This window comes from Streptomyces sp. NPDC097640 (assembly GCF_040302705.1).
Taxonomy (GTDB): Bacteria; Actinomycetota; Actinomycetes; order Streptomycetales; family Streptomycetaceae; genus Streptomyces.
Map to the genome: position 1 here is coordinate 1 of NZ_JBEOSB010000042.1, position 52,011 is coordinate 52,011.

Here is a 52,011-nt window from a genome sequence, read left to right on the forward strand (position 1 = left end):
ATGAACCCGTGCTGTGATCCATCCCCTTCACGGATGGACGAACGTGGCTCTCGAAACCGCCGCCCCAGTGGCTCTCATTCATCCCGCCAAAAACACCCGGTCTGACGGCCGCCCGGGTGTACGGCCCGACCGTGCACCCTGCGAGGCACTCAGTCCACCCGCACCAGCTTGAGGGAGCCCGCCATGCTGAACCCGCTGATCCGCTGGGAGCCCGGCACCAAAGTGCGCTACCACGGCTCCCTCACCGACCTGCACGGCACCTACGCCGCACACCCCTGCCAGTGCCTGCAGTGCACGGACAACGACGACCTGCTCGGCGTGCGCTTCGCACTCCAGGACACGGACGGCAACACCGCCGCCACCTGCGTCCGGGCCGGCTCCATCACCGCGGTCTGACCGCCGCCCCATCCGGCCGCCCGCCATGCCTGCTCTCAACCAGAGGAGCCCCCGTGCAGTTCGACCAGTCACTGCCGAAGGAAGACCAGCCGATCACTGGGGAGGAGTACCTGCGCATCCACAACATCGGCCACCCCGCCGACCTCATCGCGGCCGTAGCAGCCGCACCGACCGATGAGTCGGACGACACCGACCACGAGTTCGAGGAAGACGAGTTCGACCACGGCGGCTGCTTCATGCCCCACGTCCGCGGCGGCGAGTACATCGACTGCGACGGACACCCCCTATAACCCCGCCCGAAGGAGCCCGCCATGGCCTACCAGCCCAAAAACGGCGACCACATCACCATCACCCGCACCCTGCCCGGCAGATGGGAAAACACCTGGACCGGGGTCGTCCACGAAGACGCCGACGGCTTCCTCCTCGTCGGTGCCGACAAACAAGGCCGCAAGGTGGCCATGGACATCTGGGACGCGGCCATCCTGCTGCGCGAATTCCACGTCATCCAGACCATCCAGCCGGATTGAGGAGCCCTGATGGCCTTCCGCCGCATCACCTGCATCCTCGCCGTATGCGACATCCCCGGCTGCGGCAACACCTGGCCCACCGAGGACAGCGGCGAGATCCACCACCACACCGAGGCCGAAGCCCTCGACTGGGTGCTATCCGACCAGGCCGAGCTGCCGCACGTGTGGCACCAGCGGCCGGACGGCCAGCTCGTGTGCTGGCGCCGCGACCCGCTGCACGACTGGGCGCGCGAACAGGACGGCGAGGCTGGCCCCGGTCGCGACGCCATGACCGTCAGCTACGAGGACCAGGCGGTCAGCCAGTGACCCGCCGCCCCATGTCCGCCCGCCGGGCCCGCGCCATCATCGAAACCGCGACCCTCATCAAGGCCCCCACCTGGTCCGAAGACCGGGACTGGCACGTCGTGGCCGGGGACTGCAGAGTTCTCGTCGTCGTAGCGCCCAACTACCGTGCAGGCCGGCGCAGCGGCTGGACCTGGTGGCTCGCCGGTTCCGGACCCTCCTCGACAGCTCGACCGGAGAGAACCTGCGAGCAGGCTGCCGTCGCCGGGCTGGCCGCTTGGCAACGCTGGGCCACCGCCCGGCCCTCCCCGTGAGAATCTGGGCGACATGACCCCAGACGATCCCGCCCCGCTGCCCGGCTTCGGCGAGCCGGCCGCGGGGCGCAGTCGTATCACCTGCCGCATCTGCGGACGGCCGTTGCGAGGACGCCAGGCACGCCTGTGGGGGCTCGGGGAGGACTGCCGGAACAAGCTCGCCGTGCGCACCGCACCCCGGCCGCCCGAGCACCAGGTCGAGCAGGAGGCGCTCCCCGGGGTGTGACAGCGGGCTCACAGAAGCTGTCGTATGCCACTGGCAAATACGAACCGAGCAGAGATCCTCGATTAGTTGTCGAACTGGAAAGTTCACCTGGTTTCCCGTGGGTTTGCTGCCAAGGAAGGCGGTATCAAGGAGGTATCGCCGCTACGGTGGAGCGGTCACGAAGCATGAATCTGCGGGGAGATTGGCGATCCACGATGAGCGACACGCCCTGGACGATCGAACGCATTCGCGATGCCCTGGGCAATCCGACGCTCGCGCAGCGCTTCCTCAGCGAGATCAACAAGGCGCCAGCCCACGAACTACTGACCGTCTTCGTGAAGTGGCAGCGCATCGCCGAGGACACCGTCGCCTCCGTTGAACGCGGCCATGACCTGGCCGAATACGACGTTCGCGCCGAGCAACTTCCCGGCGAGTGGGTGGACGCGACGGACCGAGTCCAAGCCGACGCAGAGCGGATCCGCCGCCGCGGGGCAGCGTAGATCCCACAATCAGGTCACGCGCCGCATCCGATCGACTACGCTGCCAATCAGATTGGGAGACGGACGCGCGTGCCGCACACGCGCCTGTGTGAAAAGGGACGTCGGTGTACCGCCTGAAGTACGACCCGTCTGCCGAAGCAGTCCACGACGCGCTACCGCCTCACGCCAGCGAGCAGCTCACCATCGCCCTCGACATGGCCTGCCACGATCCCATCGGCGCCACCGAACCCTACGGCGAAGACGACAAGGTGATGCGCATGCTCGTCACCCCGGACGCGTTCGCCGTCCTCCTCATAGGCAACACCCTCAAGACCGTCACCGTCCTACAGGTCACCTACCTCGGATGAGTGAACACTGACGCCCCCGGCCGCCACGGTCGGGGGCCTTTTTGCCGCCCGGCCTGAGGAACGCTCGCGCCCGTCCACATCGGCCGGAACCTGCCGCGTCGCCGACGGCACGCATGGGGAGCTTTCCCAGGCAACAGCCGCCATCAGCATCAAGGGGGGAACGCATGGTCAGGAGAAACGACACCGCCGATATCCGCAACGACATACGCGACACGCACCGAGAGATCGTCGCCTCAGTCGCCCAGCTCACCGAAACCGTCCAGAACGGACTCGCCGAACTACGCGACCAAAACCGCGACCTACGACAAACCGTCGAACGCGTCCAAGCCGACCTCACGATCGCCCGGCAGGAAACCCAACAAGCCCGAACCGAAACAGAGGCCGCGCTCAGGGAAGCAGCCGAAGCCCGCGCCGCAACCCTCGAAGCTGCCCGCCAGCAGGACACAGCAGCCGCCCCCACCCAAGCCGCAGGCGAAGACTCCAGCGACTTCGACCAGCTCCTCGGCCTCGCGGCCGGCGTTGCCTACGCCGAAGTCATTTGCCACCGCGACACGTGGGCCTTCCTCATCGAGCAGGCCAGCCGCGGCGAGCACTTCCGGCTCCCCGCTGACATCTCCGAGCAGGCCGATGGCCGCGTCGAAGTTGACGTCTCAGGCCGAACCCTCATCGCCATCCTTGACGCCCTGTGGGAGACCCAGCGGGCCCCGCAGACCCCCGCAGGAACCAGGCATCTAGCCGCCCAGGTGTACAAGCGCATCGGAGAAGCCCTGCAGCGGGTTACGCCCGGAGTCGGCCCGGCGGCGCGCGGAGACGCGGCAGGGCAGGAGTCGCCCGTAACCCGAATCATCATCGACGACCGCCTCTCAACGGCCGGAGAAGACGAAGGCGTGGCCGCAAGCGGCTGAACCAGCCAAAGCGGAAGCCCCCACCCGATGGGTGGGGGCCACTTCTCACTGCGCGGGCTGGCCGGCGCCGGTGCACATCTCCCGACTCCCCTGCGGCTGATGCTGCGGAGTCGGCTTTCCGGCCTCTGCCGAGGTGCTGGCACCGCACACGGGGCATGAGGCTGAGCATTGGGCGGGATCGCGACGCATCGTGCCTCCCAGGGTCGGTTACCCACAGGATGCGCCCGGCTGCGGGGCGTGCGGAAGGCGCACTACAGGGTGCGCGCGTAAATCTTCGCGCCGCTATGAAACTCGACAGTCAGACCATCGCGGCGATCCGCCGGATTCTCCCTCAACGACCACTGATCGATACTCGCGATCTCCCGCGACCCCGAACCCGCCAGCAACCCAGCAAGCCAACCCTCCGGGCCATCCGCACGCCGCTCCAAAGCGAAGGGCTCACCCTCCACCGGTGACCCCTCCGGCTCCTCATACTTGTCACCCGGAGCCGACTGCGCGACGAACTGGATCCTGGCCTCCGATCCATTGAGCATCGCGGCCAGGCCGAACGGGTGCTTGCTGTCCCCGGCACCCTTCAACGTCGTCGCCTTCCCGGCCGACGGGTCCTTGCTGGCAAGCTCCAGGGCGAACGCTTCGAAGCGCTGAGGGCGCATAGAGAACAGTCCTTTCGGTGACGGCCCGCCCATCCTAGGAGGGCCAGAGAGGGGATCATGAAGGGATCGGGGGAGTGTCGCTCGAAGGCCGCAGGGGCACGGGGGCGCACTGCGACACAAGCGCATGAGACAGACCCGGCGAGCCGAGACTCCCTCGACGCTCCGCACCAGGCGGAGCCGACGAGAGGACACCGAGCATGGGAGAACCACTCTCCGACCACGACGCCCAAGACGCCCACGAGGCGTTACTCATCAAGGCCGCCGGCATCGGCCAGACACACCTGATCTGCCACATGGACACCTGGAACTTCATCATCGAGCAGTGCTCTATCGGCCAGCGAAGCACGCATTTCAACCCGCCGGCCGCGGACACGCTCTCTGTCGAAGAGAGGGGGATGGTGACGGTGCCGGTGTCAGGCCGAACCCTGGCTGCCATCCTCGACCAAATGAACGAAGACTCCTTATCAGGCGCCCTCCCCACCGTCACACCAGCGGTCGCCACGGCCGTGCGGGACGCCATCCTCGAGGCTCTCGACAGTGACGACCGCCTGCCCGTCGTCATCATCGACTCGCACCCGTACCCTGACGAGCCCGAAGAGGACGAGCAGGAGTGACAGCTGGCCGGGCTGGCTGGGTGACGGCCAGCCCGGCTCTCCCCGGTCACCGCGGGAACCTTCGCAGCCACTCGGGGATGCCCGGGTCGACATAGTGCAGCAGCGCGTACTTGTAGCTGAGCAGGTCTACGGCCCGCACCGACTGCGGGCCCCGCAGGACTGCCGAGTTCTCCCGCTCCAGCTGCGCCAGGGCCGACTGCCGCTGCTCCCGGTAGACCCTCGGTCGCTTCTTCTCGAACTGGAGGAGGAGCCGGCGAAGCCGGTCGTCGTCGAGCTCGTTCGCGGCGGCGTACAGCCGGTCGAGCTCCACTTGCCGTCGATCTTGCTCGCCCGCGTGCTGGCCCGCACGAGCGCCAGCGAGTGCGGAGGAGGATTTCCCATCCTCGTCTTGCTGATCATTCTTGTAACTACCCGTCTTGTTAAAGACCTCCTGACCCTCCGTCGTACTGGACGTCCGGCCTCCTGAACCTCCGGCTTCCTGAAAAGCCGTAACCCGGAGCTTCAGCGTCTCGGGGTCGTCGCACACCACAGTCTCCGTCCGCCAGAACAGCCGATCGGACTCCTCGTCCTTCACTCGCCTCCGCACATGGGCGAGGTAGCCCTTGCGCTCCAGCTCCTGCAGCGCCCGCCGCATCGCGTCGCGGCCCTCCATGTCCGAGTCGCCCGACGCGCGGGCCATCGCGATGAGCTTCTCGAACGTGATGTCGTACTTGTCGGGGAAGCTCAACAGATCGAGCAGCAAGCCCTTCGCGCGCCAACTCAGGCGCCGGCTCTGCGCTGTTGTGTTGGCGACCGGCACCCAGCCGCCGTCCGGCATGGTCCGTATGACTCTCATCGCACCGCCACCCACTGGCAGGCGCAGGCATGCTTCTGTACCTTCAAGACCGAACTCCTGGATCGCGGGCCGCAGACCCGTTGATCTGAAGACGGCCGGGTGGATGTGGCGTCCACCCGGCCGTCGTGTTGCGTCTGGGGTCAGGCGCTGGCGAGCCGGTCAAGTAGGCGGCGGCTCTTCGGGCGAGGCGGCCGGGGATACGCCGGATCATTGATCGGTGCCCCGCTGAAATCCCGGGCCCGGAGCCGACGACCAAGCCGCCGCTCCAAGCAGGCGATGCACAGCATCCCGAGAGGGGGTGCGTCCGCCGCGGACCACACGTGCTCGTGAACGTGAAAGTACTCGTCCCGTGTGTCGGCGTCGCAGTCGGCACACCCCCACGGCAACTGATCCCGGTCCGCCTCCATCGCCGCCCGCAAAGCACGCTCCTGGGCCTCACGCCGCCGCCGGGGAAGCCGAGACGCCAATCGGTCGACGACCGTCACCGCTCCACCGCCTGCCGAGCAGCCTCCCGCACCTCGGCCAGCTGCTGCACCTGCGCCCGCATCCTCTCCAGATGCGCGATCGCCTGATCGATGAACGCCAGCGCTGCGGCCGGCTGCAAGCTGACGGGATCACCCTCGCCCGTCGCATCAAACGCGAGGTAGGGCAGGCACTCGTCCGCGTCCACATAGAACGGGTCCTGCCGGATCGTGGCCACCAGTACCTTCGAGACCCTGTTGAACTCCGGGGCCGGAAGCGCCAGCGTCTTGCCCTCGTGGTAGAGGTCCGACAGGTTGGCCAGGTTCTCCGCCGAATGATCCACCACGCACCAGTCCGCGCAGCACTCCACCGCGACCCGCTGGCCGCGGACGACGGCAGCCACCAGGCGGGGGGAGGCGGGCGTCGGGGGAGAGGTGGGAGTGACGGTGGGCACAGAGGACTGCTGGGTGGGGACGTCGTGGGCTACAGTCACAAAGGACTCCTTCTTTGACGAGACGGGTCACTGATCAGCGAGCGGGAACTCGCTGTTCGAATCGGCCGGGCGGGTGATGACCGCTCGGCCGATCGCTTTCTAGGCGGTCGGGATCTTCTTTCCGGGGGCGTAGACGTCCTCCCAATATCCAACCGGGCCCTCTTCGTCGTGGAAGGTCACGGTCGTGACGAGGACGGCCATGGCAATGTGCGCGGGCGCATCGAGCTGCAGCGCGTCGATCTCGTCCTGTGATGCCTGCCGTGCATGGGCAGTCCTCTGCCCCTTGACGACTTCGCGGCCGGTTCGCTCTGTGTAGATCTCACCGAAGTGGCGCTCCATCTGCTCCTCCTCGGCCAGCTCCGACACCTCGACCACAGTCCGCGGCGGATAGACCGATACACCGACGCTCGTCGGCCGACCGTCCTGCCGGAATGTGCGAATGCGGATGACGACCTCTTCGCCAAGCTCGATCTCGAGCGCGCGGCAGACCTCCGCGTCGTACACCGATCGCCGCATCACGCGATGTCCCGTTGAGTCTTCGCCGGGGCCGTAGCGTCGGCCGGTACGGTTCAGCCGGTCGAGTCGGTCGGCTCCGCTGATGACGATGGCGGGGCGTGCGGCGACGGTCGTCCCCTTTCCGGGGCGGCTGACGACCAGGCCTTCGGATTTGAGGATGTCATAAGCGCGGACGATGGTCGTTCGGTTCACCCCGAACTGTTCAGAGGCCTCTTTGTAGGACGGCATTGCGTCGCCAGGGCTGAGTTCCCCGTCGGTGATCTGCCGCCTGAAGTGGGTGGCGATTTCGGCGTATCCAAGCATCGCTCCTTCCTCTCCCTTCGCTGAATCTGTTTTGACCATAGGGGCGACTCCCCCCACGGTCAACTGGTTGACACCGGTGGACCACCGGTCTACCGTCAGTATCGCATTCGCCGGAAGGCCAGCGACTTGGCGGCCCGGAATTCCGCCCACCCATGCCTGACGGCTGTCGAGGCTGCCTAAACGAAGGCGGCCCCGGACGCAGCGACGCAACCGCTGGCCGGGGCCTTGATCCCCCTAGGAGGGAACACAATGCACTCTACCGACCGGACCGTGATCGGGTCTCTCTTCGATGGCGACCGCGCTTCGTCCGCCGACCGGGCTGCGATCACGGTCGCGGAGGTCGAGATCGAGCGGGCTTACGCCGAGCGGGCGGAGCGGGCCGTGTACCGGCTGGACGTGGTGACCCGGTACACGAAGGCCGGCACCTGGGACGCCGAGATGAAGGTTCTCGCGGAGGCGGCCCGGTTCGACAAGGCGAACCCCGGGGAGCCGTCGCTGTACGACGAGCTGCACGGCATGACGCTCGGACTGGCCGCCTGATGGCCCGCTCGGAGCGCGCCCGCATCGTGGCCCAGTACCGGGCGGCGAAGGATGTCGGTGACCTCGGCTGGGGTCTGGAGCTTCTGCTCGCGGCGGTCGAGTACGACGCCGCCCACCCCGGCGAGCCGCGGTTGATGGACGTCCTGCGCAACGCCGGCGCCGACGTGAAGGCGGTGGCGTGATGGCGTCCTTTGTGATCGTCACCGACGACGGTTCCTACCCCGAGGGGCACGTGACGTCGATCTCGGCGCTGTCTGTCACCTCGGTGCGGCTGGAGTCGTACTCGCATGAGGGCGACTACGTGGTGCTGCACTTCGAGGGCGGCGTGGACAAGGCGATCCCGGAGTCTCGGGTCCGGCACATCATCACCCGGAAGCAGGTGGCGTCGTGAGGGTCACCCGTGACCCGAAGCCGACGACGCCGGCGGAGGCGGAGGCCCGGAAGAAGCGGGTCGCGAAGCTTCTCGCTGATGCGGCTGCCGACTACCGCACGGGCTACGGCAAGCCGAAGCCGAAGACGTCGAAGGCGCTGGCCGCCTAGCCCCTCCTCACCGCCGGGTCCGGTGGTTCCCCCGACCCCGGGCCCGGCTCTCCACCCTGTCCCACCTCCCCTCCCCGCGTGCCGCGTGGGGTGCGGTGGCCGGACAGTCCGGCAGCACTTCGAGGATCAGCGCCACTCCCACCACTTCGTAGCGCCTGACGGCAGCCCGATCCGCCCGTCCGGTACGGGCGGAGGCGCGGGGCGGACAACCCGTCCGGCCACCACTGAGAGGAGCCCGTGAATGCCGCGGTGGACCGTCACCAGGAAGGGCGTCTTCGGCCCCGGAGCCGGAGGCCAGTACACGTACTACGCCCGCGCTGAGAGCGCCGACGAGGCCGTGGAGAAGACAGCCGTGAAAGCGGAGCGCCCCCACCACCGCATCAACCGCTTCGGGACCGAACTGGACCCCGAGCCTATCGACATCACCCGCATCGACTGAATGGAAACCCGCTGATGGCCCTGCCCGACTGGATACGCGACCACCTGCCACCGAGTGGCCCGCGAGACGCCCTGCCCGACAACGACACCGACGACATTGGCATCACCTCGTGCACCTGCCGAGGAGAAGGCTGCACGGACTGCAACGGCGACGGCGTCATCTACCCCTGACGGCATCCCGATCCGCCGGTCTCGCACGGGCGGATCGGGAAGCCCGCCACCCCCACCCAATCGCCCGAGAGGAGATCACCCAATGGCAAGGAAGAAGACGAAGACCGAGTTGGTCGAGGAAGCCGCAACCACGCACAGCGTCGCGCGCACGGCTCAGCGGGTTCACGGCTTCAACAGCCCCGAGCACCGTCCCTACCTGACCCGCGCAGCCAAGGCCCAGCGTGCCGCCCTGAACGCCGGGGCTACCTGGGCGGAGCTGGATGCCGCAATGGCCAAGCGCGCCAACTGACTGGAGAGGAAACCCATGGACAAGGCGACAGCCCTCCGCCAGGCCACCGATGCCGTGACCGTCTTCGCCCAGGTCGTGACCGACTACGGCCAGGGCTCGCCCGAGGCGGCCAGCGCCGAAGAAGGGGTTCGGCGCACCTTCCTGGTCGCCCGCGCCCACGGAGCCACCGACGGCGACCTGCGCGCCACCCACTGCCGCTGACGGCAGCCCATCCCGCCCGACCTTGCACTCCGGGCGGTGATGGAAAGCCCGCCAGACACCACCACCGACCACCCCGAAGGATTCCTGATGCCTTTGACCTTGCTTGCCGGGCTCGCTCGCCTACGGATCGCCCTGATGATCGCCGGACTGTCCTGGTTGTTCGGCGTGGTCCCGCCGATGTGGATGCGGATCGGGCTCGGCGCCCTCGTGCTTGCGGCGCTCGTCCTGGACGGGCTGATCGACGAGCAGAAACTCTCCCGCCACTACGTGCGCACCAAGGGCCCTGGCGAATACAAGACCGCCGCCTGAGAGGAGGGGCCGTGTTCAAGACCGCCAAGCGCCGCCGCCACGACCAGATCATGGAGGCCGCCCGGTACATGGTTGACGGGCTCGCCCGCTTTGCATCGGCAGACGACGGCCTCCAACTCACCCCGAAGAGCGTCGCCACCGCGGCCTACTTCCGGCACGACATCCAGGCCACGGCTGCGGAGGCCAGGGAGGCCCTCGGTGCGGCACTCACCGAACAAGGCTTCGGCCTTAGTCGCATGACCACCACATTCGACCGCTAGTCCACCACCTCCACCACCCCGAAGGGACTGAGCACTGTGACCACCTCCGTCGAGAAGGTCAACGGGACGCCCGTTGCCTCGTATGCCGAGCCGCGGTTCGATCCCGTGGCCCTGGCCGAGGCGGAGGCGATCCGGAAGCGCACCGAAGCCGAAGCCGAAGCGCTCCGCATCGAAGCCGAGGGCAAGGCTGAGGCCGAGAAGATCAAAGCTGTCGAGGAGACTCGCAAGCAGAAGATCGCGAACGATAAGGCCGAGGCCCGCGCCCGCGAGGAACAGGCTGCTCGCGAGGCACGTATCGCCAAGCAAGAGGCCGAGGCTGCCAAAGCCCGAGCCGCTGCGGAGAAGGCAGAGAAGGCCGCCGAGGAAGAGGCCGATCGGGAAGCAGGGAAGGAAGCCGAGAAGGAGCGCACCCAGCGGATGTGGAAGTGGGGTGCCCGCGGTATCTACGCCGTCTGCCTCATCATCGCCGCCCCGGTGCAGTTCCTCGACTTCTGGGACCCTGCCCGTAAGTTCCTTGTCGCTGCCCCCGCCATGCTCGAAGGCATCGCCCTGGTTCTCGCTTGCGGCGCTGCCTGGGCTGTCGCGCACCGCCGGGACGTGCTGCCGTACCGGGTCGGCATCATGCTCGGCGCGCTGATCGCCGCGACGATCAACATGCGGGGCGGCATGACCAACCCGGCCATCGGTTTCAACGCCGGTCTCGTTGGCGCCATCGCGTCCCTGGTCGGCCCGATCGTCCTCATGGCCTACGAGCATGGGATCGCACAGAAGGCCGACGGCATCCCTTCGTACCGGGAGAAGCGCGCAGCCAAGAAGGAGAAGGAAGCAGAGGACGCGGCGCGGGCCAAGGCCAAGGCCGAGAAGCAGGCCGCCGATGCGAAGGCCACCGCTGACAAGGCGGCCCAACGGCAGCAGGCCGAGGCCGAGCAGAAGCGGCGCGACGACGATCGCCGAGACAACCACAAGGACGTGTGGGATGTCGCCGACGCGATGCGCTCGGCGCGCGGCTCGCAGTACGTCACCGAGCAGATTTGGGGCGACGCCTGGTGCCGCGTGACCGGCTCCAAGGAGGTCGGCATCACGGCCGAGATCGAGGCGCAGAGTCGTGCCGCTCGGGCTCGCATGAAGACGGTCACCGACGTTCCGATAATCGGTGACTTCTCGCAGGTCGAATCCCAAAAGGGTGCCAGCGCGAAGCGCGACCCGAACGCCCCCGACGGGCGCCGCTTCAACGGCGGCACGCCGCCTCTTCGGAGGCCCGGCGAGACGCAGCCCAACAGTCCGATTGCACGCAAGCAGGCAGCCCTCGAGCAGACGTCCACGCCCGCCAAGAACGCCGTCCGCGGCGACGCCAACTGACCCCCTGGAGACGCCGTCATGACTACCGCACCGCACCCCATCCGCCAGCCCAACCTGAGCCTGCGCAAGGAGCCGGCCGAGACCACCCCGGCGCCCGTCGAGGGCACTGTCGTCAAGCACCAGGGCGAGATCGTCAAGACCAACGACGCGTCGTGGATGCGGTCGAAGGTCGCCGCCGTCGGCGCCGTCAAGGACCACGCCGTTAGTAACAAGCTGTACGCGCCGTGGGTCGGCCGCGGCTACAAGAACCTCGCCCGGCGGTGGGTGGACGGCTTCCGTGACGACTACCCGCAGATGATCCGATCCGCCAAAGATGAGCTGAAGGCCGCCAAGGGCGACACCGACGCCGAAGCCCACGCCAAGAAGACCATCAAGGACCTGCGCACGGACCGTCGCGAACACCAGAAGTGGCACGCGATCAAGAGCTGCCTGTGGGGTGCCGCCGGCGTCGCCGGAGCAGCAACCGGCGCCGTCGTCGGCGGCACCCTCATCGAGGCCGCGATGGGCGCCGGGGCCTACATTGTCGGCGCCTACCACGGCCGCCCCGAGCCCGAGATCGCCGCAATCCCCGAGCTGCGTCACCAGGAAGCGCCTCGTGAGGCATCCCTCCTCGGCGAGGAGACCATGCGGCGCGTCCTCGTCGAAGCAGGAGTCGTGCCCGAGAAGCGCGCCGAGGAAATCCGCGGCATCGGCATCCCCCGTGCCGAGGGCCCCGGCACCGGATACACCGTCGATCTGCCGTCCGGTATCCCGGCCAGCGACGCCATTGCCAAGGCCGAGAAGATCGCTTCGGCGCTCGGCGTGCACAAGGACTGGACCGACCTGGCAGTCGACCGAGGCAAGGGCAGCAACGCCTCTCGTCTGAAGGTGTGGATGTCCAGCGAGGACCCGTTCGACGTTGTGCGCCGCTCTCCGCTCCTCGACCACTCCGGGGTGATCAACACCTGGCGGGACGGTGCCCCCCTGGTGTTCGGCAAGCGAGGGAACACCATCTGGTTCCGTATCCGAGAGACCAGCTTCCTCGTCGGCGGCGCCACCCGCCGTGGCAAGGGTGTCCTCCTCGCGAACCTGCTGCTCGCCACCGCCAAGGACCCGAGGGTTAACGTGCGGATCTTCGACGGAAAGGGCACAGGCGAGCACAATCCGTTCGCCCCGCTTCTGTCCACGTTCGTCAAGAAGAACCCGGAGCGGCTCGCCCTGGCGTCGCGAGCCCTCATAGAAGACATGGACCGCCGCGCCGACTTCCTCGACGAGCACGGCCTGGACAAGCTGACTGAGGATCTGATCGAACAGATCGGTGGCGTCGAGCTGTTCGTCGTGGACGAGCTGGCCACCTACACCCCCAAGGGAACCAGTCCCTTCGCTGATGAGATCACCGAGAACCTGTCGCAGCTCGCCGCTGTCGGCCTGGCCTTGGGGATCATCCTGGTGGACCTGACCCAGGTGCCGGAGGTGGACGTGATCCGCGGCCGATTGCGGCAGAACCACACCGGCCGGGCGGCGATGAACACCGAGTCCGCCATGGCGTCGAACACTATCCTCGGCGACGGCATGGCTGGGGCGGGGCACGACGCGTCGAAGATCCCGCTTGATCAGCCGGGGCGCACCGTGCTCGCCACGCCGGATACCGGAGTGGTCGCAGCCCGTTCGTTCATGGTCGAACCCGAGGAGAAGCGGGTTGTCGCCGCCGAGGCGATCGAGATCCGCCGCGAGGCCGGCCGACTGCCGGGCCAGTGGCAGGATCCGATCGAGGCCAAGCTGCTGGCGTGGACCGGGGTCTCCTCGGCTGCCGGGGGCGAGCGTGGCAACGGTCGCATCACGCGGGTTGATCTGCTGGAGCGGTTGGAGATCCTGGCCAAGTCGACGGGGCGTGGCAATGTCACGAACGCTGAGGTGTTCGCCGCGTTCGCGGCCACCGATCCTGCCCGGTACGGCCGCAAGGACGGCGAGACGGATGCCGGTTGGGCCGGTCGGGTCGGCAAGGTCATCCGCGACCAGATCGAGGCGGCTGGCGTCGAGCTGGAGGTGAAGAGGGTTCCGGCCGCCGACGGCAAGCGGGGGCAGGGCTACCTCCTTGAGGACATCACCGCCGCCCGGAATGGGTGACATGTACCCCTGACAGACCCCTGTCATTCGATGGATAGCCACAGGTCACTGCCCTGACAGACCCCTGACAGCGGAAGCCAGTTGATCACTCATTCGCCAGGGCCTGTCAGGGGTCGCGACAGGGGCTGACCTGCGTCGATCCATGAACTGTCAGGGCTGATGACAGCCCTGAATGCCCGAAAGATCCATAAATGTTCCATTAGCTGGAAGAGAGATCATCATGCCCGTCTACCGCAACACCAAACGCGACGCGAAGCGTCTGTCCAGCACCGCCCAGAAGGGCGACTGGCTGTACGTGGTCGAGGAGGTTTCCCAGCGGGTCGCCCCCTACGAGGACCCTCGGCTGTGCGCCCGCTACAAGGTCACCCACACGCACTGGCCCCTTGGCGGCGCCATGGTCGGCTCCAAGAGCGTGGAACAACTGCTGGCCGAGCACGGCACCGTCTACACCGAGCAGCCCCGCGGCGTGCGCGGCATCTGGGAGCCGAGCCCCCAGGTCGGCGGGCCACTGGGCAACGACGAGGCGTTCGGCCGGCCCCTCGACAAGGACGAGATCAGGGGCCTGCGGAAGCGGGTCCGGGAAAACCTCGCAGGCCAGAAGGATGCCAAGCGGAAGGGGTGGATCTGATGGCCGTGACCAGCAGCCGAGAGCAACTACTCGCTGAGGCGCGCCGCAGCTGGGCGGCATACGTAACCTCCGGCACCGACGAGGACTTCGCCGCAGCCCAGAGGGCCACCGAGGCGGCGAAGGCCGCCGGTATCCCGCTCGCCGAGATCGGCCGCGACGAATAGCCGATCGAACCAGCCACCGCAAACACAATCACCGAATCGAGGGAGAACTCATGACCGACTACAGCAACCCGAATACTCCACTCACTGCCAAGAAGTACGCGTGGAGCGCCACACTCACCAACGGCCCCCTGCAGTACGGGTCAAATGCCGCCAAGGACCGCACCGGCAGCTACGCCCCGCCGCCCGGCGCCACTGTGGGGACCCTGCTCGCGGTGATCCGTGCCTTCCACGCTCAAGAGTGCGGTGTTCCTGCCGAATCGGTGGTCCTCGTGCGCTACTCGCTGCGCGAGAAGTAACCAAGCCGAATCGAAGGAGAACCATGTCCGACCTGGAGATCACGCACCAGTCCGTGCGCGACTACATCGCTGCGAAGAAGCGCGGCGACAAGAAGACCACCGATCGCATCATCGCCGAGGTCCAGGCTCGCTTCGACACTCGCCAGACCGACGAGAGTGAAACCGCACAGCTCCTGCGCGCCACCATGCACGTCCGCTTCGAAGAGGGGGAGTGACGACCGTGTCCACCCGCGAAGAAGTCTTCGATGCCGCTGTGGTCGCCATGCGGCGAGGCAACGAACTGCTCGCCGCCGGAGCCGACGACTCCCACCCGGACTACGCCGCGGTGATGCCCTCGCTGCACGCGGCCATCGCCGCTGGGTTCACGCACACCGAGATCTACCAGGCGGCCACCGCTCCGAAATAGCTCAGCCGGGGCGCCCCGCATCGCCTGGACAGCACCGGGGCGCCCCTACCGCCCACCCCATCCGAAGATGAAGGAGCACCAGAAGTATGGCCACAGCCTTGCCTGAAACGGCAACTCCCGGCGACCTGGATAAGGCCGCCGCCCGCATGTACAAGGCACATCCTCTAACCGCAGCCGACCGGCGGGCATTCGACGCCATCGCCGCCGGCTACCAGCGCACCGCGCCTGTCGATCCCGCGGCGCGGCATCTACTCCGCGGCACGACAGTGCAGGAGATGGTCGAGCAGATCGAGCGGCAGCAGCGGCACGGCACCCGGCCCCCGGTCGACGTCCATCTCCCCGGCCGGCTCGCCGCGGCCCTGCCCGATTGGGCGCACCGCGGGCGGCGCCGGGACTGCACCCATCCGCCGTCCACCCAGCTGTACGTGGCCGCCGCGATCCTGCGGGACCCGAGGTGGGGCTGGCAGGCCAAGCCGCACAAGATGCGGAACAAGCGCGGTCAGCGCTGTATCTGCGGTGCGCTCGTCACCACCGTCGCCCTGGGTGTCGGCACCATGTCTGGCGCCGAAACCGCAGCCTGGCACGTGCTGTGCGAGTTGCGTGGCCGGGGCTGGAATCACGGGCTGATCGGCGATTGGAACCAGCGGTGCGGCAGCCCCGAGCGGGCCATCGACGTCACCCTCACCGCGTACCAGCGCGCCGTTGCAGCAGGTCAGTGACGTCATGGCTTACGAGCGCATCAGCAAGATCCTCGAAACTCCCGACGGCGCCTTCGTCTATGCCCAGGCCGACTACAAGGCCGACAGGTTCCGGGTCGTCTGCTCCGGCTGCCCTGACCTGCAGAACACGCCGCGCAACAGCGGGGCAGGCGCCATTCTCGCCGCCTCGTATCACGCAGAACGCGACCCCAACGAGCGGCACGTGCCCGTTCGGAAGAAGTAGAGGAGGTCGCCATGCGCTGGATCAACTCGCGTCAGCAGAAGCGTGACCACAACGGCCAGCGGAACACCTGCGCGGCATGTGGCCACGACGGAACAACCCACGACCCGCTCGTCCTCACCGGCGACGGATTCCGTGTCCACCGCTCCCACACCACCGACCCGAAGTCCGGCCTGTACGGGGCAGAGCAGAGGCGCTCGTGAACATCACCGTTCACCGCCGCTGCCGAGGCGCCGACCGTGTCGAGCAGCGTATCCGCGAGATCGGAGAGCAGGCCGGAAGCCTGGTCGCTCGACGCGTCGGCGGGCCGCTCCCGCTGGTGGAGATAGTCCTGACGGACCGCAAAGGCGTCGTCTCGCTCGTGCAGCAGGCGGATGTGGACCTCGCAGGCAAGGTTTCCTGGCAGCGGAGGGCGTTTGCGCGCGTCGTCGACCACTGGAGCGTGCGGCCCCTCGGCGGCACCACCCTCACCGCCACAGGCGCCATCGTGGCCATCGACACCGCCCGTCACCGCAATCTGCGGGAACTCGACCGCACCCTCGTCCACGAACTCGTCCACTGCGCGCAGCTGAATCTTCCGGGCGCCCGGGAGCGGCATATCTCCTACCTGCGGCAGCAGTACGGCATCACCGAGCACTTCCCGGCGGACGAGGCTGCCTATGAGCGGCTCATCGATGCCCGTGAGCGGCAGGCCGAACAGCTCGAAGCCCTCGCCCGACAACTCTCGAAAGGACACTGACCATGGGCATCAACGTCTCTCACGGCGCCAACCAGTACGGCGAGGAGCGCCGCTCCGCCACCACCATCGCGAACCTCGGAAAGCAGCTTGCACACGTACTGCCATCCGGCGACTGGCGCACCATCGCCTTCCTCTTCGACGGCAAGGTGCGCTGCCCGCTCGCGGTGCCGCCACGTAAGGCGCTGAAGATCGCGGGCGTGCTTCAGCGGGCGGCTGTGAATCCGCTGATGCCCCGGGACTGGGCTGAGGACGCGCAGGCATTCGCTACCGCAGCCCGACGTGCGGCCACCGCCCGTCAGCCGTGGGAGTGGAGCTGATGGGCGCCACGGTGAGCAAATACGAGGGCATGCCCGCGACGTTCCTGAGAGAGCAAATCAGCTCGTACTCCAAGGTCATGGCCAAGGCCCGAGAGTGTGGACGCACCGACCTCATCGACGTTGGCCACGACGAAATCAACGCCATGATCGCCGAACTTGAAGCGCGGGGCGAACTCCAGCCGGAAGGACACTGACCATGGCCAACCCGTGGAAGAAGGCAGGTTCCGTCGCCGAGCTGGGCAGTCTGATGGCCGACTGGCTGGAGGGTCGGATCTCGTCCTGGCCCGGCTACGAGGCTGGCGCTGGCCCCGACGACGAGACCCGGCACCTCATTCCGGTCCTGGCCGCCGTCAACCGGGCCGGATACGTGACCACCTGCTCGCAGCCCGGGGAATCCGAGACCCGCGGCTGGGACGGGCGCATGTGGCGTCAGCGCGCCGCCGTCGAAGGCTGGGTCGCCGACCGCCGCCTCCTCGACCGCATCCGCACCCAGGCCAAGCGTGCAGGCATCATCGTGGTTGCTCACCGGCCCGGGGTCCAGTTCCACGAAGGAATCCCCGTCACCGATGCCGACGGGGAGCCGTACACGTGGTTCGCCCGCACCGAAGGCCACCGCGACCAGATCGCCTACGAGTGGAAAGGCGTCGGCGGCCGGGCCGTCCGCGAACTGCGGAAGTCCACCTATCTCACCCTCATCGACCCGGTGTGGGGTCGCGACGACCGGCTGTGGCCCGCACTCGCCAACGCCATCCGGTGATGCCCCCGAAGGAGGACCACGTGGCTGCTGACCCCGAAGTGCTCCGCCTGGCCGCCGAGCGAGTGAGCCAGATCGCCGAACAGGTTCAGCGTGGCGAGGCCCAGGAGGACATGGCCGAGCGGTGCGCCAACTACTACGCCAATGCCCTCGGCATCCCCGTCGAAGACGTCCGCGCAGCACGTAGCTGGCAGAGAAGGCCTGACGGGCCCAACGCCGGGTCGTGCAGGGGCCGCGACCGCTGACCTGTCTGCCCACCGTGCTCCGCGTGCCTCCCTCGGCGTGGGGTTGCGGCGGGCAGACAGCCCGGCCACCCATCAGAAGGAGGAAGCCCATGGGCTGGATTGAAGACGCAGCGAAGTGGCGGAACAGCGCGGCGAAGTGGCGGGCCACCGCGGACCAGTGGCGAGACGTGGCCGCACAGCATCGCGCAAGCGGCAACGAAACCAAAGCTCGAGGCGCGGCCCAGAAGGCGGCCAACTGCGACCAGAAGGCAGCCAACTGCGAGCAAAAGGCGGCCAACTGCGATGCCAAAGCCAGGCGCTAGCGAGCCGCAGCCAACCAACCACCCCGGAAGGACACCGCCGTGAACCAACGACTCGCCGCCGCTCTCCGCCGTGACGATGCCCGCGAGGCTGCCGGGATGCACCCGGACGAGCGGCAGACCTGCCACACCCACCAGTGCTGGGCCACCGAATGCGCAGACCAGCACACCCCACGCCCGACCACCCGCACCCAGTAGAGGAGAACCCGATGCACAAGGTCGAAGAGAAGGCCCTCGTGGGGTACGAGGGCAGCCTGATCCCCGTCCGTGTTCTCAGCGAGAACGGCACCACAGCACGCGTGATCACCAAGCGGGCCGGAGTCCACGTCGTGGGAGACCAGATCTACGAGGTCCCGATCAGTGCACTGCAGCCCGACCGGAACCCCTGACCGCCGCACCACCACGGCCTCGCTCGGATCCCGGGCGGGGCCTACTCGTGCCCGGGGCCAGCGGGCTGCGGTGCCGGAACCTGGGCCCGCGCCATCCACCGGTCCCGGCCAACCACCCGGCTCGGCCGGCCCAGAGGCTCCAGGCCCAGCGCCGTACACATGCGCTCCAGCTCGGCCTGCGCCTCACGCTCGGAATCCTCCAACACCATGAACACAGCGGCCATAGGCACAGTGTGACGGGCGCGGCAGCGGAGCGGGGGTATTTGCGGCTACTCGTCGCCCCAAGGCGGCAAACCGGCGGTGTCGGGACAGGCATGCACAATTGCCCTAGCGCCACCCCCTGCACCACCCGCGCCACCGAGGAGCCCGCCGTGCACCAGCCCGAGGACGACTACACCTGGCCCACCTGTGCAGCCTGTAGCCGCGAACTCCGCCACGACGAACTTGGGCGAATAGCCTGCCGCATCTGCCAGAACCGCACCGACGAACACCTCGAGGCCCTGGCCGGCGAGACCGGACTGTACGCGGCACTCACACGCGTCCTCACGCCAGGCGCCGGCACAGGGGAAGGCCGCGTATCCGGTAGCCGCACAGCGCCCCTCCCGCTCAGGCTCGAACCCCTCAACCTCTCCGCCCGCGGGGGAGTCGTCACCGTGCTGCAGACCTGGCTTGTCGACTGGCACGACACACTTGGCTGGCGGCACCCGCGCTGGAAAGGCGGCCTGCAGCAGCAACTCGACCAGGTTGTGAAAGCCCTGCGTGCCAACCTCGAATGGGCGGCCACCGAGCATCCCGCGTTCTCCGAGTTCGCGGCCGAGGTTGGGCAGATGGCGCGGGCGTGCCGCCGCCAGGTGACAGGCGAGCGGCTAGAGCGGCGCATCACCGTCGCCTGCTCCTGCGGCGGAACCCTCCGGGTCACGATCTCCACACCCGGGGCACGCTGCTCGTGCGGCGCCCAGTACGGACGGGTCGAAGTGCTGGAGCTCCCCCTGGCCGTCCGGAACGCCGCCTGATCACCCAATAGTTGCAGGCGTGATCGAAATATGTCACAGTGCCCTCATCGGAACACAAGTGTGTCCGCAGACCTTTGAGCCCCCAGCTTCCGGCCGGGGGCTCTCTGCTTTCCCGGAGGTGGACACATGCGCCTCGTCGAACTTCACCCCGAAGATCTCGTCTTCGCCCATGAAGCCGAAGATGCGACCGGCGTTCCCCAGCAGGTGATCCGCCAGTGGGCGTCACGAGGCAAGATCCGGCGCTTCTCGGGGGAAAACCGGCTCACCGGCAACGGGCACGAGTACAAGACCATGTACGCGCTCCCCGAGATCCAAGAGCGGGCCGCCAGGTACAAGGCCACACCACAGCGCGGCACCCGAGCCGCCTAACGACTCCTCGCGGGCGGTCGAGCGCGCTGGGTGGTGGACGCTCCCACCCGCGAGGAACACGCGCCTGCCCAGCGGGAGCAGGCACGGGACGCCAGCACCCCCCTGATCCGCTCGGCGTCCCCCTCGTCTGTCCGGCCGACTCGTCACGGCCGGGCGGACCACCACGCACCCGCTGCCCGGAGGACCGCGGCCGAGCAGCGGGCCCCACACCAGCACCACCGGAGGAGGCCCGCGCCATGGCCGAAGACCTGCTCGTCATCATCCCCACCCGCGGCCGGCCCCAGGCCGTGCCCGCCATCATGCAGGCGTGGAACGACACCGGGGCCACCGCGGACCTGCTGTTCTGCGTGGACACGGATGACCCGGAGCTGGCCGCGTACAAGAACCACGCCGCGGCCGTCAAGGCCGACCCGCGGGTGCGGTTCGTGTTCGGGAAGCGCCGGCGCCTCTGCGGCACCCTCAACCAGCAGGCCGTCAAGGCGGCCAAGAGCTACCGGTTCCTGGCGTTCTTCGGTGACGACCACCGGCCCCGGCCCGCAGACCGGCCGTGGGACTCCCGCATCCGCGAGTGCCTGTCCGGCGGTCCCGGCATCGTGTACGGCAACGACCTGCTCATGGGGGAGCGGATGCCGACCGCCGTGGCCGTGACGTCGGACATCGTCATGACGCTGGGTTATTTCGCGCCTCCGCAGCTCGTGCATCTCTGCTTGGACCTCTGCTGGCTCGATTGGGGGAAAGGGATGCAGCGCATCACCTACCTCGACGACATGGTCATCGAGCACCTTCACCCTGCGGCAGGGAAGGCGGAGGTAGATCAGGGTTACGAGGAGGCCAACAGCAGCGAGCAGGTGTCCGCCGACTCGGCTGCCTACTGCGAGTACCGGGATGGCGGCGGACTCGAAGCCGACCTGAAGAAGCTGCGGAAGCTCGTCGAGGAGGCAGCGTGAGCACCACGGCCGACAGCACCCGCTACCTCAAGACCATCTGGCGAGGCGAGAAGGCGTGGGAGTGGAAGGCCCTCTACGCCGGACATGTCCAGCCGCGCGGCTACCGCACCTTCTGGCGCGGCAGGTTCTTCTGGCAGCTCCACTTCACGCCCATCCACATCCACCGAGACGGCGACAAGTGGGAGATCGGCGTCTGCTTCGGTAAGCGCACCTTCTACTTCAAGACCCACCGCTGAGGAGGTCCACATGCGCGTCCTCCTCACTGGTAGCGCGGGTTTCGTCGGCCGCCACCTGCACCGGGCGTTCGACGCGCGAGGCGACGATGTCACCACCTGCGACCTGGCCGACGGGCAAGACGCCCTCGACCTGTTCCGCAGCGACGACACCCGCTACGACCTGGCCATCCACTGTGCAGCGGTCGTCGGCGGCCGGGCCAGCATCGACGGCAGCCCGCTCGGCGTGGCCACCAACTTGGCGCTCGACTCCTGGTACATGCGGTGGCTCGTCCGCACCCGCACCCCGCGGGCCGGGTACTTCTCAAGCTCGGCGGCGTACCCGGTCGCCCTCCAGCAGCCGGGCGAGGTGCGGCGGCTCTGCGAGGACGACATCGACTACGAGCAGCCAGGTCGCCCCGACGCCAGCTACGGGCTGGCCAAGCTCGCTGGCGAACAGCTCTGCCAGTACGCGGCGGCCGAAGGCACGCGCATGACCGTGCTGCGGCCGTTCTCCGGCTATGGCGAGGACCAGGACGAGGCGTACCCGTTCCCGGCGTTCATTCGGCGGGCGCGCGAGCGGCAGGACCCGTTCGAGGTGTGGGGCTCCGGCGACTCCACCCGCGACTGGATCCACATCAGCGACCTGATCGGCGCCACCCTCGCCGCCGTAGACCAGGACGTCACGGGGCCCGTCAACCTCGGCACCGGCCGAGCCACCTCGTTCGACCAGCTCGCCGGGCTCGTCACCGAGGCGGCGGGCTACCGGCCACAGCTCAAGCACCTCGCGGCGGCGCCCCAAGGCGTCCACCACCGCGTGTGCGATCCGAGCCGGATGCTCGCCTTCTACACGCCCCGTGTGAGCTTGGAGCAGGGAATCCAGCGGGCCATGGTCGCCTGACGGAAGGAGGCCACAGTGACCGCTGGCGCGTGGGACCTCCAGATCGAGCAAGGCGCCACCTTCGCCGAGACGTACACGACCAAGAACGACGACGGCAGCGCGATCGACTGGACTGGGTGGACAGCCCGCGCGCAGATCCGCGTACTGGCGGCCCCCGACGCCGAGCTGCTGCTCGACCTCACCCCGTACCTCACCATCACCGGCGCCGCGATCACCGTGCTGGTTCCAGCAACCGTCACAGCCACCCTCACCCGCTCCGGCAGGTGGGATCTTGAAGTCACCGACGGAACCACCGTCATGCGGCTCCTCGAAGGCCGTGCCCTCCTCGCCCCGGAGGTGACCCAGTGAACATCACCGTCACCCCCAACGGCACCCAGCCCCCGCGCGTCATTCAGGTCGCTGAAGGTGCGGTCACCTCCGTCAACGGCGATCGCGGCGACGTCACCATCACCGCGGCCGACCTCGGCGCCATCGGCACCGGAGATCCGGCCGGGGGAGACCTCAGCGGCACCTACCCCAACCCGACCGTAGCCAAGGTCAACGGGGTCGCTGTGAACGGCACCCCCAGTGCTGGCCAGGTTCCCACGGCCACCTCCGGGACCGCCGCAACCTGGCAGACCCCAGCGGCAGGACCCACGGCCGCCAGTACCGTCACCGCGCAGACCAGCTTCGGCGCCACCTCCAACGCAGGCGCCGCCACCACCTACTCCCGCGGCGACCACACACACGGAACCCCTGCCCTGCCCACGGCGAGCACCTCGACGGCGGGCGTGGTGCAGCTCGACGGCACAGCTGCCGACATCGCGGCCCTTGGCACCCAAGCCGCCGGCTCGACCGGGAAAGCCGCCGACGCCGGACACGTTCACCCCACCACCGGGGTCCTGCCCACCGCGGGCGGCACCATGACCGGGGGCATCAACTCCAGTCTCGCCGCCACCACCAGCGTCGGCCTCGGCGTCTTCGTCTCCGGTGACGCCTTCGACCGGGGCAGATTCCTCGCCAGCGGCCAGATCGAAATGGGCTCCGGGACAGCCGCACGCGAAGTCATCCTCAGCCGCACTGCCGCCAACCAGCTGTCGCTCACCACCGCCGACCTCCGCATCGCCACAGCAGGACGCGGGCTGATGGTCGCCGAAGGCTCGAACGCGAAGATGGGCACGGTGGCGCTCACTGCGGGGACAGCGACCGTCTCGACCACGGCGGTCACCGCCAACAGCAGGATCTTCCTCACTAACCAGGCGCTCGGCGGCACCGCAGGGTTCCTGCGCGTGTCCGCCCGCACCGCCGGAACCTCGTTCACGATTACCAGTTCCAGCGGCAGCGACACGTCCACTGTCGCCTGGCTACTGGTCGAACCCGCATGATCCGCTACGTCGTGTCCATCGACGGCGCCGGAGACGTCTTCATCGAAGACCCCGAACTCACCCTCGATCTCGGCGCCGACTGGGCCACCTTCAGCGACGGTCGCGGCCTAGCGCTCGCCGTTCCTCGCGCCCGAGTGCGCAGTATCCAACGCCTCGACGAGCTACCTGGAGACCCAGCCGAAGGGACGTGAACCGCATGGCCGGAGGGCAAGAAGCCACCCCCTCAGACGTGGCCGCCACCGAGCGACTGCACCGGTACTGGACCACGGGCGCCGGCGGTCAGCGAATCGCGTGGGGCACAGCGGGGGACTTCGACCGCTGCGTGGCCGAGCTGGAGCGCCACATGCCAGGCAAGGCTGAGGGCTACTGCAACCTGCTCCACAAGCGAGCCACCGGCATGTACCCGGCCGAGCACGCCAAGCTTCTGCGCGGCGGCAAGGACAAGGGCGGCGGCTGATGCCAAGTCAGGGCCGGCGCTCGGCACCACTCCCCAAGGGCTGGGCACGCATCCGGCAGCGCATCCTTCGGCGCGACGGGTGGGTGTGCCAGTGGCCTGTCGCCACGGGCGGGCTGTGCGGTGAGCCGGCCAACCAGGTCGACCACAAGGTGGGCGCCGCCCAGGACGTGGACTGTCACAGTGACTCGAACCTGTGGTCGCTGTGCGAGTGGCACCACAACCGCAAGACCGGAGCCGAAGCATCCGCCGTGGCCCACGCCAAGCCCCCGAGGCGCCGGCCCGCCGAGGATCACCCAGGCTTGATCGGCTGACCGGGCTGGAGCTGTGGATCAAGGCTTCAAGATCACCCGGGGGCACCCCCAAGATCCAAACAATCTTGAGGATCGGGCACGTTAGCTTGTCGCGGAGCGCGTGACTCTGGGAATCTGATGATCAAGCTCTGACCTGCGGGGATGCCTTATGGGCGGCCTCCGGCGTCAGTCGTCTCGGTGACTGCGCTTGCGTCACGAGACAGTATCAGTGCAGGTCAGAATGCATATTGCCGTCACGCAGCACGGTATCCTGGTTGCATGAAAACGAAGCGCTGCGAGAAGTGCCGGGAGCCGCTGAGCGCCCGGCATGCTCACAACGCCCGCTTCTGCTCCGGCCGCTGTCGCATGGCTGCCCACCGGGCCGCGCGTAAGCAGGTCGATCCTGTTCCGTCAGCGATGACGCGCCGACGGCAGTGGGTTCGCCGGGCGAATCGCAAGGTCCCGCTGTCTGTGACAGGGCTGAAGGTGCGGCCCGCCTCGTCGACGGATCCGGAGACGTGGGCCAGCTACAGCGCCGCGACCCGCTCGACGGCCGGGGTGGGTCTCGGGTTCGTGTTGAGCTCCGTGGACCGCCTGGTGTGCATCGACCTCGACCACGCTCTGCTGGAAGGCGAGTTGCGGCCGTGGGCGCGCAGGATCGTGGACAGCGTGCCTGCGACGTACATTGAGGTCTCTCCGTCCGGAACGGGACTGCACATCTGGGGCTTCGGATCTGTCGGGCGGGGCCGCCGAATGCGACACGGGGAAGCATCCGTTGAGGTCTACGACCGTGGCCGCTACATCACCGTCACCCGCGAACCGTTCGAGAACGCCCCGTCGACGCTGACGGATCTTTCGAGGGTGATCGCCGACCTGCTGTGAGGGGGGGGCGCTCATGGCCGGCCGAGGCATGGCACCGAAGGCGACTCGCTCCCGTGCACGTGACGCGAAGGCTCGGGATGCCGAGCTGAACCGGGTCCAGGACGACGACGAAGTCCGCGGACCGGAGCTGCCCGAGGGCGTTCTGCCGGATCAGGAGTCGTGGCATCCGAGGACGGTGCAGTGGTGGGAGACATGGCGGCGCTCGGCGCAGGCCCAGGTCTTCATCGACACCGACTGGGATTTCCTGTTGGACACGGCCCTGCTCCATCACGTGATGTGGACGAAGGGGCGCTGGGAATTCGCCTCCGAGGTCCGTCTGAGGGCGGCGAAGTACGGGGCGACGCCGGAGGACCGGATGCGGCTGAAGCTGCAGATCGACACCCCGGCGGACAAGCCAGCCCCGGCGGGGACGTCGCGGTCTACGTCGGATCGGCGGAAGAACCTGCGGATCGTGGATGACCCGGCGGTCTAGGAGGTGCCGTGCCTTGGAATGGCGGCACGCCCGAGCAGCCTTTTCCGTCACTGGGTCCGCAGATCGTGGAGCACATCGAGGCCTACCTCTGCCACGGCCCTGGCGACGTTGTCGGCGAGCCGATCGAACTGGACGATGAGTTCTACGCGTTCATCGTCAAGGCCTACCGTCTCGACCCTGAGACGGGGCGGCGCGTCTACCGCAGAGCATTCCTGTCCCGGGCGAAGGGCCGCGCCAAGTCTGAGATCGCTGGCATGCTCGTCTGCGCGGAGGCCCTGTTCCCGGTGCGGTTCGACGGCTGGGACGCCAAGGGGGAACCGGTCGGCCGACCCGTGAAGTCGCCGTTCATCCGCTGCCTGGCGACAGAGGAAGGCCAGTCCGGCAACACCTACGACAACGTGTCGACGATGCTCGAGTACCTGATCGAGAACCACGACGACGAGTTCCCGGGCATCGACATCGGCAAGTCGGCACAGTCGTCGAGCCGGATCATCCTGCACCACCAGCGCGGCGAGATCACACCGTCGACGGCGTCCTCGGCGGCGAAGGACGGCGGCAAGGAGACCTTCGCAGTCTTCGACGAAACCCACCTGTACGTGCTGCCAGAGCTGCGGCGCATGCACGGCACGGTCCGCCGCAACCTGCGCAAGCGCAAGGAAGCCGAGCCGTGGTGCCTTGAGACGTCGACGATGTACGAGCCGGGCCAGGACTCGGTGGCGGAGGCGACGCACACCTACTACAAGGCCATCCGGGAGGGCCGGATCCGTGATGCCGACGCTGCGGGTCTGCTCTTCGATCACCGACAGGCGAGGGACGGCACGGACCTTGCGGACCGGGGCGCCCTGCTCGCCGGGCTGAAGGAGGCTTACGGGCCGGCGGCGGCGTGGATGGACCTGGACGGCGTCATCGCCGAGATCTGGGACCCGCAGTCGGCGCCGTCGGACTCGCGCCGCTACTGGCTGAACCAGCCTGTCGCTGCGGAGGATGCTCTGCTGGACCCCGGCAAGTGGGCACTGTGCGCATCGGACTTGCGGCTGCAGGACGGCGACGAGATCGTCCTCGGATTCGACGGCGGTAAGTCAGACGACGCGACTGCGCTGATCGCGATGCGGATCTCGGACCGGCTGGTGCAGCCCGTGGGCATCTGGGAGCGCCCAGACGGACCTCAGGCGAAGGGGTGGGAGGTCGACCGCAAGCAGGTGTCCGACCTGGTGGCTCACGCCTTCGGCACGTATCAGGTGCGTGCGTTCTTCGCCGACGTGAAGCTGTGGGAGTCGTACATCGACGAGTGGGGCGAGACCTACCGGGACGAACTGCTGGTGAAGTCCTCTCCGAAGTCGGTGATCGGCTACGACATGCGCGGCCACCAGCAGGAGTTGACGAAGGCGACCGAGGCGCTGGTGCAGGCGATCGACGACGCGAAGATCCTCCACACGGACCACAAGACGCTGAACCGGCACGTCGGGAACGCCCGACGTCGGCCGAACCGGTGGGGAGTCTCCTTCGGTAAGGAGTCCCGGGAATCCCCGAAGAAGGTGGACGGCTTCGCGGCGATGCAGCTGGCGGACATGGCGCGGCGGGCCCTGCTGGCGTCGCCGGACTGGGTGAAGCGGCAGAAGAAGAAGCAGCGCACGGGGCGCGTATACGGGTTCGCTTAGCGAGGGGGTGGCCCCGGCATGGCACTGATGGGTCAGGATGAGGCGGTATCGACGGCTCGCCACCTACTGGAGCTGCGTAAGGGCGAGCAGGATCGGTTGGACAGGATCCAGCGGTACATGTGCGGCAAGCACGACTCGGTGTACGTGCCGCGGGGCGCCCGGGCGGAGTACCGGTGGCTGATCGAGCGGGCCAGGGTGAACATCTTGCCGCTGGTGGTCAAGGTCGTGGCGCAGAACATGTACGTGGACGGGTACCGGCCCGCAGGCTCGGATGAGAACGCGGCACCGTGGCAGGTGTGGCAGGCGAACCGGATGGACGCCCGCCAGCACGGCATTCATCGTTCGGTGTTGACCTACGGGGCCGCCTATGCGGTGGTCATGCCGGGGAAGCCGGTGCCGGTCATTACCCCCTTCTCTCCGCGGCGGATGACGGCCCTCTATGCGGATCCGGTGAACGACGAGTGGCCGATCTTCGCGGTCGAGGACCGCGTGGAGAACACCCGGGGCGGAAAACGCCGCGTGGTCCGGGTCTATGACGACCAGGCCCGATACATGCTGGCGGGCAAAGTGGACGGGTCCCAGCTGGCTCCCGACGGAGAACAATGGCTGATGCGGCACAACATGGGTGTCTGCCCTGTGGTGCGCTACATCAACTTGGAGGATCTCGACGGTGACGGCGTCATCGGCGAGGTCGAGCCGCTGATCGAAATCCAGGATCAGCTGAACATGACCACGTTCGGCCTGCTCATGGCTCAGCAGTATGCGGCGTTCCGGCAGCGGTGGGTGACAGGCATGGCGCCTCCGCTCGACGAGCAGGGCAACCCGATCGAGCCGTTCCGGTCCCGGGTGGATGGCTTGTTCGTCGCCGAGGATGCGGACACCAAGTTTGGCGAGTTCGGGGCGACTGATCTCAAGGGCTACCTGGACTCGCGGGAGTCGACGGTGCGGAACATTGCCACCATCTCTCAGGTTCCGCCGTACCACCTGCTCGGGCAGATGGTGAACCTGTCGGCGGAGGCTTTGGCAGCCGCACGGGACGGCTTGGACCGTAACGTCGACGAGCACGAGTCGCTGTGCGGCGAAGGGCACGAGCAGATGCTGCGCCTGGTCGGGCTGGCTTCCGGGGATTCGGTGGCCTGGGAGGATACCGCTGCCCAGGTGGTGTGGCGGGACACCTCCGCCCGTTCGCTGGCGCAGACCGTGGACGCGCTCGGCAAGCTCGTCACCATGCTCGGCGTGCCCCCGCAGGAACTGTGGGAGCGGGTGCCCGGGGTGACACAGACCGATGTGGAGCGGTGGAAGAAGGCCGCATCCGAAGGTGACGCGATGAACCGGCTGAACGGAATCATCGAGAAGCAGATGCAGCCCCCGGCAGGCTCGCAGACGCCCGCTGAGGTGCCTGCTACGGCGGCCTGACCGTGGCGGGGCTGGCCGAGCAGGCACAACGGTTCCGGCGGGTTCAGGCCCTGTTGGCGGCACAGATGGCCCGGCAGATCCTGCAGGTGTGGCGAGAGCTGATGAACCCGGCGAAGGTGGATGCGTCGTGGCCGGCGGTGCGCTCAGCGCTGATGCCGATCGTGCAGCAAGCTCGCGAGCAGTCGGCGACGCTGGCCCGCGCTGCCTACATGGACGCCCGGCGTTCTGCCGGGGTACCGGATGGCGGTTTCGATCCGCATGGCCCGCTACAGCTGGCCATCGACCGGCTTGAGGCGTCTCTGGACGTGACGGGGCCGGTGGAGTTCAAGAAAGCCATCGCTGCCGGGAAGACGCCTCAGCAGGCCATGGATGCCGCGGCCGTGCGGATGGTGGGCTCCACGCAGTATCTGGCGCTTGAGGGCGGCCGATCAGTGATGAAGCAGTCCATTGCGGCCGACGAGATGGCTACCGGATGGTCGCGGGTCACCGACAACGATCCGTGTGCCTGGTGCGCCATGCTCGCCTCCCGCGGGCCTGTCTACAAGTCGGCGCAGACGGCTGGCGATCCCAGGCAGGACGGCAACCGTTACCACGACCATTGCGCCTGTCAGGCATGGCCGGCGTTCACCATGAACGAGCCCTTCATCGGCATCGCCGAGAAGCTCTACGACGACTGGCTGCGGGAGACGCGAGGCCGCGGAGGCAGGCATGCCGTCAACGCCTTCCGTAGCTGGTGGGAGTCAGACGGGCGGGCCGCCTACAGAGCGCCCGACCGCACCTGACCCCGATTCCTGCAGCGCCTCTGCGCTGCCTTCCTTGAGGCGTCAGCCGACATGGCAGGCGCCTTCCCGCTTCTCCACTGCGCGCACCGACACGGCGCCGCACCCGACATGGGAGCCCTACCGATGCCCGACGACACCCCGGAGACCGCCAGCGGCACGCAGGCTGTCCCCACACCCGCCGAAGTCGTAGCCGCCGGGCAGATCCCGGCGCAGGCCCCTGCCTCGATCGCACTTGGCCAGCAGCAGGCTGCTGCCGCGCAGCCCGTGAACGAGTCGCAGCCGGAGACGGACTGGGAGGCCGAAGCCACGAAGTGGAAGAGCCTGTCCCGGCAGCACGAGCGGCAGCACCTGGCCGCCCTCGGCTTCAAGTCCAAGGACGAGATTGATCAGCTGCGGCAGGCCGCCGAGAAGTATCGCGAGCACGAGGACACGCAGAAGTCTGAGATCCAGCGGGCGACCGAGAGGGCGACTGGCCTGGAGGGGCAGCTCGCGGACCTGCAGTCGGCGAACGCTCGGTTGATGGCGGCGGCGACGCACAACATCCCGCCGGATCTGATCGAGCTGCTGGGTTCCGGGACGGACGAGGAGATCAACGCGCGCGCCGAGGCGCTCGCTGGGCGCCTCAAGGCAACCGCACCGTCCCCGGCCCCCGCTTCGCAGAGGCCGGTCGAATCCCTCACCCCCGGGGCAGCCCCCTCATCCGGGGCGCCTGCGACGGCGGACGACTGGATCCGCCGCATGGCGGGCCGAACCACCTGATCTGACATTCGCAGCACCGGAATTTCCCATGTCACGGGGCCGGGGTCGCTGCTCTTTCGAAAGGAGACCCCGTGGCCGTCTACAACTCTCTGATCTCCCGGGACGCCAGCAACGACCCGCTCGTCCCGACGCCGGTCTCGGCACAGATCATCGAGGAGATGCCTGCGGCTTCCGCGCTCCTGCAGCGCGCCGCACAGGTGCCGATGTCAACGAAGACGCAGCGCCAGCCCGTCCTGGACGTACTGCCGCTCGCCTACTTCGTCGGCGGCGACACCGGCCTGAAGCAGACCACGGCGCAGGACTGGAAGAACGTCGATCTCATCGTTGAGGAGATGGCGTCGATCGTCCCGATCCCCGAGGCGTACCTCGACGACGCCCAGATGCCGATCTGGGATCAGGTCCGCCCGCGCCTCGTCGAGGCCCTGGGGGCGCTGCTCGACGGGGCCGGCCTGTTCGGCACGAACAAGCCGTCCACCTGGCCGACCGCCGTGTACCAGTCGGCGGTCGCCGCAGGCAACGTCACCATTGCGGGCACCGGTGAGGACTTCGCCCAGGACGTTTCGGTGGTCGCCGAGAAGGTTGCCGCGGACGGATTCGCCGTCAACGGGTTCATGTCCCGACCGGGGCTCACGTGGAAGCTGAACGGCATCCGCTCCGCCCAGGGTGTGCCGATCTACCAGCCGAACCTGCAGGGCACCCCGGGCGGCACCCTGTACGGCTACCCGATGTCGGAGCTCACCAACGGCGCCTGGGACACCTCGGAGGCGGAGCTGCTTATGGGCGACTGGCGCAAGGCGATCGTCGGCATGCGCCAGGACATCTCGTTCAAGCTGTTCACCGAGGGCGTCATCTCCGACGACGACGGCAAGGTCATCCTCAACCTGATGCAGCAGGACTCCGTTGCCATGCGCGTGGTGATGCGGGTGGCGTTCGCGACGGCCAACCCGGCGACGCGCCTGAACACCAACTCGGCGACCCGGTCCCCGTTCGGCGTCGTCCAGGCGACCACGGCCGCGTCCTGACCGCGTGCGGCCGGCAGTCGTCCGCGGCTGTCGGCCGCCGGGAGATCGGAGTTCCCGTTGCGGGTTTTGGCGATGCTGCACGCCTATCCGCCCGCCCACAATGCGGGCGCGGAGTGGGCGGCGCACAGTCTGCTGCGCAAGCTGGCGGCGCGCGGGCACAAGGTGGATGTGCTGCTGTCGGATCCGCGGTCTGCGGATGCTGGTTACGAGATCGACGGCGTGGCCGTGCACCCGTACAGAGGCAAGGCGGATCCGTCGCGGTGGATGCACGGCGATGTTCGAGCGGATGCCGTCGTGACGCATCTGGAGAACACGGCGCGGGCGTCGGTGCTTGGGGAGCTCAACCGGATCCCAGTGGTGCACCTACTGCACAACACGTTCGAGAAATCCAAGTCGTGGCTGGTGAAGGGCTCCCCGTCGCTGGTCGTCTACAACACGGCGTGGATGAAGGCGGACGCGGAAGCCTGGTGGCGAATCCAGCGCGGCGACCGCCCCATGCCGTGGGGCATCACCGTGCATCCGCCGGTCGCTGTCGAGGACTATCAGGCAACTCCGGGTGACCGCATCACCCTGGTCAACCTCACGGAAGAGAAGGGCGCCAGGGTCTTCTATGCGCTGGCCGAGCGCATGCCGAAGCGAAAGTTCCTTGGCGTGATCGGCGGCTACGGGCGGCAGATCGTCCGCGATGACCTGCCGAACGTGGAGATCGTGCCGCACACGCCCGGAGACCGCATGGCCAAGGACGTGTACGCGCGCACGAAGGTGCTGCTCGCGCCGTCGGTGTACGAGTCCTATGGGCGAGTTGCTGTCGAGGCCATGTGCTCTGGCATTCCCGTTGTCGCTCACCCGACGCCGGGCCTCATGGAGTCCCTGGGTGAGGCCGGGATGTTTGCCGACCGCGACGACACGGACGCATGGGAGGCGGCGGTGAAGCGCCTGTTCTCCCCGAAGATCTACCCGCAGGCGTCCAAGGCAGCAGCAGCTCGGGCGGCCGGGTTGGATCCTGCGGCAGAGCTCGACCTGTGGGTGTCGGCCATGGAGGGGGTGGCGAGGCGTGGAACCCTCCCTCGCTAGTACAACCGACCTCTCAGACCGTCTGGGCAGGCCGCTCACGCCTGCCGAGGAGGCGCGGGCGCAGGCCCTTCTGAACGACGCCTCGGCGAAGGTCCGCTCATACACGCGGCAGACATTCACCCGCACCGACAACGAGACCGTGGTCGTGCGCGCCCAGCAGGGCGAGATCAGGCTGCCGCAGCGTCCCGTCCTCGCCGTGGCCTCGGTGGTCGCGATCGGTGCGGGCGGGGCCCCGGATCTGCCGGTGGTGGGTTGGGAGTGGGATGGCCTGGACATCATCCGTGTCTGCGTGGACAGCCCGGTCATCAACCTCCCGGAACGCTGGTACGAGGACGACGTCGAGGCATACCCGGGAACATACCGGGTGGTCTACAGCCACGGCGACGCTCAGATCCCCGACGCGGTTGTCGCTGTCGTGGCCCGCATGGCCCTGCGCACGCTGACAGCGCCGACACTGGCCGGCGGGGTGACGGGGGAGACGATCGGCCCTTACAGCTACCGCACCGATGGCTCCGGGGCGGGGACCGCGGTCATCATGACCGACGAGGACCGACAGGAACTCAAGGACGCCGGTTACCGACCGAGGGCCGGCATGTCGATGGTGAGGTTCCGGTGACGCGCCCGCTGAGGGTGGTTGCCCGTGTCCACGCTTACCCGCCTGATCACAATGCGGGGGCGGAGTGGGCGCTGCATGAGATGCTACGCGCCCTGGTTCGCCGCGGGCATGCTGCCGAGGTGTGGCTATCGCAGTGGGCCACTAGGCGGGACCCGTATGAGGTGGACGGCGTCCGCGTGGTCCCGCACAGTCTGGGTGGCAGCTTCGCTTCAGCGGCCGCCCGCGCCGATGTACTGGTCAGCCACCTGGAGAATGTGCCCCTCACCGCGTGTCTGGCCCGGGGTCACGGCGTGCCCATGGTTGTCGTGGGCCACAACACGTTCGACCTGACGTGGGAGCCGATGACCACGGGCTCGACGGCGCTGGTCGTCGTGAACTCCGAATGGATGCGCGCGGAGGCCGAGCGGCACTTCGACGGCCAGCCGCGACGCCCGGGCCGGATGCTGGTGGTGCGACCTCCGGTGCACCCGCATGAGTACAGGACGCGGCCGGGAGACTGCATCACCTTGATCAACTGCACCGTCACCAAGGGCGTCGGCGTCCTGGCCGAGCTCGCGGAGCGCATGCCTGACAGTAAGTTCCTCGCGGTCCGCGGCGGCTACGGCGAGCAGCAACCTCCTGATCTACCGAACGTGCTCGTGCTCGACCACATGGACGGGCGCAGGATGCGCGACGAGGTGTATGCCCGCACCAGACTCCTGCTCATGCCCTCCGACTACGAGTCGTGGGGACGCGTCGGCGTCGAGGCTATGGCCAGCGGGATCCCAGTGCTAGCCCACCCCACCGACGGACTCACCGAGTCCCTCGGACCTGCGGGCATCTTCCAGGACCGGAACACCGTCGACGCCTGGCAGAAGGCGATCGAGGCGCTCGACGATCCCGCCGCATACCGGGCGGCATCACGGCGAGCCAAGGCCCGGTCGAAGGCACTGGACCCCACGGAAGACTTGAACGCTTGGTGCGACGCGGTGGAGGAGGTGTGCGGTGCGCGCACTGCCTCACGGTGAAACCGTCACTATCGTCCGACCCGGCGCGGCAGCTGGGTACGACGAGTACGGGGCGGGAATCCCCGGTCCTTCCGAGGAGATTCCTGTGCCCGGCTGCGGCGTCGCCCCCAGGGACGGCAACGCGGCAGGAGGGAACGAGCAGACCCAGGCTAGAGACACGGTCATCATCGGGCTGACGCTCTACGCTCCCGCTGGCACCGATCTGAGACCAACGGACAAGGTGCGGGTCGCTGGCATCCTCTACGAGGTTGACGGCCAGGCCGGGGTCTTCCGGTCGCCTTTCACGGGATCCAGCGGTCCGGTGGTTGCCGCTCTGGAGCGCGTCACCGGCTGACGCTTGGAGGTGGCCCATGGCGGCACGATTCCGGGGATCCCGTCGAGGGATCGGCGCACTGCTCTGCTCGGAGATGATCGAGGCGGAGATGGTGCGTCGGGGCGAGCTCATCAAGGCTGCGGCCGAGGCCACGGCCCCGGTCGGCGTACCCCCTGGGGACCCGCACCCGGGCCTGTACAGGGCATCGGTAGTGGTGACGTCAACGAGGCGCGGCGGCCGACGCCGTGACCGCGCGGTGGCATACGTGACGAACACCGCCTACTACGCCCGCTGGGTGGAGTACGGCACCGAACGCGTCCCTGCCCACCATGTGATGCTGCGGGCGGCGCAGGCCGGGGGTGGTTGATGATCTGGCCCGACGTGGAGGTCGAGCTCATAGCGTGGCTCGACAGCCGGGTCGATGCGCACTTCACGGCAGAGCTGCCGGCCAATCTGCTCGATGTTCTGCCTGTGGGGCAGGTGCAACGGGTTGGTGGCTCGGATGACAGCTTCCGCCTCGACCGGGCGCTGGTGGACGTGGACGTCTATGCGGCGACCCGCGGTGGGGCTTCCCTGCTTGCCCGCGAGACCCGTGACGCATTGGTGATGAGGCTGCCAGGGACGAAGACCGCGGCTGCGGTCTTCGGCCGAGTGTCGACGGTGTCGGCGCCTTCGTGGCGCCCTTACGAGAACACGGGGCTCCGCCGCTGCGGGGCCACCTACGAGATCTTCTTTCACCCGGTCTCCTGACCGGCTGGGCCCGCGCCGGACCCTGTATTCCGACCCCGTCGTTGTTGGCGGGGTCTTCGCATGTCTGGAGACCCAATGGTCAACATCACTCGAGCCGCCGATTTGACGGTGATCGGGAGCAACGGAGGGGGATGGGTGTCGGACGTCGGTACGACGGCTCCGTCGTCGCCGCTGGCTCAGCCTGTTTCGCCGTGGGAGCCGTTGGGCGCCGTCTCGGATGACGGGCTCGTGTTCGGCTTCGACGAGGATTCCCAAGAGTTCACCCCTTGGGGCCTCACGTCGCCGCTTCGCACGACGATCACCAAGTCGATCCGCACGTTCAAGGTGACCCTGTGGGAGACGGCCCGCGTGGCTGTCCAGTCGGTGATGTTCCGTATCCCGGCTGCCGACCTGACCCCGTCCTCGGGGCTCACGAGCTTCGCAGAGACTGCCAGCCCGAGCGTCGACAGGCGCGCATGGTGGTTCGCAGTGTTCGACGGCGACTCGGCCCGCGGCTTCTACGTCCCGGCGGGAGAGATCTCCGACCGCAGCGATGTCACGTTCAAACAGGACGAGATGTCGGGCTACGAGATCACGATCACGGCCTACCCGGACGCCGCGGGCAACACGGTGTACCACACGGACAGTGTCCCGGCGACGCCGGTGTACACGGGCTCCTGAGCCCCCGATGACTGGTGGGTGGGTCGCCCTGGCGCGGGCCCGACCCACCCACCACCTCCCTGACCGCCCGCGCCGTGAGATAGAGAGGCCCGTGCCATGCCCACAACCAAAACCGCCCTCGACGCCGCAAAGGAGGCCGTCGCCCAGGAGCTGGAGGCGGACGGCGACGAGTACGTGACCGTGCCGCTTGCCGGATACGACGGCGTCACCAAGGACGTGCGGGCGGTGCCGAACACTCGCTGGCGGTCATCCGCCCTGCGAGCCCTGAACCACGGAGACTTCGACGGCTTCTTCGCCTTCGTTCTTCACGAGGACGACTACGAGCTGTACGAGGAGCTCGACCCGACAGCCGAAGGCATCGGCAACTTCGCCGAGGCGGTCGTGCGAGAGTCTGGGGAAGCGATGGGAAAGTCCAGTGGACCGTCTCGGTCCTCGAGGAGCACGCGGAGGCGGTAGAGGCCGACTTCGCCCGCTACTACCCGGGTGTCGACCTGCTGGACGTGCACCGCGGTCGCCTGTCGTGGCGCCGGCTGCGGGTGTTGATCCAGCACCTTCCTCCCGAATCGGCCACGATGACCGCGCTTCGCAATGGACTGAGCGATGAGGAGTTGGCGGAGCAGGCCGAGAGCGGCGAGCCGGAGAAGGGCCGCTGGTCGCAGCAGGAGCAACTCCTCGCCTTGGTGGCTGACCGTCTGGCGCGGGTCGAGCACGTGCTGATCTGCGCGCACACAGACAGCAAGGCGAAGCGGCCGAAGCCGCCGGAGCCGATTGCCCGTCCGGGCGCCAAGCCGTCGAAGCCCAAGCCGAAGCTCAGCGACGTGAGCGCGAACGTCCTCTTCGAACTCATCAATGGGGGCGCGGCCTGACGCGCGGGAGGAGGCTCCCGTGGCGATCAGTGTCGGTTCGGTCGAGGTCGACGTCATCCCCAACACTCAGGGGATATACGGCCGGCTCCGTGCGGGGCTGGTGCCTGCCGCGACCCGGGCCGGCGAGGACGCTGGCTCGGCGGCGGGCCGGAGTTTCGGTTCGGCAATGCAGCGGCAGGTCGGCGACATCGGCCTCCGTATCGGCGAGGAGATCGGGCAGCAGATCGCCAACCGCATCACGGCGAGTCTGCGGGATGCCATCCGGGATGGCGTTACCCGCGGCGGTCAGGCGGCGCGCCCGTCGGCGACGAGGCAGGGTAATGAGACGGGGGGCGCCTTCGCCCGGTCGATGAAGGCCCGCCTGGAGGCCGCTTTCCGGTCACTGCCGAAGGCGAACGTCGGCCTCGACGAGACGGGTGTTGACGCGGATCTGGCCCGCCTGCGCGCCCGCATGGAAACTCTGTCCGGGAAGCGGATAGGGATCGATGTTGACGTGGCCGCCGCGCAGGCGGAGATCACCGACATTGAGGAGCGCCTGCGGCGACTGGGCGCGGCGCACCCCAATGTGTCGCTGCGAGCGGACACAGCAGCGGCGCGAGCACAGCTCGCCGCCATGCGAGAGGAGATCAATCGGCTCACAGCCGACCCGCACCGCATCCGCCTGGAAACCGACGGGTCCTTCGGTGCCCGGCTGCGGGCCGCGGTGCAGGCAGCTGAGGCGGCACTGCCGAACATCAACATCGGGGCGGACACGACACCTGCCGAGGCGGAGGTTGCGAGCCTTCGAGCCCAGTTGACGGCGCTGCGGGACCAGCGCATCGGCATCGACATCGACTCTGCTACGGCTCGGGCCAAGATCGAAAGTATTCAGGCCCGGCTCCAGGCCCTGTCTGCGTCGGACGCGGATGTGGCCGTAAGGGTGGACGCGGCGGCGGCTGTGGCTCGGCTGGTCGAGGTGCAGGCGATGGTGTCGGCCTTGGACGGTCGGCGGGCCCGGATCGACGTGGATGCGGGTAGTGCTACCTCGGCGGTCTTTCAGTTGACAGTGGCGCTCGGCAGTGTCGCCGTGCTCCCAGCGATCCCGGCACTGGTTGCAGCCCTGGGTGCGGTGGCATCGGCCGCTGTGGCCGCAACTGTGGGTGTGGGCGCCTTGGCGGCGGTGGCCGTGCCAGCGTTCGTGTCCATCGGCGGCGTCTTGATGGCACAGAAGCAGGCCCAGGACGCGGCCACCAACGCGTCGCTTCGGGGCGGCCAGGCGGCGTCTCAGGGCGCGTCTCGCGCCCTGCAGATGGCCGGTGCCCAGCAGGCTTTGGCGTCGGCTCACCGTAACGCGGCGAGGCAGATTGCGCAGGCTGAGCAGGGCGTGCAGGACGCTGTGCGGTCTGCGGCCGAGGCCAACCGGAACGCGGCGATGCAGGTACGGCAGGCCCGGCATGCGCTGGCGGACGCCTATCAGCAGGCCGCAGACCGAATGCGCAGTGCGAATGAGCAGGCGCAGCAGGCCGAGCGGTCGCTCGCGGATGCGCAGGACACCGCCCGGCAGGCGCAGCAGGATCTGACCCAGGCCCGCCGTGACGCTGCGGCGCAGCTGGAGGACTTGAATAACCGGCTCGCTGATTCGCAGCTGAGCGAGCGTGACGCGGTGCTGTCGGTGCAGGAGGCCCGGAAACGGCTGGACGCGGTCCAGGCGGCAGGGGCGAACGCGTCGCTCATTCAGCAGCAGCGCGCCCAGCTTGCCTACGACCAGGCGGTTCAGCGGCTGAAGGAACAGCGGCTCGAGACGTCGCGGACGGCGGCCGAGAAGGCGGCGTCGGACAAGGCCGGTGTCGAGGGCTCCGACCAGGTCAAGTCGGCCCAGGAGCGGCTGGCGGCGGCCCAGCAGGCGGTGAAGGACCAGCAGGCCGCGTTGGCGAAAGCCCAGCAGGCCGCCGCGAGGCAGCAGATCCAGAACACCAGGGACATCGCGAGCGCCCAGGAGAAGCTGGCCGAGGCTCAGCGGAACGTCACGCGGGTTCAGGAGGACGGCGCCCGGTCGGTGGCTCGTACTCAGGACCAGTTGGCCGCTGCGCAGCAGTCGGCGGCGGACAGCATTGCGAGTGCTCAGCGGCAGATCGAGCAGGCGTCCATCTCGGCCGCCGGGGGTGTGGACCAAGCTGCCCTGGCTCAGCAGAAGTACCAGGAGAAGCTGGCGAAGCTGACGCCAGCGGCGCGTGACACCTTCGACGCTTTCATAGATCTGCAGGGTGCGTTCTCGAAGTGGTCCAAGTCGCTCCAGCCTGCTGTGATGCCCATCTTCACCAGGGCGCTGGAGGGCATCAAGAACAGTCTGCCGGGGCTGACACCGCTGGTCCTGGCCGCGGCCGATGGCGTGAAGGAGTTGCAGGACCGGGCCTCAGCCGGGTTCAAGAAGCCCTGGTGGAAGGAGTTCAAGGCCGACCTCGCGACGTCGATGAAGCCCGCGATCGTCGGCTTGGGCGTGGCGTTCGGCAACATCTTCAAGGGCATGGTTGGCATCGTCGACGCCTTCCTGCCGCATATGGACTCGATCTCGGGCCGTATGCAGCGGATCACGGGGCGGTTCGCCAATTGGGGAAGGTCGCTCAAGGGGAGCCCGGAGTTCGAGCGGTTCCTGTCCTACTCGTCCGAACACGGGCCCCTGGTCGCGGAGACCCTCGGCAAGATCGGGCGGGCGTTCTTCGAGGTAGCCCGCGCGTTGCAGCCGTTGTCTGGGCCGATCCTGACGGTCTTCGGCACGCTCGCCGATGGCGTGGTGTATGTCGCCGAGAACTTGCCGTGGCTGATCCAGGGCCTGTACGGCGCGTACATCGCTTTCAAGTTGCTGAGCTTGGCGATGTCCATCACGCCGCTGGGCTGGCTGATCCTCGGCCTGATTGGCCTGGTGGTGGCCATCAAGTACGCCTGGGACCATTTCAAGTGGTTCCGCGACATCGTCAAGGCAGTCTGGTCCGGGATCTCGACTGCCTTCATGACGGCGTGGACGGTTGTCCTGCTGCCCACATTCACGGCGATCTGGGGCGCGATCCAGTGGGTGGGGGACAAGGCCGTCTGGCTATGGCAGAACATCATCCTCCCCGCATTCAAGGGCATCGCGCTCGTGGCTGGAATCCTCATCGCTGGCGTTCTCACCGTTCTGATCACCCCGCTGTATCTGGCGTTCCAGCTCATCGCCACGGTCGTCACCTGGCTATGGAAGGAAGTGATCGTCCCCGCGTTCCACGGGATCTCGGCGGTGGCTGGCTGGCTGTACAAGAACGCCATCAAGCCTGCCTTTGCCCTGATCAGCGGCTCGTTCCATACGGTCGGCGACGCGGGCAGGTGGCTGTGGCATAAAGCTCTGTCGCCGGCCTTCCACGGCATCGCCGATGTGGCACGCTGGCTGGGCGACAAGGTGATCAAGCCAGTGTTCAACGCGATCAGCACGGCGATCGGTGTCGCATGGCGGACCGGTATCCGGCCGGTGTTCAATGCGATCAAGGATGCGGTCGGCAAAGTCGCTGGTGCCTTCGACTCGGCTCGCAAGGCGATCAAGACCGCCTGGGACAAGATCAAGGACGCGACTAAGAGCCCCATCAACTGGGTGCTGGATCATGTTTGGAACAAGGGCATCGTCAAGGTCTGGGGCAAAATCACCGGGTGGATCCCCGGCGTGCCAAAGCTCGGCAAGGTGGACTTGCTCGCCCAAGGCGGCACCCTCCGTGGCCCGCAGCCCGGCATCTATAGCCAGCCCACGGCGATCGTGGGCGAGGGCAACCCGCGGTATCCCGAGTTCGTCATCCCGACGGACCCGAAGTATCGGTCGCGGGCGCTCGCCCTGCATCAGGCCGCAGGGACGCAGATGCTTGCGAAGGGCGGCATCATCGGCTCGGCGGCGTCGTTCCTCAAGAACCCGTTGAAGTCGTTCGGGAACATGATCAAGCCGTTCATGGACGGCGCGAAGTGGCTGAGCAAGACTTCCTGGGGCAAGGCCGCGATCGGCCTGCCGAAGATGGTCATCGGCAACCTCAAGAAGATCATCAAAGACTCGGTTAGCGGCTGGTTCACGCGTGACGCCAATGGGCTGCTGAAGTTCATTGGCAAAGCAGGCAAGGGTGTCCAGCGTTGGACGCCGCAGGTTCTTCAGGCGCTCAGCGAACTACACCAGCCGTCCTCCTACCTGGGGATCACGCTGAGGCGTATGAACCAGGAGTCCGGCGGCAACCCGACGATCGTCAACAAGTGGGACTCCAACTGGAAGGCTGGACATCCTAGTGTTGGCCTCATGCAGGTAATCGGATGCGTCCCACTTTCCACGAAGATCCTTACTCGGCGCGGCTGGCTGACACATGATGAGGTCCGTGTCGGCGACGAGACTCTTGGCTTCAATCCGGAGACGGGCAAGAACGAATGGACTGAGATCCGGCGAGTCGTGCACTTCTCCAACGCGTCCGTGCGCCGTATAGGCAACAAGAGCTGGCACGCGGACGTCACGGCGGAGCACCGCTGGTGGTCCGAAAGCGTCCGAAAGATCCCGGTGCCGCGAGACACCGCTTGCCCCGAATGTGGGCGCGAACTGGCAAGCCCGCGCGGATACCAGGTGCACATGAAGAAGGCGCATAACGTCGGTCGCCAGAAGCCGGGCAGGTACTACGTGGGCGAGTTCATCCGCACAGATGACCTCGGTAGTGGTCACAGGCTCCGGGTCGCGGCTCCGGCGGAGACAGGTCCAGGTCCCGAACTGACCTTGAATGATGTGCGCATCATCGCGTGGTTGCAGGGGGACGGGCACTTCTTCCAGAACGCTTCTGGGTCCTACGACGCTGCGATCTACCAGTCCAAGCCGGAACAGGTAGTCAAGCTCCGGGCCTTGTTGGCGGACGTCCCGCACGGCGAGTACTCCCGCGAGCGGGGTGAGCGTCGGCAGACCGCCTACGAGTTCAAGCTGCGTCGCGCCTACGCGACCGAGCTGATCACCCGTTCGCGGATCACGGAGGTGAAACCGGAGGACTTCGTTCTCAGCCTGTCGGCGGAACAGCGAGCAGCGTGGCTGGACTCCATGATCGACGCCGAAGGGAATCGCCAGACGACCGCCGGGAAGAACTGGCGGGAGTTTGTCCGTATTACCCAGTGCGATGGCGACCTCCAAGACGCGATCAAGCTCGCGGTCTACCTTGAAGGGTTCCGTCCATCAGTCTCCAAGTTCACGCGCTACAGCGAGAAGCACAGGCCAGCGGCCAACATCGGGCTGTGTGGCCCGCACGTCGCGCCCTCGATGTTCAACGAGGCGAAGGACCTCGGCGAGCAGGACGTGTGGTGTGTGGAGACCGAGCTTGGGACTTGGACCATGGAACAAGACGGCCAAGTCATGCTGACCGGTAACTCCACCTTCCGCGCCTACGCGGGCAAGTACAGGCACAAGGGCCCGTTCCTCTACGGAACCTCGGTGGACCCGCTCGCTAACATCTACTCATCGATGCGGTATGCGTTGGCGGCCTACGGCAGCCTGCCGCGGGCGTACAACAGGGCTGGCGGCTACGACAGTGGCGGCTACCTCCAGCCGGGCCTCAACCTCGCCTACAACGGCACCGGCAGGCCAGAGCCGGTGTTCACGTCGGCGCAGGCAAACGCGCTGATGCGGCTGGCGGTCGAGCCGGGTGCCGGCGGTGGCACGTTCGAGGGCGATCTGTACCTCGACAGCGGCGAGTTCATGGGCAAGGTCCGCGGCGTCATGAACCAGCGGGACCAGCAGCTCATCTCCACACTGCGAGCCAACAGACGGGGGTGAGCATGGCGAGCCCCGGCAACTTCCTCAGCTCGGTGACCGAGTCCATCGACCCGAACACTTCGGGCTGGAAAGCCAAGCTCAACGCAACGATCTCCCTAGGCAGCGGCGGACGGAACGGCGACGGATGCCTCGCAGTGAAGAGCGCCGCGGCCGGAGAGATGCAGGCCATCACTGTCTCCTCCTACGCCGTCACCCCATGGACCGAGTACGAGGCATTCTGCGACGCGGCTGGCACCGTGGGGGAGCGGATCGGCATCCGCTGGCTAAACAGCAGCAACGCCGAGATCAGCGTCACGTGGTCGATGACCACGTCGCCGGCCTCATCGTCTTGGCACCGGATCGCGGTCGGCGGGGAAGCGCCCGCCGACGCAGCACGAGCCCAGGTAGTGGTGTCCTCCACACCAGCCGCGCCCGGCGCCACCCAGTACTACGAAAACTTCTACCTGGGCTTCCCCCAGACCACGACAGGCAACCTGTTCGCGTGGAATACCGAGTCGGCCGAGGTCGACGCCAGCGGCTGGTTTGCCGAGGCCAACTGCACAATTGCCCGCCAGGCGCCACCCGTGTCGTGGGCAGTCACCAACTACTGGGCGGGCGGCCACGTCATCGCCATGACGGCCACGGCCAACGGCAACGCCAGCATGCGGTCCACAGACCGTCCCGACGCCACACCGGGCGTCGAATACGTGGCCCATGCCTACCTCAACCCGCCCACCGCGGCGTCCACGACGTGGGTGGAACTGCGGTTCTACGACTCCGGCGGCACCCAGATCCAGGCCACGCGCGGCGTTCTCGCCGCCCCAGGCACCGCCTGGTACCGGCAACGAGCCTCCGCCGTGGCCCCAGCGGGCACCGCATCCTGCTCCATCGCTGCCGGTATCGATGGCGCCACCGCCGGCCAGGTACTCAGGGCCGACTGGGTGGTCGCCAGTACTGCACCCGTGCTGTACGCGGACAGCGCCATCCCCTACGCCGACGCCAGTTTTGAGCAGGGCGTTGCTGGCTGGACGGTCGTGTCCGGCGCGGCAACGATCGCCAGGTCGAGCCCGTGGGGCGCCTATGCATTCGACGGCTCCTATGCAGGTGCCATCGCATCGACTGCGCTTACCACCAGCGTCATGCGATCCACGCGATTCCCGCTCCCGGCCGGAGCCGCGGCGGGCCAGAACCTGCGGACGAAGGTGGTGACGCAGATCGCTGCGGGTGGCTGGACGGTGACTCGCGGAGTCCGCTGGTATGACGCCGCGAACACTGACCTCGGTGTCTCAACCAGCGCGCCGATTACGGCTCCGTCGCCGGGCTGGTGGTCGCTGAGCAACGACTTCAGCATCCCGACGGGCGCAACACAGGTGGCGATCGAGTACACGCTGTCTGCCACCAGCACCAACAGCTCGTGGATCGTCGACATGGTGGGCGCTTGGCTCGCTCGGCCTATCAACGGCGTTGAGGCCCACGACGACACCGCGAGCATCACGCTCACTTTGCGCGAACTCACCGCGGGGCAGCTCCTCACCATCTATCGGGTGCTCTCGGACGGTTCCCGAACCTTGGTCCGGGGCCCGTCGGGGCTGTACCTTCAGACACCGATCACGGCCGATGAGGTCATCGTCGAGGACTACGAGGCACCCCTCGGGGTGCTAGTCAGCTACTACGTGGAGACGCTGGCGGTCGGCTCCCAGATGCCCGGCTACCGGGGCACCGACACTGTGACACTGAACCCCGGCGACGCCAACGAGTGCTGGTTGAAGGATCCCGGTCAACCACAGCGGAACCTCAAAGTGCTGGTAGCCAAGGCGCCGGACTGGCAGCGTCCGATCGAGCAGGCGGAGATGAGAGTGCGTGGACGCCGCAACTCGGTGGTCCTCTCGGATGTACGCGGGGGCCTCGAGGGCGACCTGCAGATCTGGACCCGCTCCGACGACGAGCGGGACGGCCTTCACTGGCTCCTCGACTCCGGCAACGTGCTCTTGTGGCAGGCCGTGCCCGGTATGGGCGTCACCGACATGTACGCCAGTGTCGGCCAGATCACCGAAGCACGGGTCACCGGATACGCCCCCGAGCCGTGGCGGGCATGGACCCTGCCGCTGCGGCAGGTCGATATGCCGACCACGACTGGTGTCGCCGGCTCGGCGGGCCGCACCTGGCAGGACATCCTCACCCAGTTCGCCACGTGGCAGGACGTTCTCAACGCCTACGCGACGTGGGAGGACGTGCTGTTCGACCGCAGGATCGGGGGGTGAGATGTACCCCGTATCCACTCGCTTCCTGGCCCGTCTGGTCGAGTCGCACAACATCGCGACCGAGGTGGTGTTGTTCCTCGCCAACGGCCAGGTGGAGACGTTGCCCCACGTCGGGGGTAGTGTCACGGTGGACCGGGGGCAGGTGACCCGTCGCACCTGCTCCGTGACCGTCTCTGATACCGGCCTAATTCCGCGCACGGCCGCCGACAAGCTTTCTGTGTACGGTGCCCAGTTGCGGATCAGTTGCGGCGTGGAGCACGCGGACGGCTCGCGGGAGCTCGTGCCGGTCGGCCTGTTCCGCATCGACCAGGTGTCTGGGGATGCCGACGAAGGGCCAGTCACCATCAGCGGCAAGAGCCTCGAGGCCGTGGTCGCGGACGACAAGTTCACTGCCCCCACCAAGGTCAGCGGCACGGCGGTCGGCGCGGTGACCAGCCTCATTCAGGCGTCACTCCCGGCGGCCATGGTCGTCACTCGGGCCACCGACGCCACGATCGGGCCCCGCACCTACGACACCGAAGGCGACCGGTGGGCAGCCGTCGCCGAATGCGCAGCCGCGATCGGCGCCGAGGTGTACTGCGACCCGGATGGCGTGTTCATCGTCTCCGAGCTGCCCGACCTGCTCGCCGTGCCCCCGGTGTGGACGGTGAGCGCAGGGGAGGGCGGCGCGTACATCTCCGCCAACCGCGGCATGTCGTTGGACGGCGTCTACAACGGTGTCCTGGCGCGAGGGGAGAACACGGAGGCAGATACCCCGCCTGTCTCCGCGCTGGTGGTGGACGACGACCCCACGTCCCCGACCTACTGGGACGGCCCCTTCGGGCACCGGCCGACTTTCTACAGCTCAGCCACCCTGACCAGCGTCAACGCCTGCACCTCGGCCGCCACGCTCAAGCTCAGGGCGGCCAAGGCACCCAACGCCAGCGCCGACATCACCAGCCTGCCGAACCCGGCCCTGGAGCCTGGCGACGTCATCCGCGTCCTCTACCCGGACTGGACCAAGGAACTCCACCAGATCCAGTCGTTCACGGTGCCGCTCGATTCCAGCGGGGGCTTCACCCTCGAGACCATCTCGGCAAAGGAGGACGCGTGACCGCCCTTGCTTCTGCTGCCGACCTCGCCGATGCCATCCGCCTCCAAGCCGTCACCGCCGGCGCGGCCGAGCCGACGGTGCGCGGCTCCGACTGGCAGACCGCCACGGTCACCGCCGTCGGCTCGGGCACCGTGGACTGCGGGGTCATCACGGCCCGCTGCCTCGACTCCTACCAGAACCGTGCTGTCGGCGACCGAGTCGTGATCGCGCAGTCCGGCAACGGAAACTGGATCTGCCTCGGCCGCACAGCCGGAGCAGGCGAGCAGGCATTCCTCACCTACACGCCCACGTGGACCTCGACAGGAACGAACCCGAGCATCGGCAACGGCAACCTGTCCGGCCGCTACTGGAGAAATGGCAGCCTCGTACAGGGCTCCATCAGCATGACCATCGGCAGCAGCACGACGCTGGGCACCAGCAACTACTTTTGGCAGCTGCCAACCAACGTGGCAGGGCTGATCACGGTGAGTTCGGTACAGGTCCTCACCGCCGGATCCCCCTCGCACCGATGGGCGGGCCAGGGCATCATCTCTTCCAGCGACACCAACAAGATTGGCGTCTACATGCCCACCGCGGCCGCCAACGGCGAACTGGTCCGCTGCTCCGCCACGGCCGCCAGCCCATCCGGGACGTTTGCCTCCGGCGACCAACTGCGCGTCGCCTTCCAATACGAATCGGCTTGAGGAGAACCAGTGGACTACCCCTACATCAGTATCGGCTGCCGCACCGGAGACGGTGAAAGTTCCGCCGGAATCTCGCTCCAGATCCTGGAGAGCGGCGTCGAGATCGACGAGGGCGAACTCGTGGCCCTGATCCGCACCTACCTGGAGGGCCTGCCCGGAGTGGTGACCAGCGGAGCCACGAGGTTCAGCGTCGCCCAGGAAGCCATGTAGGAGGAGCGTTGCCCACAACGGACGCCTACAGCCAGGGCATCCAGATAGCCGCGCTCACGGACGCCCCGAACGCGCAGACGCTTGCGTTTAACATCGTTGACGCCCTGGCAGGGCGTTCGGTGATGCGGTTCTCGTCGGCTTCGGCCCGCAACGCAGCCCTGTCGTCCCCGGTGGCGGGGATGGTGGCGGCCCTGTCCACCGAGAAATTGCTCACCTGGTACGACGGCAGCGCATGGACCGTCATCGGCTCGGGCACCAGTGCGTGGACGAACGTGCCCCTGACCAGCGGCTTCACACACAACGGAAACAGCAACGGCAACTTCCAGTACAGGGTGGTCAACCTCTTCGGGGAGCCCACCCTCATGCTTCAGGGCGCCGTCAACGCGACTTACAGCGGCAGCAACATCGCCAATGGCGGCATCGTCACCTCGACCCCGCTCCCGTCTTCCGCACGACCAGGGAGCCTCCGCACAGTCGTCATCCCTTGCTCGGACGTGTCCAGCATCCGCATCACTCTGAAGCTGGACGCCCAACCCGACGGCCACCTGAAGATCTACGGCACGGGCACCGGGGCCGACGGCACCAGCAAACCTCCGTGGATCGGATTCAACGGCGTCTTCTACAGCCTCTGAGCTGCACTACAGCACCAGCCGCCGCCCCTGAGGGCGGTTTTTCTATGCCTTCAGGAGGGCACCACATGAAGCTCGTCACCCGCGCCCAGCTCGGCTGGCCCGCATCGGCCGCCCCCAACCAGGCCAGCACCAAGGGCGTCAAAGTCCACTACGAAGGCACACCCGTCTCGACCAGACTCCTCGACGACCACGCCGCGTGCATCCGCGAGTGGAAGGACATCCGCGCATCCCACCTGGCGAACAAGAAGGAGAACTACTCCGACGTCGCCTACAACTACGCGGCCTGCCCGCACGGCTATCTCCTCGAAGGCCGGGGCATCGGCAAGCGCACCGGCGCCAACGGTAACCAGCCGCTGAACCAGGCCCACTACGCCATCGTCGGACTCGTCGGCTCCAGTGGCCTGACCAAGCCCACCGACGCCATGCTCGGCGCGATCCGCGACGGCATCGAACTCCTCCGAAACCACGGCGCCGGAACCGAGATCAAGGGCCACTGCGACGGATACCCCACCGCCTGCCCCGGCGGCCCCCTGTACGACTGGGTCAAGCGAGGCGCACCCCGGCCCGGCGGATCCTCCAAGCCGGCGCCCACCCCGTCCAAGCCTGCCCCGAGCAAGCCCACCGTGGACCTGTCCCGCCTCGTGGCCGCTGCCCACACCGATCCGCCAAAGTCGGGCACGCCCGTGTCCTATGCGGGGGTCAGGACGGTGGAGAACGCCCTTGTTGCCGAGGGGCTCCTCAGTAAGAGCCTCGCGGACGGGCACTTCGGCACCGCAACCAAGACGGCATACGCAGCCTGGCAACACCGATGCGGCTACAGCGGCAGCGACGCTGACGGCATCCCCGGCCGCACCACCCTCGAACGCCTCGGTAAGCGGCACGGCTTCAACGTCGTCGCCTGACACTACGGCTTCCCGACTCCGGGAGCCGTACCAAATTCCGACGCCAAGCAGGCGCCCAACATGAACGGACCATCATGCCCAGATTCCTGTACGACCTCGCCGAGCGCACGATCCTCACCTACGTGGAGACCTTCCTCGGCCTCCTCCTCGCCTCCGGCGTAACCGACCTCGTCGACATCTCCACCGCGAAGGCCGCAGCCATCGCGGCACTCCCGGCTGCTCTCGCCGTCGTGAAGTCCGCTGCCGGCAGCCTCCTAGGGAACAACGCCTCCGCGGCATGGCTCCCCGCAGGCAAGGACCCGGCGGCACCGCGCCCGCTCTGACCGGAGCCGCACATGCCTGATGAGCCGACTCTCGGCGAGGTGGTTCGTCGCCTCGAGGACGTCCGCCAAGACCTCAAGGAGGACTTCCGAGAACTCGGCCAGCGGCTTGATAGCAAAGTCAGCATGGAGCGCTACCAGCTGGAGCAGCAGGCCCGCGACGAAGCACAGAAGCTGCTGCTCGAGCGAGTGAAGGGCATCGAAGAAGCACGCGAGTCGGAAGCAAGGACCCGACGCGAAGAGGCTCAACGCCTTGCGGACCGGCGGGCTGCGGATCGCCGCCTCATCTTCACCGCACTGATCGCCCCCGTGCTGCTTCTGCTGCTCACGGTGTATCTCAACGCTCGGGGGGCGGGAGCGTGAATCGACACCAGAAGACGCCGCGGCGGCAACGCGGTACCACAGCGGACGCAGTGTTCGCCGGCCTTGTAGTACTGGCGCTGGCAGGGCTCGCGTGGCTGGTCATCACTATGCAGAGCCTCGCCAGCGATCTCCGTAACGCCAACGACGCGCGCGATGCTCTCGCCCGCCAAGTGCAGCAACTGGGGGAGCAGCCTGTCGCCGGACCTCCAGGCTCCCGTGGCGAGGCGGGCCAGTCAGTCGTCGGACCCCGCGGCCCCCAAGGGGCGCCTGGGGAACCAGGGACCACCGGCCCACCGGGGGAGAACGGCAAGAACGGCAAAGACGCGACAGGCAAGCCAGGACCCGCCGGCGCGACCGGTGCACCAGGCGTTGCCGGAGCCGACGGTCAGCCCGGAGCAGCCGGCCCGCAGGGAGAACCCGGGCCAGCCGGACCCCAAGGACCGCAAGGCGGGAAGGGAACGGCGGGGGACACCGGGCCTCGCGGCGAGCAGGGCCCACCACCGTCCGGCTGGACTTTCACCGACCCGCAGGGCGTCACCTACGAGTGCACCCCGGACGGCGATGGCTCCACCCACTACACGTGCCAGTCGAACCAGCCCGCGCCCGAGCCGTCCTCACCCTCCGGCCTGCTGAGCCTGGGCCTCGATCCGCAGCGCCGCCAATACCCCTAGGAGCAACGATGCCGACCCAGGAACAGCAGCCTGCCCCGCAGCCGGCCGTGCCGATCCCGGACACGACCGCAGCGGACATGGACACACTGGTGGACATGGGTGTGGTGGAGCCGCAGCCCGAACCCAGCCCAGAGCCGCCTCCGCCGCCGAACTACGACACCATGACCGCCGAGACGCCGTGAGAACGCCCCGCCTTCCTCCAGGAGGCGGGGCGCTTCGCCGTGTGCGGCAGGCTGGCTGCCAGGATGAGCGCGGCGATGGCGCGTCTGCGCATGAGATGTCCCCCCTTGGCTGGTGCGTGCGGGATGACCGTAGCCGTACCGGCTGGAGAGTGAAGGGAGCGTGCGTGATTGGTGGCCGACTTGTGATGAGGTGCGCGAAGTCGGGGCGGCGATCGACCGGCTTCCTACCCTTGAGTGATCTTCCCGCGGTTCTCGACCGCCAGTCTCCCTGCCCCGGATACGACTGTGTCGGCCCCTACATGGAGGAGCGGCATGGGAAAGCTGAAGACCCTGGCGATCGGCATCGCGGCAGCGGCGGCTCTGGCTGGCTCGGCGCCGTCCGCAGCAGCGGATCCGGGCGAGGTGGTGCACACGACTCTGCGGCAGGCGATCGCCGATCTGCCCGTCGCGGACGAGAACCGGGACGGCTACGAGCGAAGCAAGTTCCGCCACTGGATCGACGAGGATGGAGATCAGTGCAACACGAGGGCGGAGGTGTTGATCGCCGAGGCGGTCGAGCCGCCGACGGTCGGCCCACGCTGCACCATCACCGGCGGCAAATGGCACAGCTACTACGACAACAAGGACCAGACCGAAGCCCGCGCACTCGACATCGACCACATGGTCCCGCTGGCCGAAGCCTGGGACAGCGGCGCCTCGGCCTGGTCGGCGGGGGAGCGGCAGGCATACGCCAACGACCTCGACGACGAGCGCTCGCTGGTCGCGGTGACGGCACGGGAGAATAGGCAGAAAGCCGACCAGGACCCGAGCACGTGGCTGCCGTCGGACGGCGCCGCCCACTGCCGGTACGGGACCGAGTGGACGGTGGTGAAGACCCGCTGGGGGCTCAGCGTCGATGCCCGCGAGTCCGAGACCCTGGCCGAGCTGGCCGCCGGCTGCCCGGACGAGGAACTGACGGTGGTCCTCGCCCGCTGACCAGGTAGCCTGACACGGCGCCGCCCCGCCTGCTTACCTCAGGCGGGGCGGCGTGCTGTGTGCGGTCACGCTAAGAGGAGACTCGGTCCTCCAGCCAGCCAGCGATCAGACTCGTCAGGGCGCCGGGGGTCGGGATGCCGTCGAAGGAGGCGGTGACGCCGCTGGAGATGTCCGCGACGGTGACAGCGGCCGGCCCGGCCGGGTAGCGGCCCTCGTGGTAGGACAAGCTGACGGCGACGGTCCAGCCAGCGGAGGCGATGTCCATCAGGACGGTGTTCCTGCTGCGGCGGCTGGTGACGTGCCATCCGACAGACTTTGCGAATTCCAGCAGCGCGGCATGCAGGTCGCCGAGCTCGCGGTTGTAGTCGGCGGTGAGCTTGGCTTTGATGGCGGCGTCAACTTCGGCCTGGTGATTCACGATCTCCCCTCTCGGTTGATGGTGCGGACGCTCAGGCGTGGTCGAAGATGACGGTCATCGCGTCGGGGGAGTCGGCCAGTGGGTCCGTAGCTCGGTCGCGGCAGAGGAAGCAGCGGTAGCCGTTCTGTCCTTCGGGGGCGAGGTACAGGTCGGCGTCGCAGAAGTACCCGCCGCAGCCGAACTCGTCCCCGCCCGGCGTCTGGCCGCAGAGGGCATCGAGCCCGCGCCAGACCTTGGCCGTGCAGTCGGGGCGGTCGCACATGGCCTCGACGGCGTACCCGGCTTCGATCCTCTCGCCGTTGCGGATGACCTCGTAGTGGGCGTAGCCCATGGTCACTTCTCCTTGTTGCCGTTGTTGTGGTTCAGGATCTCGGCGAGCCCGGCTTCGACGTCGAGCACCTGGTTCAGGTCGGCCACGGTGCGATCGTGCGCCTCGATGAGGCGGTCCAGCATGTCGTCCGCTTCAGTTCGGGCGCACAAGGCATCCAGGGTTGGCTCAGGCTCTGCGGGCTGCGTCACGGTCCCTCCTCTGTGTTGGTGGTGCGGCGGACCCACCCGCGGTCGCGGGTGGCTACGCGTTTCGGAACTTCGGTACGACGCTGGCGAACACAGCCTCGGCCGCGTCCACGTGCGCCGCGTTGCGCTCGGCCCTTTCCTCGGGTGACGCATCGGACGGAGCGATCACCTCGCCCCAGGGAGAGCCGTACATCTCCTCGACCCCGAGCATCACGGCTGGCGGCCGTTCTCGGTAGGCGACGAACGACGGCGCACTCTGCAGGCCCTCCGCGGTGTTGCAGCTGGTGCACAGAAGGCCGCGAATGAGTCCAGTTCGGTGGCAGTGGTCGACGAGCAGGCGTTCAGGCCGTGCGCTGCACATGGCGCACGCGCCGGCCTGCCACCGACGGAGGGCGCTCGCGGCGGACAGGTGGCGCGGCACCTCTCGGCTGGGGACCTGCCAGACGTGACAGG

81 protein-coding genes (1 of these 81 only partly in view) are annotated in these 52,011 nt (G+C 67.8%); 73 read left to right on the forward strand and 8 right to left on the reverse strand.

Annotated features, from left to right (window positions below; all coding sequences use genetic code 11):
* Positions 1 to 183 precede the first annotated feature (183 nt).
* The 8 genes from ABTY62_RS42935 to ABTY62_RS42970 all read left to right on the forward strand — a co-directional run bounded on the left by ABTY62_RS42935 (position 184) and on the right by ABTY62_RS42970 (position 3,476).
* Positions 184 to 396, forward strand: coding sequence for a hypothetical protein (locus ABTY62_RS42935; protein WP_352134815.1), 213 nt, complete (start codon positions 184 to 186; stop codon positions 394 to 396).
* 53 nt (positions 397 to 449) lie between these two features.
* Positions 450 to 686: a hypothetical protein gene (locus ABTY62_RS42940; RefSeq protein WP_352134816.1), complete on the forward strand. Its 237-nt coding sequence runs from the start codon at positions 450 to 452 to the stop codon at positions 684 to 686.
* 21 nt (positions 687 to 707) lie between these two features.
* Complete coding sequence (locus tag ABTY62_RS42945; RefSeq protein ID WP_352134817.1) at positions 708 to 923, forward strand: hypothetical protein; 216 nt, start codon at positions 708 to 710, stop codon at positions 921 to 923.
* Positions 924 to 932: 9 nt separating this feature from the next.
* On the forward strand, positions 933 to 1,229 hold the full coding sequence (locus ABTY62_RS42950; protein ID WP_352134818.1) for a hypothetical protein: 297 nt from the start codon (positions 933 to 935) through the stop codon (positions 1,227 to 1,229).
* Positions 1,230 to 1,532: 303 nt separating this feature from the next.
* Entirely contained in the window at positions 1,533 to 1,745 is a 213-nt protein-coding gene (locus ABTY62_RS42955) for a DUF6011 domain-containing protein (protein ID WP_352134819.1), read from the forward strand.
* 194 nt (positions 1,746 to 1,939) lie between these two features.
* On the forward strand, positions 1,940 to 2,224 hold the full coding sequence (locus tag ABTY62_RS42960) for a hypothetical protein (protein WP_352134820.1): 285 nt from the start codon (positions 1,940 to 1,942) through the stop codon (positions 2,222 to 2,224).
* A gap of 104 nt (positions 2,225 to 2,328) precedes the next feature.
* Complete coding sequence (locus ABTY62_RS42965) at positions 2,329 to 2,571, forward strand: hypothetical protein (protein WP_352134821.1); 243 nt, start codon at positions 2,329 to 2,331, stop codon at positions 2,569 to 2,571.
* Positions 2,572 to 2,735: 164 nt separating this feature from the next.
* Entirely contained in the window at positions 2,736 to 3,476 is a 741-nt protein-coding gene (locus tag ABTY62_RS42970; RefSeq protein WP_352134822.1) for a hypothetical protein, read from the forward strand.
* A 251-nt stretch (positions 3,477 to 3,727) separates the two neighbouring features.
* On the opposite strand, the gene ABTY62_RS42975 is transcribed toward ABTY62_RS42970, so the two are convergent.
* Complete coding sequence (locus tag ABTY62_RS42975) at positions 3,728 to 4,129, reverse strand: hypothetical protein (RefSeq protein WP_352134823.1); 402 nt, start codon at positions 4,127 to 4,129, stop codon at positions 3,728 to 3,730.
* 197 nt (positions 4,130 to 4,326) lie between these two features.
* On the opposite strand from ABTY62_RS42975, the gene ABTY62_RS42980 reads away from it, so the two are divergent.
* Positions 4,327 to 4,743, forward strand: a complete 417-nt coding sequence (locus ABTY62_RS42980; protein WP_352134824.1) for a hypothetical protein — start codon at positions 4,327 to 4,329, stop codon at positions 4,741 to 4,743.
* Positions 4,744 to 4,789: 46 nt separating this feature from the next.
* Here ABTY62_RS42980 and ABTY62_RS42985 read toward each other — a convergent pair whose 3' ends face one another.
* The 3 genes from ABTY62_RS42985 to ABTY62_RS42995 all read right to left on the reverse strand — a co-directional run bounded on the left by ABTY62_RS42985 (position 4,790) and on the right by ABTY62_RS42995 (position 7,352).
* Positions 4,790 to 5,560 (reverse strand): helix-turn-helix domain-containing protein, encoded by a 771-nt coding sequence (locus tag ABTY62_RS42985; protein ID WP_352134825.1) that lies wholly within the window; start codon positions 5,558 to 5,560, stop codon positions 4,790 to 4,792.
* Between the two features lie 499 nt (positions 5,561 to 6,059).
* Positions 6,060 to 6,533 (reverse strand): DUF6907 domain-containing protein, encoded by a 474-nt coding sequence (locus ABTY62_RS42990; RefSeq protein ID WP_352134826.1) that lies wholly within the window; start codon positions 6,531 to 6,533, stop codon positions 6,060 to 6,062.
* Positions 6,534 to 6,632: 99 nt separating this feature from the next.
* The gene (locus ABTY62_RS42995) at positions 6,633 to 7,352 is read right to left on the reverse strand and encodes a GntR family transcriptional regulator (protein ID WP_352134827.1); all 720 of its coding nucleotides are present in this window, start codon (positions 7,350 to 7,352) and stop codon (positions 6,633 to 6,635) included.
* A 249-nt stretch (positions 7,353 to 7,601) separates the two neighbouring features.
* Between ABTY62_RS42995 and ABTY62_RS43000 the strand changes: the two genes are divergently transcribed.
* The 64 genes from ABTY62_RS43000 (at position 7,602) to ABTY62_RS43315 (ending at position 50,624) form a co-directional block, all read left to right on the forward strand.
* Positions 7,602 to 7,892, forward strand: coding sequence for a hypothetical protein (locus tag ABTY62_RS43000; RefSeq protein WP_352134828.1), 291 nt, complete (start codon positions 7,602 to 7,604; stop codon positions 7,890 to 7,892).
* Positions 7,892 to 8,074, forward strand: coding sequence for a hypothetical protein (locus tag ABTY62_RS43005; protein ID WP_352134829.1), 183 nt, complete (start codon positions 7,892 to 7,894; stop codon positions 8,072 to 8,074). Before ABTY62_RS43000 ends, ABTY62_RS43005 begins: the two co-directional genes overlap by 1 nt.
* A complete protein-coding gene (locus ABTY62_RS43010) occupies positions 8,074 to 8,283 on the forward strand; it encodes a hypothetical protein (RefSeq protein ID WP_352134830.1) in 210 nt (69 codons plus the stop codon). The genes ABTY62_RS43005 and ABTY62_RS43010 overlap by 1 nt, the downstream gene beginning before the upstream one ends.
* On the forward strand, positions 8,280 to 8,432 hold the full coding sequence (locus tag ABTY62_RS43015) for a hypothetical protein (protein ID WP_352134832.1): 153 nt from the start codon (positions 8,280 to 8,282) through the stop codon (positions 8,430 to 8,432). Before ABTY62_RS43010 ends, ABTY62_RS43015 begins: the two co-directional genes overlap by 4 nt.
* A gap of 241 nt (positions 8,433 to 8,673) precedes the next feature.
* A complete protein-coding gene (locus tag ABTY62_RS43020) occupies positions 8,674 to 8,871 on the forward strand; it encodes a hypothetical protein (RefSeq protein WP_352134833.1) in 198 nt (65 codons plus the stop codon).
* 252 nt (positions 8,872 to 9,123) lie between these two features.
* A complete protein-coding gene (locus ABTY62_RS43025; RefSeq protein ID WP_352134834.1) occupies positions 9,124 to 9,330 on the forward strand; it encodes a hypothetical protein in 207 nt (68 codons plus the stop codon).
* Positions 9,331 to 9,345: 15 nt separating this feature from the next.
* Positions 9,346 to 9,531 carry a hypothetical protein gene (locus ABTY62_RS43030; RefSeq protein ID WP_352134835.1) on the forward strand — a complete coding sequence of 62 codons (186 nt, stop codon included), beginning with the start codon at positions 9,346 to 9,348 and terminating at the stop codon, positions 9,529 to 9,531.
* An 87-nt stretch (positions 9,532 to 9,618) separates the two neighbouring features.
* Complete coding sequence (locus ABTY62_RS43035; protein WP_352134836.1) at positions 9,619 to 9,840, forward strand: hypothetical protein; 222 nt, start codon at positions 9,619 to 9,621, stop codon at positions 9,838 to 9,840.
* A gap of 11 nt (positions 9,841 to 9,851) precedes the next feature.
* Positions 9,852 to 10,100, forward strand: coding sequence for a hypothetical protein (locus ABTY62_RS43040; protein WP_352134837.1), 249 nt, complete (start codon positions 9,852 to 9,854; stop codon positions 10,098 to 10,100).
* A gap of 36 nt (positions 10,101 to 10,136) precedes the next feature.
* The gene (locus ABTY62_RS43045; RefSeq protein WP_352134838.1) at positions 10,137 to 11,459 is read left to right on the forward strand and encodes a V-type ATP synthase subunit E family protein; all 1,323 of its coding nucleotides are present in this window, start codon (positions 10,137 to 10,139) and stop codon (positions 11,457 to 11,459) included.
* 18 nt (positions 11,460 to 11,477) lie between these two features.
* On the forward strand, positions 11,478 to 13,565 hold the full coding sequence (locus ABTY62_RS43050; RefSeq protein ID WP_352134839.1) for an FtsK/SpoIIIE domain-containing protein: 2,088 nt from the start codon (positions 11,478 to 11,480) through the stop codon (positions 13,563 to 13,565).
* Between the two features lie 220 nt (positions 13,566 to 13,785).
* Positions 13,786 to 14,193 (forward strand): hypothetical protein, encoded by a 408-nt coding sequence (locus tag ABTY62_RS43055; RefSeq protein WP_352134840.1) that lies wholly within the window; start codon positions 13,786 to 13,788, stop codon positions 14,191 to 14,193.
* A complete protein-coding gene (locus tag ABTY62_RS43060; protein ID WP_352134841.1) occupies positions 14,193 to 14,357 on the forward strand; it encodes a hypothetical protein in 165 nt (54 codons plus the stop codon). Before ABTY62_RS43055 ends, ABTY62_RS43060 begins: the two co-directional genes overlap by 1 nt.
* 50 nt (positions 14,358 to 14,407) lie before the next feature.
* The gene (locus ABTY62_RS43065; RefSeq protein ID WP_352134842.1) at positions 14,408 to 14,653 is read left to right on the forward strand and encodes a hypothetical protein; all 246 of its coding nucleotides are present in this window, start codon (positions 14,408 to 14,410) and stop codon (positions 14,651 to 14,653) included.
* 23 nt (positions 14,654 to 14,676) lie between these two features.
* Positions 14,677 to 14,868, forward strand: a complete 192-nt coding sequence (locus ABTY62_RS43070) for a hypothetical protein (protein ID WP_352134843.1) — start codon at positions 14,677 to 14,679, stop codon at positions 14,866 to 14,868.
* Between the two features lie 5 nt (positions 14,869 to 14,873).
* On the forward strand, positions 14,874 to 15,059 hold the full coding sequence (locus ABTY62_RS43075; RefSeq protein WP_352134844.1) for a hypothetical protein: 186 nt from the start codon (positions 14,874 to 14,876) through the stop codon (positions 15,057 to 15,059).
* Between the two features lie 86 nt (positions 15,060 to 15,145).
* Complete coding sequence (locus tag ABTY62_RS43080) at positions 15,146 to 15,778, forward strand: hypothetical protein (protein WP_352134845.1); 633 nt, start codon at positions 15,146 to 15,148, stop codon at positions 15,776 to 15,778.
* A gap of 4 nt (positions 15,779 to 15,782) precedes the next feature.
* Complete coding sequence (locus tag ABTY62_RS43085; protein WP_352134846.1) at positions 15,783 to 16,001, forward strand: hypothetical protein; 219 nt, start codon at positions 15,783 to 15,785, stop codon at positions 15,999 to 16,001.
* 11 nt (positions 16,002 to 16,012) lie between these two features.
* Positions 16,013 to 16,201 carry a hypothetical protein gene (locus ABTY62_RS43090; RefSeq protein ID WP_352134847.1) on the forward strand — a complete coding sequence of 63 codons (189 nt, stop codon included), beginning with the start codon at positions 16,013 to 16,015 and terminating at the stop codon, positions 16,199 to 16,201.
* Positions 16,198 to 16,737, forward strand: a complete 540-nt coding sequence (locus ABTY62_RS43095) for a hypothetical protein (protein ID WP_352134848.1) — start codon at positions 16,198 to 16,200, stop codon at positions 16,735 to 16,737. Before ABTY62_RS43090 ends, ABTY62_RS43095 begins: the two co-directional genes overlap by 4 nt.
* A 2-nt stretch (positions 16,738 to 16,739) precedes the next feature.
* On the forward strand, positions 16,740 to 17,054 hold the full coding sequence (locus tag ABTY62_RS43100) for a DUF7739 domain-containing protein (RefSeq protein ID WP_352134849.1): 315 nt from the start codon (positions 16,740 to 16,742) through the stop codon (positions 17,052 to 17,054).
* Positions 17,054 to 17,248 (forward strand): hypothetical protein, encoded by a 195-nt coding sequence (locus ABTY62_RS43105; protein ID WP_352134850.1) that lies wholly within the window; start codon positions 17,054 to 17,056, stop codon positions 17,246 to 17,248. Before ABTY62_RS43100 ends, ABTY62_RS43105 begins: the two co-directional genes overlap by 1 nt.
* A gap of 2 nt (positions 17,249 to 17,250) precedes the next feature.
* A complete protein-coding gene (locus ABTY62_RS43110; RefSeq protein WP_352134851.1) occupies positions 17,251 to 17,811 on the forward strand; it encodes a DUF6919 domain-containing protein in 561 nt (186 codons plus the stop codon).
* Between the two features lie 20 nt (positions 17,812 to 17,831).
* Positions 17,832 to 18,053: a hypothetical protein gene (locus ABTY62_RS43115; protein ID WP_352134852.1), complete on the forward strand. Its 222-nt coding sequence runs from the start codon at positions 17,832 to 17,834 to the stop codon at positions 18,051 to 18,053.
* An 89-nt stretch (positions 18,054 to 18,142) separates the two neighbouring features.
* Positions 18,143 to 18,355, forward strand: coding sequence for a hypothetical protein (locus ABTY62_RS43120; RefSeq protein ID WP_352134853.1), 213 nt, complete (start codon positions 18,143 to 18,145; stop codon positions 18,353 to 18,355).
* Between the two features lie 39 nt (positions 18,356 to 18,394).
* On the forward strand, positions 18,395 to 18,550 hold the full coding sequence (locus ABTY62_RS43125) for a hypothetical protein (RefSeq protein WP_352134854.1): 156 nt from the start codon (positions 18,395 to 18,397) through the stop codon (positions 18,548 to 18,550).
* Positions 18,551 to 18,561: 11 nt separating this feature from the next.
* Positions 18,562 to 18,741 carry a hypothetical protein gene (locus ABTY62_RS43130; protein ID WP_352134855.1) on the forward strand — a complete coding sequence of 60 codons (180 nt, stop codon included), beginning with the start codon at positions 18,562 to 18,564 and terminating at the stop codon, positions 18,739 to 18,741.
* 371 nt (positions 18,742 to 19,112) lie between these two features.
* Positions 19,113 to 19,754: a hypothetical protein gene (locus ABTY62_RS43135; protein WP_352134856.1), complete on the forward strand. Its 642-nt coding sequence runs from the start codon at positions 19,113 to 19,115 to the stop codon at positions 19,752 to 19,754.
* Positions 19,755 to 19,880: 126 nt separating this feature from the next.
* Entirely contained in the window at positions 19,881 to 20,123 is a 243-nt protein-coding gene (locus ABTY62_RS43140; protein ID WP_352134857.1) for a hypothetical protein, read from the forward strand.
* Between the two features lie 236 nt (positions 20,124 to 20,359).
* Positions 20,360 to 21,070, forward strand: coding sequence for a glycosyltransferase family 2 protein (locus ABTY62_RS43145; protein WP_352134858.1), 711 nt, complete (start codon positions 20,360 to 20,362; stop codon positions 21,068 to 21,070).
* Positions 21,067 to 21,306, forward strand: a complete 240-nt coding sequence (locus ABTY62_RS43150) for a hypothetical protein (protein ID WP_352134859.1) — start codon at positions 21,067 to 21,069, stop codon at positions 21,304 to 21,306. The genes ABTY62_RS43145 and ABTY62_RS43150 overlap by 4 nt, the downstream gene beginning before the upstream one ends.
* A gap of 10 nt (positions 21,307 to 21,316) precedes the next feature.
* Complete coding sequence (locus tag ABTY62_RS43155) at positions 21,317 to 22,183, forward strand: NAD-dependent epimerase/dehydratase family protein (protein WP_352134860.1); 867 nt, start codon at positions 21,317 to 21,319, stop codon at positions 22,181 to 22,183.
* Between the two features lie 15 nt (positions 22,184 to 22,198).
* Positions 22,199 to 22,531 carry a hypothetical protein gene (locus ABTY62_RS43160; protein WP_352134861.1) on the forward strand — a complete coding sequence of 111 codons (333 nt, stop codon included), beginning with the start codon at positions 22,199 to 22,201 and terminating at the stop codon, positions 22,529 to 22,531.
* The gene (locus ABTY62_RS43165) at positions 22,528 to 23,547 is read left to right on the forward strand and encodes a hypothetical protein (protein ID WP_352134862.1); all 1,020 of its coding nucleotides are present in this window, start codon (positions 22,528 to 22,530) and stop codon (positions 23,545 to 23,547) included. The genes ABTY62_RS43160 and ABTY62_RS43165 overlap by 4 nt, the downstream gene beginning before the upstream one ends.
* A complete protein-coding gene (locus ABTY62_RS43170) occupies positions 23,544 to 23,738 on the forward strand; it encodes a hypothetical protein (RefSeq protein ID WP_352134863.1) in 195 nt (64 codons plus the stop codon). The genes ABTY62_RS43165 and ABTY62_RS43170 overlap by 4 nt, the downstream gene beginning before the upstream one ends.
* Before the next feature lie 38 nt (positions 23,739 to 23,776).
* A complete protein-coding gene (locus tag ABTY62_RS43175) occupies positions 23,777 to 24,004 on the forward strand; it encodes a hypothetical protein (RefSeq protein ID WP_352134864.1) in 228 nt (75 codons plus the stop codon).
* Positions 24,004 to 24,315 (forward strand): HNH endonuclease, encoded by a 312-nt coding sequence (locus ABTY62_RS43180; protein WP_352134865.1) that lies wholly within the window; start codon positions 24,004 to 24,006, stop codon positions 24,313 to 24,315. Before ABTY62_RS43175 ends, ABTY62_RS43180 begins: the two co-directional genes overlap by 1 nt.
* A gap of 258 nt (positions 24,316 to 24,573) precedes the next feature.
* Entirely contained in the window at positions 24,574 to 25,176 is a 603-nt protein-coding gene (locus tag ABTY62_RS43185; protein WP_352134866.1) for a DNA primase, read from the forward strand.
* Between the two features lie 13 nt (positions 25,177 to 25,189).
* Positions 25,190 to 25,648, forward strand: coding sequence for a phage terminase small subunit (locus ABTY62_RS43190; protein WP_352134867.1), 459 nt, complete (start codon positions 25,190 to 25,192; stop codon positions 25,646 to 25,648).
* A gap of 8 nt (positions 25,649 to 25,656) precedes the next feature.
* Positions 25,657 to 27,306, forward strand: coding sequence for a terminase large subunit domain-containing protein (locus ABTY62_RS43195; RefSeq protein ID WP_352134868.1), 1,650 nt, complete (start codon positions 25,657 to 25,659; stop codon positions 27,304 to 27,306).
* A gap of 18 nt (positions 27,307 to 27,324) precedes the next feature.
* A complete protein-coding gene (locus tag ABTY62_RS43200) occupies positions 27,325 to 28,722 on the forward strand; it encodes a phage portal protein (protein WP_352134869.1) in 1,398 nt (465 codons plus the stop codon).
* A 2-nt stretch (positions 28,723 to 28,724) separates the two neighbouring features.
* Positions 28,725 to 29,504: a VG15 protein gene (locus ABTY62_RS43205; protein ID WP_352134870.1), complete on the forward strand. Its 780-nt coding sequence runs from the start codon at positions 28,725 to 28,727 to the stop codon at positions 29,502 to 29,504.
* 123 nt (positions 29,505 to 29,627) lie between these two features.
* Positions 29,628 to 30,263, forward strand: coding sequence for a hypothetical protein (locus ABTY62_RS43210; RefSeq protein WP_352134871.1), 636 nt, complete (start codon positions 29,628 to 29,630; stop codon positions 30,261 to 30,263).
* Between the two features lie 71 nt (positions 30,264 to 30,334).
* Positions 30,335 to 31,285 (forward strand): phage major capsid protein, encoded by a 951-nt coding sequence (locus ABTY62_RS43215; RefSeq protein ID WP_352134872.1) that lies wholly within the window; start codon positions 30,335 to 30,337, stop codon positions 31,283 to 31,285.
* 72 nt (positions 31,286 to 31,357) lie between these two features.
* Positions 31,358 to 32,359 carry a glycosyltransferase family 4 protein gene (locus ABTY62_RS43220; protein ID WP_352134873.1) on the forward strand — a complete coding sequence of 334 codons (1,002 nt, stop codon included), beginning with the start codon at positions 31,358 to 31,360 and terminating at the stop codon, positions 32,357 to 32,359.
* The gene (locus tag ABTY62_RS43225) at positions 32,340 to 32,975 is read left to right on the forward strand and encodes a hypothetical protein (RefSeq protein WP_352134874.1); all 636 of its coding nucleotides are present in this window, start codon (positions 32,340 to 32,342) and stop codon (positions 32,973 to 32,975) included. The genes ABTY62_RS43220 and ABTY62_RS43225 overlap by 20 nt, the downstream gene beginning before the upstream one ends.
* Before the next feature lie 14 nt (positions 32,976 to 32,989).
* Entirely contained in the window at positions 32,990 to 33,982 is a 993-nt protein-coding gene (locus tag ABTY62_RS43230) for a glycosyltransferase family 4 protein (RefSeq protein WP_352134923.1), read from the forward strand.
* The gene (locus ABTY62_RS43235) at positions 33,960 to 34,316 is read left to right on the forward strand and encodes a hypothetical protein (protein ID WP_352134875.1); all 357 of its coding nucleotides are present in this window, start codon (positions 33,960 to 33,962) and stop codon (positions 34,314 to 34,316) included. Before ABTY62_RS43230 ends, ABTY62_RS43235 begins: the two co-directional genes overlap by 23 nt.
* A gap of 73 nt (positions 34,317 to 34,389) precedes the next feature.
* On the forward strand, positions 34,390 to 34,662 hold the full coding sequence (locus ABTY62_RS43240) for an HK97 gp10 family phage protein (RefSeq protein ID WP_352134924.1): 273 nt from the start codon (positions 34,390 to 34,392) through the stop codon (positions 34,660 to 34,662).
* Positions 34,662 to 35,045 carry a hypothetical protein gene (locus ABTY62_RS43245; protein WP_352134876.1) on the forward strand — a complete coding sequence of 128 codons (384 nt, stop codon included), beginning with the start codon at positions 34,662 to 34,664 and terminating at the stop codon, positions 35,043 to 35,045. Before ABTY62_RS43240 ends, ABTY62_RS43245 begins: the two co-directional genes overlap by 1 nt.
* Before the next feature lie 75 nt (positions 35,046 to 35,120).
* On the forward strand, positions 35,121 to 35,705 hold the full coding sequence (locus ABTY62_RS43250) for a phage tail tube protein (RefSeq protein ID WP_352134877.1): 585 nt from the start codon (positions 35,121 to 35,123) through the stop codon (positions 35,703 to 35,705).
* 96 nt (positions 35,706 to 35,801) lie between these two features.
* Complete coding sequence (locus ABTY62_RS43255) at positions 35,802 to 36,161, forward strand: hypothetical protein (RefSeq protein WP_352134878.1); 360 nt, start codon at positions 35,802 to 35,804, stop codon at positions 36,159 to 36,161.
* Between the two features lie 116 nt (positions 36,162 to 36,277).
* Entirely contained in the window at positions 36,278 to 36,571 is a 294-nt protein-coding gene (locus tag ABTY62_RS43260) for a hypothetical protein (protein WP_352134879.1), read from the forward strand.
* Between the two features lie 19 nt (positions 36,572 to 36,590).
* Entirely contained in the window at positions 36,591 to 42,353 is a 5,763-nt protein-coding gene (locus ABTY62_RS43265; protein WP_352134880.1) for a hypothetical protein, read from the forward strand.
* Positions 42,354 to 42,355: 2 nt separating this feature from the next.
* Positions 42,356 to 44,593 (forward strand): hypothetical protein, encoded by a 2,238-nt coding sequence (locus ABTY62_RS43270; protein WP_352134881.1) that lies wholly within the window; start codon positions 42,356 to 42,358, stop codon positions 44,591 to 44,593.
* A 1-nt stretch (position 44,594) separates the two neighbouring features.
* The gene (locus tag ABTY62_RS43275; RefSeq protein WP_352134882.1) at positions 44,595 to 45,686 is read left to right on the forward strand and encodes a DUF5047 domain-containing protein; all 1,092 of its coding nucleotides are present in this window, start codon (positions 44,595 to 44,597) and stop codon (positions 45,684 to 45,686) included.
* On the forward strand, positions 45,683 to 46,369 hold the full coding sequence (locus ABTY62_RS43280; RefSeq protein ID WP_352134883.1) for a hypothetical protein: 687 nt from the start codon (positions 45,683 to 45,685) through the stop codon (positions 46,367 to 46,369). The genes ABTY62_RS43275 and ABTY62_RS43280 overlap by 4 nt, the downstream gene beginning before the upstream one ends.
* A 9-nt stretch (positions 46,370 to 46,378) precedes the next feature.
* Positions 46,379 to 46,579: a hypothetical protein gene (locus ABTY62_RS43285; protein WP_352134884.1), complete on the forward strand. Its 201-nt coding sequence runs from the start codon at positions 46,379 to 46,381 to the stop codon at positions 46,577 to 46,579.
* Between the two features lie 8 nt (positions 46,580 to 46,587).
* Positions 46,588 to 47,211 (forward strand): hypothetical protein, encoded by a 624-nt coding sequence (locus ABTY62_RS43290; RefSeq protein WP_352134885.1) that lies wholly within the window; start codon positions 46,588 to 46,590, stop codon positions 47,209 to 47,211.
* A gap of 65 nt (positions 47,212 to 47,276) precedes the next feature.
* Positions 47,277 to 48,113: a peptidoglycan-binding protein gene (locus ABTY62_RS43295; protein ID WP_352134886.1), complete on the forward strand. Its 837-nt coding sequence runs from the start codon at positions 47,277 to 47,279 to the stop codon at positions 48,111 to 48,113.
* A 74-nt stretch (positions 48,114 to 48,187) separates the two neighbouring features.
* A complete protein-coding gene (locus ABTY62_RS43300; RefSeq protein ID WP_352134887.1) occupies positions 48,188 to 48,436 on the forward strand; it encodes a holin in 249 nt (82 codons plus the stop codon).
* Positions 48,437 to 48,448: 12 nt separating this feature from the next.
* Positions 48,449 to 48,796 (forward strand): hypothetical protein, encoded by a 348-nt coding sequence (locus ABTY62_RS43305; RefSeq protein WP_352134888.1) that lies wholly within the window; start codon positions 48,449 to 48,451, stop codon positions 48,794 to 48,796.
* Between the two features lie 679 nt (positions 48,797 to 49,475).
* On the forward strand, positions 49,476 to 49,649 hold the full coding sequence (locus ABTY62_RS43310) for a hypothetical protein (protein ID WP_352134889.1): 174 nt from the start codon (positions 49,476 to 49,478) through the stop codon (positions 49,647 to 49,649).
* A gap of 312 nt (positions 49,650 to 49,961) precedes the next feature.
* A complete protein-coding gene (locus tag ABTY62_RS43315; RefSeq protein ID WP_352134890.1) occupies positions 49,962 to 50,624 on the forward strand; it encodes an HNH endonuclease family protein in 663 nt (220 codons plus the stop codon).
* A gap of 70 nt (positions 50,625 to 50,694) precedes the next feature.
* On the opposite strand, the gene ABTY62_RS43320 is transcribed toward ABTY62_RS43315, so the two are convergent.
* The 4 genes in view from ABTY62_RS43320 to ABTY62_RS43335 are tightly spaced (at most 52 nt apart) and all read right to left on the reverse strand, a layout consistent with a single transcriptional unit that may run on beyond the window.
* Positions 50,695 to 51,042, reverse strand: a complete 348-nt coding sequence (locus tag ABTY62_RS43320) for a hypothetical protein (protein WP_352134891.1) — start codon at positions 51,040 to 51,042, stop codon at positions 50,695 to 50,697.
* A 31-nt stretch (positions 51,043 to 51,073) separates the two neighbouring features.
* Positions 51,074 to 51,373, reverse strand: a complete 300-nt coding sequence (locus ABTY62_RS43325) for a hypothetical protein (protein WP_352134892.1) — start codon at positions 51,371 to 51,373, stop codon at positions 51,074 to 51,076.
* A 2-nt stretch (positions 51,374 to 51,375) separates the two neighbouring features.
* The gene (locus ABTY62_RS43330; RefSeq protein ID WP_352134893.1) at positions 51,376 to 51,561 is read right to left on the reverse strand and encodes a hypothetical protein; all 186 of its coding nucleotides are present in this window, start codon (positions 51,559 to 51,561) and stop codon (positions 51,376 to 51,378) included.
* Positions 51,562 to 51,613: 52 nt separating this feature from the next.
* Positions 51,614 to 52,011, reverse strand: the 3' portion of a protein-coding gene (locus ABTY62_RS43335; RefSeq protein ID WP_352134894.1) for an endonuclease domain-containing protein. Its footprint extends 151 nt past the window's final position; 398 of the gene's 549 nt are visible here — the last part of the coding sequence; the start codon falls outside the window, past its right edge — the gene reads right to left on this strand; its stop codon occupies positions 51,614 to 51,616.

Coding starts and splice junctions, on each gene's coding strand:
- ABTY62_RS43120 (WP_352134853.1), top strand. CDS start 18,143: ATGGGCTGGATTGAAGACGCAGCGAAGTGGCGGAACAGCGCGGCGAAG.
- ABTY62_RS43185 (WP_352134866.1), top strand. CDS start 24,574: ATGAAAACGAAGCGCTGCGAGAAGTGCCGGGAGCCGCTGAGCGCCCGG.
- ABTY62_RS43055 (WP_352134840.1), top strand. CDS start 13,786: ATGCCCGTCTACCGCAACACCAAACGCGACGCGAAGCGTCTGTCCAGC.
- ABTY62_RS43155 (WP_352134860.1), top strand. CDS start 21,317: ATGCGCGTCCTCCTCACTGGTAGCGCGGGTTTCGTCGGCCGCCACCTG.
- ABTY62_RS43060 (WP_352134841.1), top strand. CDS start 14,193: ATGGCCGTGACCAGCAGCCGAGAGCAACTACTCGCTGAGGCGCGCCGC.
- ABTY62_RS43105 (WP_352134850.1), top strand. CDS start 17,054: ATGGGCGCCACGGTGAGCAAATACGAGGGCATGCCCGCGACGTTCCTG.
- ABTY62_RS43270 (WP_352134881.1), top strand. CDS start 42,356: ATGGCGAGCCCCGGCAACTTCCTCAGCTCGGTGACCGAGTCCATCGAC.
- ABTY62_RS43080 (WP_352134845.1), top strand. CDS start 15,146: ATGGCCACAGCCTTGCCTGAAACGGCAACTCCCGGCGACCTGGATAAG.
- ABTY62_RS43010 (WP_352134830.1), top strand. CDS start 8,074: ATGGCGTCCTTTGTGATCGTCACCGACGACGGTTCCTACCCCGAGGGG.
- ABTY62_RS43100 (WP_352134849.1), top strand. CDS start 16,740: ATGGGCATCAACGTCTCTCACGGCGCCAACCAGTACGGCGAGGAGCGC.
- ABTY62_RS43240 (WP_352134924.1), top strand. CDS start 34,390: ATGATCGAGGCGGAGATGGTGCGTCGGGGCGAGCTCATCAAGGCTGCG.
- ABTY62_RS43090 (WP_352134847.1), top strand. CDS start 16,013: ATGCGCTGGATCAACTCGCGTCAGCAGAAGCGTGACCACAACGGCCAG.
- ABTY62_RS42970 (WP_352134822.1), top strand. CDS start 2,736: ATGGTCAGGAGAAACGACACCGCCGATATCCGCAACGACATACGCGAC.
- ABTY62_RS42960 (WP_352134820.1), top strand. CDS start 1,940: ATGAGCGACACGCCCTGGACGATCGAACGCATTCGCGATGCCCTGGGC.
- ABTY62_RS43315 (WP_352134890.1), top strand. CDS start 49,962: ATGGGAAAGCTGAAGACCCTGGCGATCGGCATCGCGGCAGCGGCGGCT.
- ABTY62_RS43000 (WP_352134828.1), top strand. CDS start 7,602: ATGCACTCTACCGACCGGACCGTGATCGGGTCTCTCTTCGATGGCGAC.
- ABTY62_RS43260 (WP_352134879.1), top strand. CDS start 36,278: ATGACCGCGCTTCGCAATGGACTGAGCGATGAGGAGTTGGCGGAGCAG.
- ABTY62_RS43005 (WP_352134829.1), top strand. CDS start 7,892: ATGGCCCGCTCGGAGCGCGCCCGCATCGTGGCCCAGTACCGGGCGGCG.
- ABTY62_RS43300 (WP_352134887.1), top strand. CDS start 48,188: ATGCCCAGATTCCTGTACGACCTCGCCGAGCGCACGATCCTCACCTAC.
- ABTY62_RS42985 (WP_352134825.1), bottom strand. CDS start 5,560: ATGCCGGACGGCGGCTGGGTGCCGGTCGCCAACACAACAGCGCAGAGC.
- ABTY62_RS43065 (WP_352134842.1), top strand. CDS start 14,408: ATGACCGACTACAGCAACCCGAATACTCCACTCACTGCCAAGAAGTAC.
- ABTY62_RS43200 (WP_352134869.1), top strand. CDS start 27,325: ATGGCACTGATGGGTCAGGATGAGGCGGTATCGACGGCTCGCCACCTA.
- ABTY62_RS43020 (WP_352134833.1), top strand. CDS start 8,674: ATGCCGCGGTGGACCGTCACCAGGAAGGGCGTCTTCGGCCCCGGAGCC.
- ABTY62_RS43170 (WP_352134863.1), top strand. CDS start 23,544: ATGATCCGCTACGTCGTGTCCATCGACGGCGCCGGAGACGTCTTCATC.
- ABTY62_RS43025 (WP_352134834.1), top strand. CDS start 9,124: ATGGCAAGGAAGAAGACGAAGACCGAGTTGGTCGAGGAAGCCGCAACC.
- ABTY62_RS43310 (WP_352134889.1), top strand. CDS start 49,476: ATGCCGACCCAGGAACAGCAGCCTGCCCCGCAGCCGGCCGTGCCGATC.
- ABTY62_RS42945 (WP_352134817.1), top strand. CDS start 708: ATGGCCTACCAGCCCAAAAACGGCGACCACATCACCATCACCCGCACC.
- ABTY62_RS43190 (WP_352134867.1), top strand. CDS start 25,190: ATGGCCGGCCGAGGCATGGCACCGAAGGCGACTCGCTCCCGTGCACGT.
- ABTY62_RS43130 (WP_352134855.1), top strand. CDS start 18,562: ATGCACAAGGTCGAAGAGAAGGCCCTCGTGGGGTACGAGGGCAGCCTG.
- ABTY62_RS43210 (WP_352134871.1), top strand. CDS start 29,628: ATGCCCGACGACACCCCGGAGACCGCCAGCGGCACGCAGGCTGTCCCC.
- ABTY62_RS42955 (WP_352134819.1), top strand. CDS start 1,533: ATGACCCCAGACGATCCCGCCCCGCTGCCCGGCTTCGGCGAGCCGGCC.
- ABTY62_RS43255 (WP_352134878.1), top strand. CDS start 35,802: ATGCCCACAACCAAAACCGCCCTCGACGCCGCAAAGGAGGCCGTCGCC.
- ABTY62_RS43245 (WP_352134876.1), top strand. CDS start 34,662: ATGATCTGGCCCGACGTGGAGGTCGAGCTCATAGCGTGGCTCGACAGC.
- ABTY62_RS43180 (WP_352134865.1), top strand. CDS start 24,004: ATGCCAAGTCAGGGCCGGCGCTCGGCACCACTCCCCAAGGGCTGGGCA.
- ABTY62_RS43070 (WP_352134843.1), top strand. CDS start 14,677: ATGTCCGACCTGGAGATCACGCACCAGTCCGTGCGCGACTACATCGCT.
- ABTY62_RS43140 (WP_352134857.1), top strand. CDS start 19,881: ATGCGCCTCGTCGAACTTCACCCCGAAGATCTCGTCTTCGCCCATGAA.
- ABTY62_RS43250 (WP_352134877.1), top strand. CDS start 35,121: ATGGTCAACATCACTCGAGCCGCCGATTTGACGGTGATCGGGAGCAAC.
- ABTY62_RS42995 (WP_352134827.1), bottom strand. CDS start 7,352: ATGCTTGGATACGCCGAAATCGCCACCCACTTCAGGCGGCAGATCACC.
- ABTY62_RS43220 (WP_352134873.1), top strand. CDS start 31,358: ATGCTGCACGCCTATCCGCCCGCCCACAATGCGGGCGCGGAGTGGGCG.
- ABTY62_RS42975 (WP_352134823.1), bottom strand. CDS start 4,129: ATGCGCCCTCAGCGCTTCGAAGCGTTCGCCCTGGAGCTTGCCAGCAAG.
- ABTY62_RS43035 (WP_352134836.1), top strand. CDS start 9,619: ATGCCTTTGACCTTGCTTGCCGGGCTCGCTCGCCTACGGATCGCCCTG.
- ABTY62_RS43030 (WP_352134835.1), top strand. CDS start 9,346: ATGGACAAGGCGACAGCCCTCCGCCAGGCCACCGATGCCGTGACCGTC.
- ABTY62_RS43110 (WP_352134851.1), top strand. CDS start 17,251: ATGGCCAACCCGTGGAAGAAGGCAGGTTCCGTCGCCGAGCTGGGCAGT.
- ABTY62_RS43085 (WP_352134846.1), top strand. CDS start 15,783: ATGGCTTACGAGCGCATCAGCAAGATCCTCGAAACTCCCGACGGCGCC.
- ABTY62_RS43275 (WP_352134882.1), top strand. CDS start 44,595: ATGTACCCCGTATCCACTCGCTTCCTGGCCCGTCTGGTCGAGTCGCAC.
- ABTY62_RS42950 (WP_352134818.1), top strand. CDS start 933: ATGGCCTTCCGCCGCATCACCTGCATCCTCGCCGTATGCGACATCCCC.
- ABTY62_RS43295 (WP_352134886.1), top strand. CDS start 47,277: ATGAAGCTCGTCACCCGCGCCCAGCTCGGCTGGCCCGCATCGGCCGCC.
- ABTY62_RS43145 (WP_352134858.1), top strand. CDS start 20,360: ATGGCCGAAGACCTGCTCGTCATCATCCCCACCCGCGGCCGGCCCCAG.
- ABTY62_RS43305 (WP_352134888.1), top strand. CDS start 48,449: ATGCCTGATGAGCCGACTCTCGGCGAGGTGGTTCGTCGCCTCGAGGAC.
- ABTY62_RS42935 (WP_352134815.1), top strand. CDS start 184: ATGCTGAACCCGCTGATCCGCTGGGAGCCCGGCACCAAAGTGCGCTAC.
- ABTY62_RS43325 (WP_352134892.1), bottom strand. CDS start 51,373: ATGGGCTACGCCCACTACGAGGTCATCCGCAACGGCGAGAGGATCGAA.
- ABTY62_RS42980 (WP_352134824.1), top strand. CDS start 4,327: ATGGGAGAACCACTCTCCGACCACGACGCCCAAGACGCCCACGAGGCG.
- ABTY62_RS43050 (WP_352134839.1), top strand. CDS start 11,478: ATGACTACCGCACCGCACCCCATCCGCCAGCCCAACCTGAGCCTGCGC.